Annotated in this window: 54 protein-coding genes and 2 pseudogenes (1 of these 56 running past the window's edge); 29 read left to right on the forward strand and 27 right to left on the reverse strand. The window is 71.0% G+C overall.

What is annotated here, in order from left to right:
• Window positions 1-10: 10 nt before the first annotated feature.
• Complete coding sequence (locus tag J7E89_RS23405; RefSeq protein ID WP_251060975.1) at window positions 11-940, reverse strand: lantibiotic dehydratase family protein; 930 nt, start codon at window positions 938-940, stop codon at window positions 11-13.
• Between J7E89_RS23405 and J7E89_RS23410 the strand changes: the two genes are divergently transcribed.
• Window positions 939-1247, forward strand: coding sequence for a hypothetical protein (locus J7E89_RS23410; RefSeq protein ID WP_214976351.1), 309 nt, complete (start codon window positions 939-941; stop codon window positions 1245-1247). The two genes, J7E89_RS23405 and J7E89_RS23410, sit on opposite strands and share 2 nt — an antisense overlap.
• A 53-nt stretch (window positions 1248-1300) precedes the next feature.
• On the forward strand, window positions 1301-2077 hold the full coding sequence (locus J7E89_RS23415; RefSeq protein ID WP_214976352.1) for a DNA-binding response regulator: 777 nt from the start codon (window positions 1301-1303) through the stop codon (window positions 2075-2077).
• Window positions 2078-2186: 109 nt separating this feature from the next.
• Here J7E89_RS23415 and J7E89_RS23420 read toward each other — a convergent pair whose 3' ends face one another.
• The gene (locus J7E89_RS23420) at window positions 2187-2921 is read right to left on the reverse strand and encodes an ABC transporter ATP-binding protein (RefSeq protein ID WP_214976353.1); all 735 of its coding nucleotides are present in this window, start codon (window positions 2919-2921) and stop codon (window positions 2187-2189) included.
• 2 nt (window positions 2922-2923) lie between these two features.
• Window positions 2924-3727, reverse strand: coding sequence for an ABC transporter permease (locus tag J7E89_RS23425; protein WP_214976354.1), 804 nt, complete (start codon window positions 3725-3727; stop codon window positions 2924-2926).
• 204 nt (window positions 3728-3931) lie between these two features.
• Between J7E89_RS23425 and J7E89_RS23430 the strand changes: the two genes are divergently transcribed.
• Both J7E89_RS23430 and J7E89_RS23435 read left to right on the forward strand, forming a co-directional pair.
• A complete protein-coding gene (locus J7E89_RS23430; protein WP_214976355.1) occupies window positions 3932-4240 on the forward strand; it encodes a hypothetical protein in 309 nt (102 codons plus the stop codon).
• Window positions 4241-4249: 9 nt separating this feature from the next.
• Window positions 4250-4483, forward strand: coding sequence for a hypothetical protein (locus tag J7E89_RS23435; protein ID WP_214976356.1), 234 nt, complete (start codon window positions 4250-4252; stop codon window positions 4481-4483).
• A gap of 47 nt (window positions 4484-4530) precedes the next feature.
• Here J7E89_RS23435 and J7E89_RS23440 read toward each other — a convergent pair whose 3' ends face one another.
• The 3 genes and pseudogenes from J7E89_RS23440 to J7E89_RS23450 form a co-directional block, all read right to left on the reverse strand.
• Window positions 4531-6930 (reverse strand): SpoIIE family protein phosphatase, encoded by a 2400-nt coding sequence (locus J7E89_RS23440; protein WP_214976357.1) that lies wholly within the window; start codon window positions 6928-6930, stop codon window positions 4531-4533.
• Window positions 6931-7027: 97 nt separating this feature from the next.
• The gene (locus J7E89_RS23445; protein WP_214976358.1) at window positions 7028-7750 is read right to left on the reverse strand and encodes a methyltransferase domain-containing protein; all 723 of its coding nucleotides are present in this window, start codon (window positions 7748-7750) and stop codon (window positions 7028-7030) included.
• A 116-nt stretch (window positions 7751-7866) separates the two neighbouring features.
• A pseudogene (locus tag J7E89_RS23450) lies at window positions 7867-9986 on the reverse strand (SpoIIE family protein phosphatase).
• A gap of 193 nt (window positions 9987-10179) precedes the next feature.
• On the opposite strand from J7E89_RS23450, the gene J7E89_RS23455 reads away from it, so the two are divergent.
• Window positions 10180-10995, forward strand: coding sequence for an SDR family NAD(P)-dependent oxidoreductase (locus tag J7E89_RS23455; protein ID WP_214976359.1), 816 nt, complete (start codon window positions 10180-10182; stop codon window positions 10993-10995).
• An 18-nt stretch (window positions 10996-11013) separates the two neighbouring features.
• Here the strand turns inward: J7E89_RS23455 and J7E89_RS23460 are convergent, their stop codons facing one another.
• The 4 genes and pseudogenes from J7E89_RS23460 to J7E89_RS23470 all read right to left on the reverse strand — a co-directional run bounded on the left by J7E89_RS23460 (window position 11014) and on the right by J7E89_RS23470 (window position 15042).
• Entirely contained in the window at window positions 11014-12261 is a 1248-nt protein-coding gene (locus J7E89_RS23460; RefSeq protein WP_214976360.1) for a patatin-like phospholipase family protein, read from the reverse strand.
• Window positions 12258-13349, reverse strand: a complete 1092-nt coding sequence (locus J7E89_RS23465) for a ComEC/Rec2 family competence protein (protein WP_214976361.1) — start codon at window positions 13347-13349, stop codon at window positions 12258-12260. The genes J7E89_RS23460 and J7E89_RS23465 overlap by 4 nt, the downstream gene beginning before the upstream one ends.
• A 109-nt stretch (window positions 13350-13458) precedes the next feature.
• Window positions 13459-13965: pseudogene (locus J7E89_RS41025) on the reverse strand (alpha-ketoglutarate-dependent dioxygenase AlkB); the annotation flags it as partial.
• Window positions 13966-14001: 36 nt separating this feature from the next.
• A complete protein-coding gene (locus J7E89_RS23470; protein ID WP_214976362.1) occupies window positions 14002-15042 on the reverse strand; it encodes an enoyl-CoA hydratase/isomerase family protein in 1041 nt (346 codons plus the stop codon).
• A gap of 157 nt (window positions 15043-15199) precedes the next feature.
• Here J7E89_RS23470 and tdh point away from each other — a divergent pair, with 157 nt between their 5' ends.
• The 3 genes from tdh to J7E89_RS23485 all read left to right on the forward strand — a co-directional run bounded on the left by tdh (window position 15200) and on the right by J7E89_RS23485 (window position 18576).
• Window positions 15200-16228: an L-threonine 3-dehydrogenase gene (tdh, locus tag J7E89_RS23475; RefSeq protein ID WP_214976363.1), complete on the forward strand. Its 1029-nt coding sequence runs from the start codon at window positions 15200-15202 to the stop codon at window positions 16226-16228.
• Between the two features lie 255 nt (window positions 16229-16483).
• A complete protein-coding gene (locus tag J7E89_RS23480; protein ID WP_214976364.1) occupies window positions 16484-17665 on the forward strand; it encodes a glycine C-acetyltransferase in 1182 nt (393 codons plus the stop codon).
• Window positions 17662-18576, forward strand: coding sequence for a LysR family transcriptional regulator (locus tag J7E89_RS23485; protein WP_214976365.1), 915 nt, complete (start codon window positions 17662-17664; stop codon window positions 18574-18576). Before J7E89_RS23480 ends, J7E89_RS23485 begins: the two co-directional genes overlap by 4 nt.
• 327 nt (window positions 18577-18903) lie before the next feature.
• Here J7E89_RS23485 and J7E89_RS23490 read toward each other — a convergent pair whose 3' ends face one another.
• Window positions 18904-19809, reverse strand: a complete 906-nt coding sequence (locus J7E89_RS23490) for a slipin family protein (RefSeq protein WP_251060981.1) — start codon at window positions 19807-19809, stop codon at window positions 18904-18906.
• 152 nt (window positions 19810-19961) lie between these two features.
• Between J7E89_RS23490 and rpmF the strand changes: the two genes are divergently transcribed.
• Both rpmF and J7E89_RS23500 read left to right on the forward strand, forming a co-directional pair.
• Complete coding sequence (rpmF, locus tag J7E89_RS23495; RefSeq protein WP_028814853.1) at window positions 19962-20132, forward strand: 50S ribosomal protein L32; 171 nt, start codon at window positions 19962-19964, stop codon at window positions 20130-20132.
• 5 nt (window positions 20133-20137) lie between these two features.
• Window positions 20138-21367 (forward strand): GTP-binding protein, encoded by a 1230-nt coding sequence (locus tag J7E89_RS23500; RefSeq protein ID WP_214976366.1) that lies wholly within the window; start codon window positions 20138-20140, stop codon window positions 21365-21367.
• On the opposite strand, the gene J7E89_RS23505 is transcribed toward J7E89_RS23500, so the two are convergent.
• Both J7E89_RS23505 and J7E89_RS23510 read right to left on the reverse strand, forming a co-directional pair.
• Complete coding sequence (locus tag J7E89_RS23505) at window positions 21342-22454, reverse strand: sensor histidine kinase KdpD (RefSeq protein ID WP_214976367.1); 1113 nt, start codon at window positions 22452-22454, stop codon at window positions 21342-21344. The genes J7E89_RS23500 and J7E89_RS23505 overlap by 26 nt on opposite strands.
• A complete protein-coding gene (locus J7E89_RS23510; protein ID WP_214976368.1) occupies window positions 22447-23139 on the reverse strand; it encodes a response regulator transcription factor in 693 nt (230 codons plus the stop codon). The genes J7E89_RS23505 and J7E89_RS23510 overlap by 8 nt, the downstream gene beginning before the upstream one ends.
• Window positions 23140-23273: 134 nt before the next feature.
• On the opposite strand from J7E89_RS23510, the gene J7E89_RS23515 reads away from it, so the two are divergent.
• On the forward strand, window positions 23274-23669 hold the full coding sequence (locus J7E89_RS23515) for a VOC family protein (RefSeq protein ID WP_214976369.1): 396 nt from the start codon (window positions 23274-23276) through the stop codon (window positions 23667-23669).
• Here J7E89_RS23515 and J7E89_RS23520 read toward each other — a convergent pair.
• Both J7E89_RS23520 and J7E89_RS23525 read right to left on the reverse strand, forming a co-directional pair.
• Entirely contained in the window at window positions 23609-24367 is a 759-nt protein-coding gene (locus tag J7E89_RS23520) for an AraC family transcriptional regulator (RefSeq protein WP_214976370.1), read from the reverse strand. The genes J7E89_RS23515 and J7E89_RS23520 overlap by 61 nt on opposite strands.
• A gap of 81 nt (window positions 24368-24448) precedes the next feature.
• Window positions 24449-25618, reverse strand: a complete 1170-nt coding sequence (locus J7E89_RS23525; protein WP_214976371.1) for a YihY/virulence factor BrkB family protein — start codon at window positions 25616-25618, stop codon at window positions 24449-24451.
• 17 nt (window positions 25619-25635) lie between these two features.
• On the opposite strand from J7E89_RS23525, the gene J7E89_RS23530 reads away from it, so the two are divergent.
• Together J7E89_RS23530 and J7E89_RS23535 are read left to right on the forward strand one after the other, a co-directional pair.
• Window positions 25636-27270, forward strand: a complete 1635-nt coding sequence (locus tag J7E89_RS23530) for an acyl-CoA dehydrogenase family protein (RefSeq protein ID WP_214976372.1) — start codon at window positions 25636-25638, stop codon at window positions 27268-27270.
• A 311-nt stretch (window positions 27271-27581) separates the two neighbouring features.
• Complete coding sequence (locus J7E89_RS23535; protein WP_374196868.1) at window positions 27582-28907, forward strand: GAF domain-containing protein; 1326 nt, start codon at window positions 27582-27584, stop codon at window positions 28905-28907.
• 42 nt (window positions 28908-28949) lie between these two features.
• On the opposite strand, the gene J7E89_RS23540 is transcribed toward J7E89_RS23535, so the two are convergent.
• Window positions 28950-29780 (reverse strand): dienelactone hydrolase family protein, encoded by an 831-nt coding sequence (locus tag J7E89_RS23540; protein ID WP_214976373.1) that lies wholly within the window; start codon window positions 29778-29780, stop codon window positions 28950-28952.
• Window positions 29781-30032: 252 nt separating this feature from the next.
• Here J7E89_RS23540 and J7E89_RS23545 point away from each other — a divergent pair, with 252 nt between their 5' ends.
• Window positions 30033-30965 carry a helix-turn-helix domain-containing protein gene (locus J7E89_RS23545; protein WP_308315578.1) on the forward strand — a complete coding sequence of 311 codons (933 nt, stop codon included), beginning with the start codon at window positions 30033-30035 and terminating at the stop codon, window positions 30963-30965.
• Here J7E89_RS23545 and J7E89_RS23550 read toward each other — a convergent pair.
• Complete coding sequence (locus J7E89_RS23550; protein ID WP_214976374.1) at window positions 30962-31951, reverse strand: carbohydrate kinase; 990 nt, start codon at window positions 31949-31951, stop codon at window positions 30962-30964. The genes J7E89_RS23545 and J7E89_RS23550 overlap by 4 nt on opposite strands.
• A gap of 174 nt (window positions 31952-32125) precedes the next feature.
• Between J7E89_RS23550 and J7E89_RS23555 the strand changes: the two genes are divergently transcribed.
• Complete coding sequence (locus tag J7E89_RS23555; RefSeq protein WP_214976375.1) at window positions 32126-32851, forward strand: substrate-binding domain-containing protein; 726 nt, start codon at window positions 32126-32128, stop codon at window positions 32849-32851.
• Window positions 32852-32996: 145 nt separating this feature from the next.
• Here the strand turns inward: J7E89_RS23555 and J7E89_RS23560 are convergent, their stop codons facing one another.
• Complete coding sequence (locus J7E89_RS23560) at window positions 32997-34034, reverse strand: M4 family metallopeptidase (RefSeq protein WP_214976376.1); 1038 nt, start codon at window positions 34032-34034, stop codon at window positions 32997-32999.
• A gap of 106 nt (window positions 34035-34140) precedes the next feature.
• On the opposite strand from J7E89_RS23560, the gene J7E89_RS23565 reads away from it, so the two are divergent.
• From J7E89_RS23565 to J7E89_RS23615, 12 genes are all read left to right on the forward strand, one after another.
• Window positions 34141-34710 carry a GNAT family N-acetyltransferase gene (locus J7E89_RS23565; protein WP_214976377.1) on the forward strand — a complete coding sequence of 190 codons (570 nt, stop codon included), beginning with the start codon at window positions 34141-34143 and terminating at the stop codon, window positions 34708-34710.
• 110 nt (window positions 34711-34820) lie between these two features.
• Complete coding sequence (locus J7E89_RS42435; protein ID WP_355250053.1) at window positions 34821-34904, forward strand: putative leader peptide; 84 nt, start codon at window positions 34821-34823, stop codon at window positions 34902-34904.
• A 194-nt stretch (window positions 34905-35098) separates the two neighbouring features.
• A complete protein-coding gene (locus tag J7E89_RS23570) occupies window positions 35099-36796 on the forward strand; it encodes a nitrite/sulfite reductase (protein ID WP_214976378.1) in 1698 nt (565 codons plus the stop codon).
• Window positions 36793-36972, forward strand: coding sequence for a hypothetical protein (locus J7E89_RS23575; RefSeq protein ID WP_214976379.1), 180 nt, complete (start codon window positions 36793-36795; stop codon window positions 36970-36972). The genes J7E89_RS23570 and J7E89_RS23575 overlap by 4 nt, the downstream gene beginning before the upstream one ends.
• Window positions 36969-37664 carry a phosphoadenylyl-sulfate reductase gene (locus J7E89_RS23580; RefSeq protein WP_214976380.1) on the forward strand — a complete coding sequence of 232 codons (696 nt, stop codon included), beginning with the start codon at window positions 36969-36971 and terminating at the stop codon, window positions 37662-37664. The genes J7E89_RS23575 and J7E89_RS23580 overlap by 4 nt, the downstream gene beginning before the upstream one ends.
• The gene (gene cysC / locus J7E89_RS23585; RefSeq protein ID WP_214976381.1) at window positions 37646-38224 is read left to right on the forward strand and encodes an adenylyl-sulfate kinase; all 579 of its coding nucleotides are present in this window, start codon (window positions 37646-37648) and stop codon (window positions 38222-38224) included. The genes J7E89_RS23580 and cysC overlap by 19 nt, the downstream gene beginning before the upstream one ends.
• Window positions 38224-39162 carry a sulfate adenylyltransferase subunit CysD gene (cysD, locus tag J7E89_RS23590; RefSeq protein ID WP_214976382.1) on the forward strand — a complete coding sequence of 313 codons (939 nt, stop codon included), beginning with the start codon at window positions 38224-38226 and terminating at the stop codon, window positions 39160-39162. The genes cysC and cysD overlap by 1 nt, the downstream gene beginning before the upstream one ends.
• Before the next feature lie 11 nt (window positions 39163-39173).
• Window positions 39174-40502: a sulfate adenylyltransferase subunit 1 gene (locus J7E89_RS23595; RefSeq protein WP_214976411.1), complete on the forward strand. Its 1329-nt coding sequence runs from the start codon at window positions 39174-39176 to the stop codon at window positions 40500-40502.
• A 221-nt stretch (window positions 40503-40723) separates the two neighbouring features.
• The gene (locus tag J7E89_RS23600) at window positions 40724-41836 is read left to right on the forward strand and encodes an aliphatic sulfonate ABC transporter substrate-binding protein (protein WP_214976383.1); all 1113 of its coding nucleotides are present in this window, start codon (window positions 40724-40726) and stop codon (window positions 41834-41836) included.
• A gap of 54 nt (window positions 41837-41890) precedes the next feature.
• The gene (locus J7E89_RS23605; protein ID WP_214976384.1) at window positions 41891-42688 is read left to right on the forward strand and encodes an ABC transporter ATP-binding protein; all 798 of its coding nucleotides are present in this window, start codon (window positions 41891-41893) and stop codon (window positions 42686-42688) included.
• Window positions 42675-43571, forward strand: coding sequence for an ABC transporter permease (locus J7E89_RS23610; RefSeq protein WP_214976385.1), 897 nt, complete (start codon window positions 42675-42677; stop codon window positions 43569-43571). Before J7E89_RS23605 ends, J7E89_RS23610 begins: the two co-directional genes overlap by 14 nt.
• 6 nt (window positions 43572-43577) lie before the next feature.
• Window positions 43578-44363 carry a sirohydrochlorin chelatase gene (locus J7E89_RS23615; protein WP_214976386.1) on the forward strand — a complete coding sequence of 262 codons (786 nt, stop codon included), beginning with the start codon at window positions 43578-43580 and terminating at the stop codon, window positions 44361-44363.
• A gap of 218 nt (window positions 44364-44581) precedes the next feature.
• Here J7E89_RS23615 and J7E89_RS23620 read toward each other — a convergent pair whose 3' ends face one another.
• Window positions 44582-45586: a ketopantoate reductase family protein gene (locus tag J7E89_RS23620; RefSeq protein WP_214976387.1), complete on the reverse strand. Its 1005-nt coding sequence runs from the start codon at window positions 45584-45586 to the stop codon at window positions 44582-44584.
• A 60-nt stretch (window positions 45587-45646) separates the two neighbouring features.
• On the opposite strand from J7E89_RS23620, the gene J7E89_RS23625 reads away from it, so the two are divergent.
• Complete coding sequence (locus J7E89_RS23625; RefSeq protein WP_214976388.1) at window positions 45647-46432, forward strand: aldo/keto reductase; 786 nt, start codon at window positions 45647-45649, stop codon at window positions 46430-46432.
• A gap of 27 nt (window positions 46433-46459) precedes the next feature.
• Here the strand turns inward: J7E89_RS23625 and J7E89_RS23630 are convergent, their stop codons facing one another.
• From J7E89_RS23630 to J7E89_RS23660, 7 genes are all read right to left on the reverse strand, one after another.
• Window positions 46460-46861: a DUF4440 domain-containing protein gene (locus J7E89_RS23630; RefSeq protein ID WP_214976389.1), complete on the reverse strand. Its 402-nt coding sequence runs from the start codon at window positions 46859-46861 to the stop codon at window positions 46460-46462.
• Entirely contained in the window at window positions 46854-47414 is a 561-nt protein-coding gene (locus tag J7E89_RS23635) for a DUF1697 domain-containing protein (protein ID WP_214976390.1), read from the reverse strand. Before J7E89_RS23635 ends, J7E89_RS23630 begins: the two co-directional genes overlap by 8 nt.
• A gap of 77 nt (window positions 47415-47491) precedes the next feature.
• The gene (locus J7E89_RS23640; RefSeq protein WP_214976391.1) at window positions 47492-48691 is read right to left on the reverse strand and encodes a S8 family peptidase; all 1200 of its coding nucleotides are present in this window, start codon (window positions 48689-48691) and stop codon (window positions 47492-47494) included.
• Window positions 48692-48969: 278 nt separating this feature from the next.
• The gene (gene mgt, locus J7E89_RS23645; RefSeq protein ID WP_214976392.1) at window positions 48970-50172 is read right to left on the reverse strand and encodes a macrolide-inactivating glycosyltransferase; all 1203 of its coding nucleotides are present in this window, start codon (window positions 50170-50172) and stop codon (window positions 48970-48972) included.
• Between the two features lie 91 nt (window positions 50173-50263).
• On the reverse strand, window positions 50264-51568 hold the full coding sequence (locus J7E89_RS23650; RefSeq protein ID WP_214976393.1) for an ABC transporter substrate-binding protein: 1305 nt from the start codon (window positions 51566-51568) through the stop codon (window positions 50264-50266).
• Window positions 51568-52407 carry a carbohydrate ABC transporter permease gene (locus J7E89_RS23655; protein ID WP_214976394.1) on the reverse strand — a complete coding sequence of 280 codons (840 nt, stop codon included), beginning with the start codon at window positions 52405-52407 and terminating at the stop codon, window positions 51568-51570. Before J7E89_RS23655 ends, J7E89_RS23650 begins: the two co-directional genes overlap by 1 nt.
• A complete protein-coding gene (locus J7E89_RS23660; RefSeq protein WP_251060977.1) occupies window positions 52404-53447 on the reverse strand; it encodes a carbohydrate ABC transporter permease in 1044 nt (347 codons plus the stop codon). Before J7E89_RS23660 ends, J7E89_RS23655 begins: the two co-directional genes overlap by 4 nt.
• Here J7E89_RS23660 and J7E89_RS23665 point away from each other — a divergent pair.
• Window positions 53446-54309, forward strand: a complete 864-nt coding sequence (locus J7E89_RS23665; RefSeq protein WP_214976396.1) for a phosphotransferase enzyme family protein — start codon at window positions 53446-53448, stop codon at window positions 54307-54309. The genes J7E89_RS23660 and J7E89_RS23665 overlap by 2 nt on opposite strands.
• 28 nt (window positions 54310-54337) lie before the next feature.
• Here J7E89_RS23665 and J7E89_RS23670 read toward each other — a convergent pair whose 3' ends face one another.
• Window positions 54338-54944: the 3' portion of a 3'-5' exonuclease gene (locus tag J7E89_RS23670; protein WP_214976397.1), read on the reverse strand. The gene runs 116 nt beyond the window's last position; 607 of the gene's 723 nt are visible here — the last part of the coding sequence; its start codon lies off the right edge, out of view; its stop codon occupies window positions 54338-54340.

Here is a 54944-nt window from a genome sequence, read left to right on the forward strand (position 1 = left end):
CTGGCCAAGATCAGAGGTAGATGTCCAGGAAGCGGCGGTGGTAGTCGCGCAGGGCGAAGAGCCCGAGCTTGGGGCGGGAGAGGCGCCACATCACACCGGTGGCGTCTTCGATCACTTCACGTACCGCGTACGGCAGGTGCAGTGTCGTGTCGAGACGGGTGCCGATGTGCAGCGGCGTGTCGTCGGGCTCCACCGAGCGCGCCGTTTCCAGCAGCCGGCGCAGGTGTTCACGGCCGCCGCCGACGGGCTGGGCGTCGTACGCCTGCCGCTGATCCTCCACGGCCAGCAGCGCCTCATGTATCCGGCGGGTGTCCTCGGACGGTTCGGTGACCCGCGCCAGCAGCCGCAGGACATGGTGCAGCGGGTCGCCGCCGTCCAGTGGCGGACGCAGTCCGGTGATGAGGATCTCCTGCCGCACCAGTTCGGCGAGCAGTCCGCGGACACGCTCGGCGGGAGCGCCGGGAAAGGCTTCCGCGGTGCGGCGGACCAGTTCCTCGTACGGCAGCGGAGCCTGGGCCTCGGCCACGGCCCGCTCGACCACCGGAGTCCTGCGTACGGACACCGTGGAGCGACCCTCGCCGCTCTCGCCGGGAGCGACTCCGTGGGTGGACGGCGAGGTGAGGACCAGTCGGTCCCCGCGCCGGGCCAGGGCCTGGTGGGCCTGGACGGTCAGCGTGGCGAGCACGGCCGGGTCGCGTTCCAGCCGGTGACCGATCCTGGTGAGCCACTGCATGTCGGCGTGGGTGCGGGTGCGGTGCGCGGTGCCCCGCTCGGCCTTGGCGGTGGAATCGAAGTGTCCGGTCGCCACGCCCGCGAACAGGCCGAAGGGGGTGGGCCTGGTCCGCATCCTGATGTCGTAGCGGAGCACGGCGAGCGCGGCCCGGCGCAGTTGTCCGGCTTTGATGCCGTCGCGGCCGCGTACGGTGACGCGGCGGACCATGGCGCTGAGGCTGGGCGAGGCCAGGTCGAGTGCCTCGCTCAGGGCGGTGTCCGCAGGGACCGAGGCCAGCAGTTCGGCGCAGGCGGTGAGGTCCCTGAAGGTGGATCACGGCACCGCCGAGTGCCGGGAGGGGAACCTGGCACTCATCACCGCCCCCGACGGAACGACCTATGCGCTCAACGACCGTGCCGAGGACGCCGGTTACCCCGACATCGACCCGCTGCGCGTGACCGGCGACAGTGGGGACAAGGTGAGCCTCGGCTCACTGCTCAGCAGGACCATGAAGCTTTGCCCTGCCTCGGGTTGACCACCCGAGGCGGCACCCCATGATCACGTGACAACAGCACGGGGGACATCGCCTTGCACCAGTCCGCTTCGACCACCACCGAACTCCACGTCCTGGTTCACTCCGGGCTCAAAGCACACCTCGACTCACCTCGTACACCGTTCAGTACGCTCAGGTCCGGCGTCGACCGCATCGAATTCATCGACGACGACGATCTGGCCGCACCCGGGACCGTGCTCGACCTCCCGGTCCTGATACCTGTCACCAGCGAGTTCCAGGCCGAGTGCCTGCGCGCCGTAAGAGCGCGGCACCCGCTGTCCCTCCTTGTCGCGGTCACCCACGACCTCACGGGGTTCCGGACGTACTTCGCCATCCGCTCGGGCGCCAACTTCGTGTTCAACCTGGCGATACCCGGCGAGAGCCAGATCGACATGCTGTACGCCCAGTCCCGGTCGCACCGGATGACCACGCCCGCGGGCCCCACCGGCCCGTGGTTGCGGGCAGCGCCGGGCGACCACGGAGGTCGTCACGAGAGCCACGCGAGCGGTGACGCCCGGGATCACGCGGGTCGGGGCGGCCCCGCCGGCGACGAACGATGTCCCGATCCGGCCCTTTCCGAGTCCGACGCGGAGCTGGCGCGAATGCTCTGTACGCCCATGACCGTGTCCGAGATCGCCCGGAGCTATTACTGCTCCGAGCGGTCCATGTACCGCCGCGTCCGCAAGCTCTACGACGATCTGGGCGTCTCGGGCCGGACGGAGCTGATGTCGCTGGCCGGCACACTCGGCCTGAACCAGCCGGCGACGACTCGGCTGCCCGGTCCGCGGGCGGTCCGTCCGCGCGCCTGCTGACCCCCTGGATCACCCGTACGCCCAAACGCCCCCACATCCACGATATACAGGCGCTCCACCGACGGCCCCGTGACGCTCAGCGCCGGGGCCGTCGGCATGCCGCCGCCGGTCAACGGATGCCCGTGTCCGCGGTTTCCAGCAGCCGGAAGAATCCGGCTTCCACGTCTCCGTCGAGGGCCAGCCCCGCCAGGGAGCCCTCGTACTGGGTGCGGCCGGCCGCCAGCACGTGCACCCGGTCGCAGACCTGGGCCACCTCCGCCAGCTGATGGCTGGCGATCAGCACCGCCACGCCCTCTCCGGCCAGCGACCGGATGATGCCGCGCATCTCGCGGATGCCGACGGGGTCCAGGCCGTTGGTGGGCTCGTCCAGGACGACCAGCCGCGGCCTGGCCAGCAGAGCGACAGCGATGCCCGGGCGCCAGCGCATGCCGAGCGAGTACGCGCCGACCTTCCTGCTCCGCGCGTCGGTCATTTTGACCAGGCGCAGCGCCGGTTCGATCCACTCCTCGGGCACACAGCGCAGCTTGGCGTGAACCTTGAGCGTCTCGTCGGCCGTCAGCGTCGGCCAGAGGCCGGGGACTTCGATCAGGGCGCCGACGTCGGCCAGCGACTCCCGCCCGACCGGACGGCCGAAAATCTCGATGCTGCCCGACGTGGGCCGCTGCAGCCCCAGCAGCGCCTTCATGAGCGTCGTCTTACCGGCGCCGTTGGGCCCGAGCAGCCCGTAGACCTCTCCCGCGCCGACCGTGAGGTCCACACCGTCCAGGGCCCGGTGCGAGCCGTAGTGCTTGTGCAGTTGGCGGATCGTGAGCGCCGGTGTCGTGGTCATCTTCAGATCTGTCATGGTCAGATCTCCTTACGGCTCATGTGCATACGACCGACGACCAGCAGGACCGCGGTCAGTACGACGGCCATGCCGACGGCCAGCGGGATGGCGGACATGTCGGTCACCGGGCTGTCCTTCGGAAGCGGCACTCCGTTGGGCCCGATCCCGGCCAGCGGCAGCACCACCCGCATAGGCCACGCGAAGGGAACGGCGTACCAGAAGACCTTGTCCGAGACGAGCGCCCCGCACAGCAGGCCGGCGACGCCCACCCCGATGCTGGGGCCCATGCCCCATACCACCGCGACCAGCACGGCGAGCGCCGTCATGGACAGGCCCACCAGCCAGGGCAGATAGACGGCCGCCACGACCGTGCCCATGGCCTGAGGGAAACGTCCGCTGATCAGCGCGCCGAGGGAAAGCATCACCAGCAGCACGGTGGAGGAGACGAAGCCCAGGACACCGAGGGCGGCCACCTTGCCGACGAAGTATCGTCCGCGCGGCACACCGTACGAGAGCAGCAGCCGCCACGCGTCCTGGTCGGCGCGGACGGACAGTGCGGCGGCCAGACCGGCGGTCATCGGTACCAGTACGCCCCAGAACTCCAGCGTCACATTGCGGAACACCTCGAAGGCCTGGCCCGCCTCGGCCTCGGACGAGCCGAGCGAGCCCAGGAAGAGAGGGACGGTGATGATCACCGGAGCGAGGAGGTGGTACCACGGTACGAACCCCCGCTTGTTGCGGGCGAGTTCGGTGCCGACCACGGTCGCCAGTGTGGGGTTGTCGCGCCGCCTCGCCGGGGACGGGACAGCCGTGTCGTACGTCATGTGTTCTCCTGCCTGGCCGCTGTCGCTTACGCCGTGTACGTAGCGGCGGCAGGCCGTTCGGTTCACCGTGCCCACGGCAGTCGGCGGACAGCTGACAACGGGCTGCCAACCGGGCTGCCAACGCCGCTGATCGGCGTCGTCGAGTGCGAGTGTCGTAGGCGCAACGCCCACTCCGTACTTGGAACTTGTCAGGGAGGAACACGCATGAAGAAGCTCCGCAGCGCGCTCGCCGTCGGTGCCATGACCCTCGCGCTCGGCGGTCTCCTCGCGCCCGCCGCTTCCGCCGGCACCATGACGCAGGATGCTCCGCGGGCAGAGACTGGAATCCAGAGGACCTGGCATGCCACTGTGCAGTGCCAGATCGTCCGTATCAGTGACAACAACGTCGTCAAGGTCGAGCGGGCCGACGGCACGGGCAACACGCAGGAGAAAGCCGTCCAGGACGCGGCCCGCAACGTCCCCGTTCCGCAGGGGCACTACAAGCGCCACTGCGACACCAAGCGCATTTGGTAGAGGTAAGCAATGCCTGAAGAACCCAGTGTCCATGAATTGCGGCTGGGCATTTATGCCACTCAGCAGCAGGCTGATGAGATCAAGGAACGCATCACCAGGCTGCTGTGCCCGGAGCCGGATCACGCCCCGCCGTGCCCGGTCCCGTGGTCGATGTTCATGGTGCACATGTCGGATCTCGACGCCCGCGAACTTCATCCGGGACTGGTCGAGCAGGCCGAGGCGGAGAAGCGCCTTCGTCCGTAACGGCGGTGGGGCCGGCCCGCGTTTGCGCGGCCGGCCCCACTGCGGGCTCAGCTACCCGGTGGGAAGGCCTGTTCGGTCCAAATGGTCTTTCCGGAGCGGGTGTAGCGCGTTCCCCACCGCTGGACGAGCTGCGCGACGATGAACAGGCCGCGCCCGCCCTCGTCGTCCTCCCCGCTGTGGCGCAGGTGCGGTGAGGTGTGGCCGGTGTCCGCGACCTCGCACAGGAGCGTACGGTCGCGGATGAGGCGCAGGTGCAGCGGCCCGGCGGCGTACCGCACCGCGTTGGTGACCAGTTCGCTGACGACGAGCTCGGTGGCGAACGTCAGCTCCCGCAGGCCCCAGTCGTGAAGCTGCCCGGTGGCCAGATCCCGGGCATGGCTCACGGCGGCCGGTTCCGCGGGCAGCTCCCATTCGGCGACCTGCGAGGCGCCGAGTTCGCGGGTGCGGACGAGCAGCAGGGCCGTGTCGTCGGCGGTCTGCCCGTCCGGTACGAGTTCCGACACGGCCCGGTCGCACAGCTCCTCCAGCGACGCGTGCCGGTCGCTGAGTACCCGTCCCAGGGTGTCCAGTCCGTGATCGATGTCGCGGTCGCGGGCTTCGACCAGGCCGTCGGTGAAGAGGGCCAGCAGACTGCCCACCGGCAGCTCTATCTCCATGGACTCGAACGGCAGGCCACCGAGCCCCAGGGGCGGTCCGGCCGGCAGGTCCGGGAAGGACAGCCGGCCGTCCGGGTGCACGACCGCCGGCGGTAGGTGTCCGGCCCGGGCCATGACGCATCGTCGCGAGACCGGGTCGTAGACCGCGTAGAGACAGGTGGCCCCGGTGGTCACATCGTCGAAGGTGCCGTCGAGCGTGCCGAGCTCGCCCCACTGCTCCTCCGCCGACTGCCCCACCAGATCGTCCAGCCGCGTCAGCAGCTCGTCGGGAGCCAGGTCCATCTGGGCGAACGCGCGTACGGTCGTGCGCAGCCGTCCCATGGTGGCGGCCGCCTGCAGGCCGTGGCCGACCACGTCCCCGACGACGAGTCCGACGCGGGTCCCGGACAGGGGGATGACGTCGAACCAGTCGCCGCCGACCCCTGACAGGTCGTCCGTGGGCAGGTAGCGATAGGCCAGATCGACCGCCGACTGCCGCGGCACGTGCTGCGGCAGCAGCTGGCGTTGCAGGGCGAGGGCCGCGGTGCGTTCACGGGTGAAGCGGCGGGCGTTGTCGATGGACACCGCCGTACGGGCGGCGAGCTCGTCGGCCAGCGCGATCTCACCGCTGTCGAAGGTGGCCTTGCCGATGCCCCGTACGAAGGTGACGAGGCCGAGGGTGCTGTCCCCGGCCCGCAACGGCACGACCAGGGTGGTGTCGTCGAGCACGAGCCCGCCGGAGGAGAGGCTGCGGTGCTGCGGCGAACCGGGCGGGTAGGCCACAGGGGGTCGCCCCTGCCCGCCGGGGCCGCCAACGTCTTCGGCCTCTCCGGCCGAGCGGCAGGAGACCCGTACCAGCGCCATCTCCCCCGAGCCGCCGGTGGCCGGCACCTCGCCTTCCAGTACCGCCGTCGCGAGATCGACCGTAACCGTGCCGGCGAACTCAGGGACCGCCACCTCGGTGATCTTCTCGGCGGTGACCAGTACGTCGAGCGCGGTGCCGATTCCGCGGCCCGCCTCGACGAGCAGGGCCAGCCGCTGCTGGGCCTTGTAGCGGTCGGAGATGTCGAAGGCGTCCTCGCACACTCCGAACACGTGCCCGCCGGCGTCCTGGAGCCGGTAGTAGGAGCAGGACCAGAGGTGATCCGCTTCCGGGTCACTGGGAGGCCGGCCCAGGAAGTGCAGGTCGAGAATGGGTTCGCCGGTGTCGAGTACATGGCGCATGACCGCGTCGAGCGTGCGCGGATACCCCTGGGTGACGAACCTGCCCTCGGCGTACAGCTCGTCCGCCCGCAAGCCGCTGAACTCGGCGAACGGCCGTCCGATCTCGCGTTCGTACGCCGTGTTGCACCAGGTCAGGCGCAGGTCGGTGTCGTAGATGGCCAGGCCGACGGGCGACTGCGTGGCCAGCCCGTGCAGCAGGGCCAGCCGGGTCTCCCACACCCGGAGGTCCTTCAGCTCCGTCGCGACGAGGACGCGCTGCGCCGTGCCGGGGCCCGGCAGGGGACACACCGCGGTCGCGAGAAGCAGCTCATGCCCGTCCCGGTGCCGCGCGACGCGGATCTCGTTTCCCCGCAGCGGTGTCACGAGGGGCGAGCCCTCGGCCGGCGGCAGAACGGAGGCCGCCCGGGGTGGCAGGATCACCCCCAGGGGCTGTCCGACGATCTCGTGCGGCCGGTAACCGAGCAGTTCCTCGGCCGCGGGACTCCATCCGATGACCGTGTCCTGGGCGTCGACAACCGCCGTGGCCGCCCTGGTGACGTCGAGGGGACCACGGAAGTCGGCACTCTGTGCCGCGTTCCACGCACTCATGGCGCCACACCAGCCCGGTTCATCACCTACAGAATCCGCCGTGCCCAGGGCAGGCACAACCGCGATACGCCCACACACCGGCAGCCGCAGGGCATTCTCAGCCGGTACGCCCCACGATCAGCCACTGCGCGGGCAGCTCTATGCGGGTGCCGTCCGCCCGGAACTCCGTCTCGGCGAGGGCGGTACGGCCGTCCGCCAGGACGGTGAGTCCCGACGCGCGCAGAAGATCCGGCACTTCGCGGTCCTGGGCCTCCGCCGGTTTCAGCCCGTGCGCGAAGACCCGGGCCAGCTTCGGCGGCGGTCCGCCCGGCTCGCGCATGAGTTCCCGCAGTACGGTCTTCGCCTCGGCGGTCAGTTCCACCACGAAGGCACGCCCCCGCTGCCCCACCAGCTCCGCGACCGCCGCCGCGATCAGGGGCCGGTCCGGCGGCTCGCTCTGGTGGATGACGGCCCGCAGGTAGACGTTGCTGTCGCCGAGCCGCTTGTGCAACTCGCGCACGGCCGCCGGGTCGGCCGCGTCGAGCTGCCTGAACTCGACCGCGTGCGCGGTGTCCGCGCGTCGCGCGTGGGCCACCGCCGCGTGGGAGAGGTCGACGCCCACCGCGCGGGAGAAGTGGCGTGCCAGATAACGGGTCTGTGTCCCGTTCCCGCACCCGACGTCGACCACGGGTAATGCCGCGTCGATGTGCGGGGCGAACAGCTCCAGGTGGGGTGCGGCCGTCAGAGACGGATCGCTGTCCCAGATCGCTTCACCGGGTGTGTCCGGCGTGTCCCCCCAGTAGCTTTCCCATGCGTGCACGTATCGGCCGGTAAGAGTCATCGGATGCCCCCGGTGGTGCGTACAGACGGACAGACGGACAGACGGCACGGACGGACGAACAGACCTCGCGCCCGATCCTTACCCCGATACCGCCGTCCCCGACACCCAACCAGCGGTCATCCGCCGCCCGGGCCGGAGCGCGCTCCGGGCGGCAGTGGCTGCTCGAACCAGACCACTTTGCCGCGCCCCATGTGGCTCGCCCCCCACCTGCCGGCGAGCCGGCTCACCAGCCGCAGACCGCGCCCGCACTCCTCCTCCGGACCCGCCTCCCGCAGCACGGGCAGCGTGTGCTCCTCGTCCGACACCTCGCACAGCAACGTGTCCGCGCGTACCAGACGCAGTCCCACCGGGCGGCCGCCCGCGTGCCGGACCGCGTTGGTGACGACCTCGCTCACCAGCAGCCGGGTGGTGTCGGCCAGCTCCGGGAGCCCCCAACGCGCCAGTTGACCCTCCACGAGCTGCCGGGCCCGCCGTACGTCGGCCGCCGTGGGGTCCAGCTGCCACGTCGTCATGTCCTCGGGCGGCATACCGTTCAGCCGGGCCATCAGCAGCGCGATGTCGTCCTTGCGCCCGCCGCTCTCCCCGGCCGTCGACACGGCCAGCGCCCGGATGATCGTGTCGCACGCCTCGTCCATGGAGGCGGCCGGGTGCGCCGCCGATTCGCACAGCGCCGCCAGGCCGGATCCAATGTCCTCACCGCGCACCTCGACCAGCCCGTCCGTGCACAGCACCAGCCGGTCGCCCGGCGACACGCTCACCCGGGCGGTGGCGAACGGCACACCCCCGAGGCCGATCAGCGCGCCGCCGGGCACGTCGATCAGCTCGCCGCGGCCGCTCTCGGCGCGTACGAGAACGGGAGGCAGATGCCCGGCGCTGGAGATCAGCAGCTCGCCCGCGACCGGGTCGTAGACGGCGTACAGGCAGGTGGCGAGATAGTGGTCGCCGAGCTGGTGAGCCAGATCGTCGAGCTTGCGCAGCAGCTGCGCAGGCGGGATGTCCAGTACGGCGCGCCGGTTCTGCGGTCCATGTCGGTGAAAGGCTCACGACCGGGGCGGCGCATCAGCACCATGAACCCGAGCACCACCCTGCGCGCCGTCAGGGGTACGACCAGCAGGGACCGGCCGCCGATCAGGGGGCGCAGGTCCCGCTTCTCGAACTGGGCGGAGATGCGCTCGCTCAGGTCGTTCCCGATGCGGGGCAGGAGCACCGGTTCGCCCGTCACCATGCACTGGAAGAACGGGGTCTTCTCGGGAAAGGTCATCTCCTCCCCGACGGGGACGGTGTCGTCCCAGCGGCCCGGCTCGTCGTTGTGCTCCACCCATACCCGGCGCCAGTCGGTGTTCACGTCCGGCGGACCGTCCGGGAACCCCTCGCCGGCGAGGATCTGCACCCGCAGGTGGGTGCCGGCGAAGTCCGCGAAGCGGGGTACGGCGGCGCTGGTGACCTCGCGGATCGTCCGGGTCAGATCGAGCGAGCTACCGATGCGACCGCTCACCTCGTTGAGGAACTCCAGCCGCTCCCGGACGGCGGCGTATTCAAGGTCGACGTCCTTGTCCGGGTCCGTATCGGTCGGCGGCCTTCCGAGGTCCGCCGGGTCGCCGCCGCGCACCTCGGCCGTCGGTGTCCGGCGCTCGCGGTGCTTCGGCACGCCCCAGTCGGGTGTGACCGGGACGCGTTCGTACGTGCTGATTTCCAGGACGGGGTAGCCCAGTTCGAGCACCTGCGACACGATCCGGCCCGCCGTGGCCGGCCCCATGTGGGGAAGGATGTCGGGCAGCCGCTCGGCGAGCAGGCCCGCCCCGGGAAACTCGGTGTGCAGCGCGAAACCGGGGGCGACCCGCTCGTGCGGGTCCCCGTCGTCGCCCAGCCGGGAGGCGTCGGCGGCCAGCACCAGCAGCCGCTCCGGCCCCGGTACGGCCAGCGGGTACGCCCACCACAGCACGTCCAGCGAACCGGAATCGGCGCCCGGATCCGAACCCCCGCCCGGCCGGGGGCACTTGGCACGCCCGGCCGTGAGGTGGTCGGCGAAGTCGTCGTACTCGTAGGGCGCGGTCAAAGCACCGGAAACCGGCAGCAGGTCGGCGGCGAGGGCGCCCACGGCGTCCTGCCTGCGGTGACCGAAAAGCCGGTGCGCGCCGGAGCTCCAGTGCGAGACGAGGCCGTCGCCGCCCACCACGACAACGGCGAGCGGAATCCGGCCGGACACGGCGCGCTGCCGTGGAACCACACCTTCCATGGCTTGCGTTCCCTCCCAGCGGCAAGATCTCCGACGAAGAAGTCATCACGGTACGGCCGAGTGGTGGCGCACACAGGGTGTACGGAGGGAAATGCCTCCATCGGGTGCCGCAGCGGCCCTGTCCCGCCCGGGAGGGCCAGCCCGCCTATGATCGTGCGGATCGTGAGCGACGACGACGGAGGGCCGAACGACCATGGCAGAGCAGCGAGTTGTCATCGTGACCGGCGGGGGGACCGGCATCGGCGCGGCCACGGCGCGGCTGTTGCGTGAAGCCGGACATCAGGTGGTCGTCTCCGGGCGCCGGCCGGAGCCGCTGCGGATCGTGGCCGAGGAGACCGGAGCCCTGGCGTACCCGTCCGACACCGCCGCCCCGGACGCCGTACGTGACCTCGTGGACGCGACCATCACCGCGTACGGGCGGCTGGACGGGCTCGTACTCAACGCGGGGATCGGGCGCTCGGGAGCTGTGGGCGAGTTGTCGGTCGAGGACTGGGAGGCCGTCATGCGTACCAATCTCAACGGTCCCTTCCTCCTCCTGCGCGCCGCGCTCCCGCACCTGCTTCAGGCACGGGGCGCGGTCGTCGCGGTCGCCTCGGTGTCCGCGCTGCGCAACGGCGTCGGCAACGCCGCGTACGCCACGTCCAAGGCGGCGCTGCTGCAGCTCTGCCGTTCCCTCGCCGTCGACTACGGGCGCCACGGCCTGCGCGCCAACACGGTGTGCCCCAGTTGGGTGCGTACCGAGATGGCCGACCGGCGGATGGCGCGGTTCGCCGAGGAAGCCGGGCTGGGCGAGGGCGGCGTCGAAGCGGCGTACGAGGAGGCGACCCGGTTGCTGCCCGGGAGGCGCCCCGGTGAACCGCGTGAGGTCGCCGAGGCGATCGCCTGGCTGCTCTCGCCCGCCGCATCGTACGTCAACGGCGCGACGCTGACGGTCGACGGCGGGGTGACGGCGCTGGACCCGGGGACGGCCGCGTTCGACTTCCGTATCGAGGCGCGCGAGCGCGACTGAACAACGCCACAACGGCCGTCAGAGCGGTGGCGGTACGAGCGCTGCCGGGTCCGGCAGCAACCGGGGGTGGAAGGCGGCGAGCCCGGCGCCCGCCAGCCACCAGCCCCGGTAGACCAGTGCCCGGCACAGGCCCGGGTCGAGCCGGTCGAAGACGGTCGGCACGAGGGCCAGGTCCCGGCCGTCGAAACTCCGGTGCTCCTCGAACGCGTCGCGCCACTGACGGAGCGGCGCCGAGCCGTCCGCCGGGAAGTCGGTGGCCAGCCCGACCAGGACTCCACGGCGGGCGCCGGGTGACGGCGGTTCCCCCTGTCCGTCGCCACGTTGGTCCAGCTGGAAGCGCTCGACGATCGCCCGGGTCCGCAGGGCAGTGCTCTGTCGGTACAGCAGGGAGTTCGCGCGGGCGAGGTCGCGGATGACCGGAATGCGGCCGTACAGGCCGGGCCGGAGGAGGCCTCCGGCGTTGAGGACGAGCAGGAAGGCGTGCCGGTAGCGCTCGCTGTCGATGGCCTCCAAGCCGGTGTTGTCGTACGTTCCTCCGTCCAGCAGGGCCGGCGGGTGCATGGCGCACGGGAAGTGGGCGGAGTCCAGAACCACCGGCGGGAAGGCGCCTGGAACGGCGGCGGAGGCGGCCACGGCGAGGCTCAGCTTCAGCCTCGGCCCGGCAGCGGAGGTCGGGGCCAGTCCGGTCGTGTAGTCACCGAAGACATCGCGTTCGAAGGTGAACCGGGCGCCGGTCGTGAGGTTCGCCGCGTTGAAGATCCAGCGCACCTGCGGGTCCAGGTCCTTCAGTTCGATCCCGTCGAAGAACCACTCGTCCAGACGCCTGGCCAGGACGTCACTGCGGGTCGTCGGGCCCAGCGTCCGCCACAGGCCCCGGACGAGCGCCCTCTTGAACGACCGGGAGGAGACGCGGTCCACGACGGGATTCACGACGAGTTCGTCGACCGCCTCCGCAGTGAAGCCCCGCTCCCTCAACCCCGGCCAGGCGGTGGCGAGGAACCCGTTGGCGACCGAGCCTCCGGACACCGACGAGGCGTACCGCAGGCTGGGCAGCAGCCCGGCGTCGGCCAGCAGGCGTACGAAACCCAGTGCGGAGAGCGTGGCCCTGAAGCCGCCTCCGGAGAGGGTGACCGCGACGGGTCGCGCCGCGGCGGGCGGTTCGGCCGGGCGGAGCGTGTCGCCGCACGGCCGCGCCTGCAGGCCCGTACCCACGGCGGGAGAGTCGACGACCCAGGTGCGACCGGCAGGGTCCTTGGCCGGGTTCATGACTGGTCACCGACCTCTATGACGAGCGCGGGATCCGTGGCCGGCCGCACGTCGACTTCGAAGCTCCGCTTCCTCCGCAAGGTGGTGAGCGCGTCGGTGGCGAAGGCGATGTCGTTGGTCAGGTGGATGACGTACTCATCGTCCTCGTCCCGGGACTCGACGAGCCATCGCAGGGTGTCCTCGTGGGGATGGTGGTGCCTGATTCCGTCGGCCGACACCACGTAGTGGTCGGCTCGCACGCTCTCGAAGAAGTCGCGTTCCACATTGCGTTCGCTGCCGTGGTGCGGCAGTTTCAACAGGTCGACGTGGAGCGGGTCGGAGTCGGTGAGCAGGCCGCTGTCACGCAGTCCGGTGAGTATGCGGTCCCCGCGGGCGTCGCCGGTGAGCAGCGCGGTGCGGCCGTCGTGCCTGATCAACAGGACGATGCTCGAAAGGTTCGGCACCGAACCGTCCGTGTACGACGCCGAGATCACCTCGGGGTCTTTGCGCTTCTTCGCCTCTCGCCAGCGCTTCTCCAGTTGTTCCAGGGCGACCTCGTCGGGCGCGACGACGGTGACGTGGAGGTCGTCGAGCGTCGTTTCGGCGCCCTCGGTCAGCGGCCCGTCGAACAGCGGGTTTCCGGCCAGGCCCAGCGCCGTCGCCTCGTCCCGGATGGCGCGCCCCTGCCCGTAACTCGCTCTCACCGCACCGCTGTTGGTCATGGCGTTCTCGATGAGCGGCTGGACGGACGCGCTCAGCCCGGGGGCCCGCCGGTCGACGAGTTCCTCCACCGAGTTGAACCACAGCCGCTTGACGGCGAACGGCTCGGGAAGCTCGTCACGTCGTGCCCGTCGCATTTCGGCGAGCAGCCTGAGCAGTCCGGCGGCGTGATCGTCGTCGACATGGGAGAGGCAGACGACGTCGATCCTCGGGGTGCCGTCGCTGTCCGGCGTCAGTTGCGACAACTGGTCCCGCAGCGACGCCTCGTAGACACCGGGGGGCCCGCCGTCGACGAGCATGACGCGCCGGCGGGGCGTGCCGTCGGGCGTTCCCCACCGTACGAGGAAACAGTCTCCGTGACGGGCGTCGAGGAAATCGAAGGTGAGCATGGTGGCGGCCTGCCTTCCAGGCTGCTGCCTCAGACGGATTGCATCGCTCGAAGGACATCGACCAGGCCGTGTCCCTGGAAATCCCGCTCGCGGGCGAGATCCGTCGCCGTCCGAGTGGCTTGTGCACGGTCGCCGAGTCGCGATCGCGCGGCCTCAGAGCCAGCTGCCGGGGCGCCCCCAGCGAGACGATCGCGACCATGGTGTCCTCGCTGCTGCCCCGGCCGGTCCTGTCGCCGTGCCAGGCGACACTGTCGCGCCCGTCGCGGTAGAGGCACAGCCCCGCCGTCGCGAACGGCTCGCCGAGTTCGGCGGCGTAGTGCGCGCTCAGTGCGGTACGGGCCTCTTCGAGGCTCGGGTGCGGCAGGGGGTCCTCCGCGCCGAAGAACGACAGCAGCCGCGGCACCTCGACCACGCGCTCGTACATGACGCGCTCCTCCGCACGCCATTCGACCTCGCGCGCCAGTACGTCGAAGAGCGCGTCCGCTCCCGTGACCCACTGCGGGAGCACGTCGATCCAGGCTCCGTGCCCGAGTTCCGTACGGCGCAGCCCGTCCAGCGGACCGAGTGCGATCTCGTCCCCTTGGTCGAAGAGCGAGCCCTGGAGGTGTACGGCCATGGGCTGATTCTATCGCGACCCAAACGTACGTACGAATTAAATGGGCGGCGCGAAGAAGCGCGCCACGTCGTCGGCGGTCACCTCCGCGAGGGTGGCCGGGGACCAGCGCGGCGACCGGTCCTTGTCGATCACCTGGGCCCGGATGCCCTCGACCAGGTCCGGCGAGGAGAGCGCCGCGCAGGACACGCGGTACTCCTGCTCCAGGGCCTCCTCCAGCGTGCCGAGGTCCGCCGCCCGGCGCATCGCGGCCAGGGTGACCTTGAGCGCGAGGGGCGACTTGGCGAGGATCGTTTCGGCGGCGTCCTTCGCCGCCGGTTCGCCGCAGTCGAAGAGCCGGTCGATGATCTCCTCGACCGTGCCGACCGCGTAGCAGTGGTCGATCCACGCCCGGTGCCCGGCCAGTTCCGCCTCCGGTGCCCGGCGGGCGTACCGCGACAGCACGTCGTGCGCCGTGTCCGTCGCGAGATCCGCCAGGAGGGCGGGCAGCCGGTCCGCCGGTACGAAGTGGTCCGTGAGCCCGCACAGCAACGCGTCCCCCGCGCCGACCGCCGCCCCGGTGAGCGCGAGGTGCGTACCGAGCTCTCCCGGCGCTCGCGACAACAGCCAGGTGCCGCCGACGTCCGGCACGAAGCCGATGCCGGTCTCGGGCATGGCCAACCGGGAACGTTCGGTGACGACACGAACGCTGCCGTGGGCGGAGACGCCGACGCCGCCGCCCATCACGATGCCGTCCATGACGGCGACGTACGGCTTGGAGAAGCGGGCGATGTGGGCGTTGAGCCGGTACTCGTCGTGCCAGAACGCCGCCGAGGCGGTGCCGCCGCTCCGCGCGTCCTCGTAGATCGACCGGATGTCCCCGCCCGCGCACAGGCCGCGCTCCCCCGCCCCCGTGATCACGACGGTCGCGACCGCCGGGTCGCTTTCCCAGGCGGCGAGGGCGCCGGCGATCCGGTTCACCATGGGGTGATTCAGGGCGTTGATGGCCCGGGGTCGATTGAGCGTGAGGTACGCGGCGCGCCCGTCGGTGCGCAGGAGTACGGAGGCGTCGGGGGCGTCGGGGGCGTCGTCGGCGATCATCGGGCCAGGGTAGGGGCCGCGTGAAGCTCCGCTGTTGGCCCGGTTAAGAAATCCTCGATGGACCGGGCGGCGCCGGGGGGACAGATTGGTACGCGTTCACAGTTCACTGGTCACTGTTCACCACTGATCGCCTCGCATCCCGCCTGGAGCCGCAGCCATGAAGGCACTTGTCAAGCAGTACGCCGAGCCCGGGCTGTGGCTGATGGATGTGCCGGAGCCGGAGACGGGCCCCGGTGATGTGCTGATCAAGGTGCTCCGCACCGGCATCTGCGGCACGGACCTGCACATCAGGTCGTGGGACGGCTGGGCACAGCAGGCGGTCTCCACGCCGCGCGTCCTCGGCCACGAGTTCGTGGGCGAGGTCGCGGCGGTCGGCGCCGACGTCGCGGACATCGCGGTGGGGGACCTGGTGAGCGGCGAGGGCCACCTGGTCTGCGGGAAGTGCCGCAACTGCCTCGCCGGGCGCCGGCACCTGTGCCGCTCCACCATCGGGCTCGGCGTGGGCCGTGACGGCGCCTTCGCGGAGTACGTCGCCCTGCCGGCCTCGAATGTGTGGGTGCACCGCGCGAAGGTGGACCTGGACATCGCCGCGATCTTCGACCCGTTCGGCAACGCCGTGCACACCGCGCTCTCCTTCCCGCTGGTCGGCGAGGACGTACTGATCACCGGCGCGGGCCCCATCGGCATCATGGCGGCGGCCGTCGCCCGGCACGCAGGTGCGCGCAATGTCGTGATCACCGACGTGAGTGAGTCGCGTCTGGAGATCGCCCGGAAGGCCGGTGCGACGCTGGCGCTCAACGTCGGACAGTCGGACATCGCGGACGCGCAGCGGCAGTTGGGCCTCAAGGAGGGCTTCGACATCGGCCTTGAGATGTCGGGCCGGCCGGAGGCGATGCGGGACATGGTGGCGAATATGACGCACGGCGGGCGGATCGCCATGCTCGGTCTGCCGGCCGAGGAGTTCGCCGTCGACTGGTCAAAGATCGTGACGTCGATGATCACCGTCAAGGGGATCTACGGCCGTGAGATGTACGAGACGTGGTACGCGATGACGGTACTTCTGGAGGGCGGTCTTGACCTCAGCCCGGTGATCACGGGCAGCTACGCCCACCAGGACTTCGACGCGGCGTTCGACGAGGCGGCGACGGCGCGCAGCGGCAAGATCATCCTCGACTGGACGAGCTGAGCCGCCGACCCCCTGGCGGGGCCTTCCCCCTGCCCGCCCGCCGGACGGGCTGGATGCGGCCGCAACCGAAGACCAGCCCCTCCGGCGTTTGAGGAGCGGGGTCCGGGGCGGAGCCCCTCACGCGGCGGAGCCGCAAAGTGTCACAGCGGGAAGGGGCGGGCCGGGGAAAGCCCGCGCAGCGGAAGCCCAGCCGGCACCGCACCCGCACCCGCACTCACACGTCCACCACCCCACGTACTTCAAGGAGAGCCACGTATGTTCACCTCCGTCCGCGAAGACCTCCGCACCACCCTCGAAGAGATCCGCACCGCCGGCCTCTACAAGCCCGAGCGAGTCATCGCCACCCCCCAGAGCGCCTCCGTCTCCGTCCCCTCCGGCGACGTACTCAACTTCTGCGCCAACAACTACCTCGGCCTCGCCGACCACCCCGAAGTCGTAGCCGCCGCCAAGGACGCCCTCGACCGCTGGGGCTACGGCATGGCCTCCGTCCGCTTCATCTGCGGCACCCAGGAGATCCACAAGGAGCTGGAGCAGCGCCTCTCCGCCTTCCTCGGCCAGGAGGACACGATCCTCTACTCCTCCTGCTTCGACGCGAACGGCGGCGTGTTCGAAACGCTCCTCGGCCCCGAGGACGCCGTCATCTCCGACGCCCTCAACCACGCGTCGATCATCGACGGCATCCGCCTCTCCAAGGCCCGCCGCCACCGCTACGCCAACCGCGACCTCGCCGACCTCGAGCAGCAGCTCAAGGACACTCAGGACGCCCGCCGCCGCCTCATCGTCACCGACGGCGTCTTCTCGATGGACGGTTACGTCGCCCCGCTCGCCGAAATCTGCGACCTGGCCGACCAGTACGACGCCATGGTCATGGTCGACGACTCGCACGCCGTCGGCTTCGTCGGCCCGAGCGGTCGCGGCACGCCCGAACTCCACGGCGTGATGGACCGCGTCGACATCATCACCGGCACCCTCGGCAAGGCACTCGGCGGCGCGTCCGGCGGTTACGTCGCGGCCCGCGCCGAGATCGTCGAGCTGCTGCGCCAGCGTTCGCGCCCGTACCTCTTCTCGAACTCCCTGGCCCCGGTGATCGCCGCCGCGTCGATCAAGGTCCTCGACCTCCTCGAATCGGCGGACGAGCTGCGCGAGCGCCTGACCGCCAACACGAAGCTCTTCCGTACGAAGATGACCGACGCCGGCTTCGAGATCCTCCCCGGCGACCACGCCATCGCGCCCGTCATGATCGGTGACGCGGCGGAGGCGGGCCGCATGGCGGAGCTGCTCCTGGAGCGCGGCGTGTACGTGATCGGCTTCTCGTACCCGGTCGTCCCGATGGGCGCGGCCCGCATCCGGGTCCAGCTCTCCGCCGCGCACTCGACCGCCGACGTCGAGCGAGCAGTGACGGCGTTCGTCGACGCTCGGGCGACAATGGCTGGGTGATCGACCCCAGACGACTGCGCATCCTGCGGGCCGTGGCGGACCACCGGACGGTGACCGCCGCGGCTGCGGCGCTGTATCTGACCCCCTCGGCCGTGTCCCAGCAGCTCGCCGCGCTGGAGCAGGAGACCGGCCACACCCTGCTGACCCGCAGCGGCAGGGGCGTACGCCTGACGGCGGCGGGCGACATTCTGCTGGCCCACGCCAACGCGGTGCTGGCGCAGCTGGAGCGGGCCGAGGCCGAGCTCGCGGCGTACGCGGGCGGGGCGGCCGGCGAAGTGCGGGTGGTGGCTTTCGCGACGGGCATCGCGGAGGTGCTGGCCCCGGCGATCAGCCGCCTGTCGGACCACCATCCGGACATCCGGGTACGGGTACGGGACGCCGAGGGCGACGAGAGCCTGCCACTGGTGCTGGACGGGGAGGCGGACGTCGCGCTGGCGGTGGAGTACCGGGGCGCGCCGCGCGAGGACGACCGGCGCCTGGCGCGCGTACCTCTCTACGCCGAGCCGTTCGACGCCGTACTGCACGCGTCGCACCCGCTCGGCCAGAACCCCGCGGTCGCGCTCGCGGACCTGTCCGACAGCGACTGGATCGGCCCGTACCCCGGCAACCCCTGCCACGACGTGATGCTGCTGGCCTGCGAACTGGCCGGCTTCCAGCCCCGGCTCGTGCACTCGTCGGACGACTTCCGCGCGGTGGTGGCGCTGGCGGGGGCGGGGGCGGGGGTGGCGCTGGTGCCGCGGTCGGCGCTGCGCGGGATGGAGCTCAAGGACACGGTGGTACGCCCGGTCACGGGCCCGGCGGCCACGCGCCGCGTATTCGCCGCGGTACGCCGGGGCGCGGAGCACCACCCCCTGATCAGCCCGGTACTGGACGCGCTGGCGGAGTCAGCGGCGGGCCTCACCACCGACTGACCGCCGGGCGGCTCCGCGCCGCCCCGGTCCTCAATCGCCGGACGGGCTGAATTTCCCGACGCCGGTGTAGCGGACTGGGGCGCTGCCCCGGACCCCGCTCCTCAAACGCCGGAGGGGCTGGATGGTGCCGCTGAGCAGGCATGTGTCCGCTGCGCCACAGCATCCAGCCCCGCCCGGCAGGTCCAGCCCGTCCGGCGGTTGAGGACACGCCAGAAGGGCGTCCGGGGGCTGGGGGCTTGCCCCCACACGCGGCGGAGCCGCAAATGTCACAGCCGGGAAGGGGCGGGTAGGGGAAAAGCGCCGCAGGCACCCGGCCCCGGACCGCAGCTAGCCGGTAACCGCGGGCGGCTGCTCGGCCGTCAGGCCCGGCGGCTCATCCACACGCGGCAACCGCGGCTCGGGCTCCGCCTGGACCTGAGGCGGGGACTCCGCCTGGGCCGGCGCCTGCGCCTGGGGCTGCGCCTGCCCCTGGGGCTGCGCCGCCCGCTCCAGGAACCGCAACAGCTCCACCGGAAACGGCAGCACCAGCGTCGAGTTCTTCTCCGCCGCGACCGCCACCACCGTCTGCAGCAGCCGCAGCTGAAGCGCCGCCGGCTGTTCGGACATGACCCCCGCCGCCTCCGCCAGCTTCTTCGACGCCTGAAGCTCCGCGTCCGCGTTGATGACCCGCGCCCGCCGCTCCCGGTCCGCCTCCGCCTGCCGGGCCATCGACCGCTTCATCGTCTCCGGCAGCGACACGTCCTTGATCTCGACCCGGTCGATCGACACACCCCACCCGACAGCCGGGCTGTCGAGCATCAGCTCGAGCCCCTGGTTGAGCTTCTCCCGGTTCGACAGCAGATCATCCAGATCGCTCTTACCGATGATCGACCGCAACGACGTCTGCGCCATCTGCGAGACCGCGAACCGGTAGTCCTCCACCCGCACCACCGCGTCGGCGGCGTCCGCCACCTTGAAATAGATCACCGCGTCCACCCGCACCGTGACGTTGTCCCGGGTGATGCCGTCCTGGGCCGGCACCGGCATCGTCACGATCTGCATGTTCACTTTGCGCAGCCGGTCCACCCCAGGAATGATCATGGTAAAACCGGGGCCACGGACGTCCTTGCGCAGTCGCCCGAGGCGGAAGACAACGCCCCGCTCGTACTGCCGCACCACCCGCGCCGCCGCCATGACGTACACCACGGCGGCCGCCCCCGTAGCCGCTCCCGCTGCCAGAAGCTCGTCGAGCATCACGACCCCCATGGGTCCGAGCCGGATCTTATTGGTCACGATACGCCCGGCCTTACGCCCCGGTCGAGACACAACAACCGACCCTAAATTGAACATGGAATCCATTTGCATGTAGCGTGCGGTGACGCGTTCGTTCACCACAGGAGGACCCCATGGCCGTACCCAAGCGGAAGATGTCCCGCAGCAACACCCGTCACCGCCGCGCCCAGTGGAAGGCCACCACGCCGCAGCTCGTCCCCGTCACCGTCGACGGCTCGGTGTACCGCGTGCCGCAGCGGCTGGCCAAGGCGTACGAGCGCGGGCTCCTGCGCCCCGAGGGCTGACCGGCATGATCAGCACGCCCCTCCCCGACCTCCCGGCCCTCCACCGGCTCCCCGTGACCGTGCTCTCCGGCTTCCTCGGGGCCGGCAAGACGACCCTGCTCAATCACATCCTGGGCAACCGGGACGGCTTGCTGGTCGCCGTGATCGTCAACGACATGAGCGAGGTCAACATCGATGCCGCGCTCGTACGGGGCGGCACGGCGGCGCTCTCGCGCACCGAGGAGCGACTGGTCGAGATGACCAACGGGTGCATCTGCTGCACCCTGCGCGACGACCTGCTCGAAGAGGTCGACCGGCTGGCCAGGGAGGGTCGTTTCGACTATCTCCTCATCGAGTCGAGCGGCATCTCCGAACCCATGCCGGTCGCGGCCACGTTCGCGTTCCCCCGCGACGACGGCGCCACGCTCGGCGACCTGGCCCGCCTCGACACCATGGTCACCGTCGTCGACGCCGCGGGCTTCCTGCCCGAACTCACCGGCGGCGACGGGCTCGCCGAGCGCGGCCTCGACCAGTACGAGGACGACGACCGCACCGTCAGTGACCTGCTGATGGACCAGATCGAGTTCGCCGACGTCATCGTCCTCAACAAGCTCGACCTCGTCGACCCGGAGACGGCTCACCGGCTGCGCGCGGCTCTCTCCCGACTCAACCCGGCCGCCAGGATCGTGGCCGCCACCCATGGCCGCGTCTCCCCCACCGACGTACTGGGCACCGGGCTCTTCGACCTGGAGCGCGCCCAGGAGGCACCGGGCTGGGTGCGGGAGCTGAACGGCGACCACGTACCGGAGACCGAGGAGTACGGCATCTCCAGCACGGTGTTCCGCGCGGACCGCCCCTTCCATCCCGGGCGCCTGTGGGACTTCGTCACCCGCGAGCTCGACAGTGGAGCGTACGGCCAGATCCTGCGCTCCAAGGGCTTCTTCTGGCTGTCCACCCGCCCCCGCGTCACGGGCCTGTGGTCGCAGGCCGGCGCCGTGGCCCGCTTCGAGCCCTCCGGCGCACGCGACGCGGACACCGAGCAGGGGCAGGGCCAGGGGCAGGAACTCGTCTTCATCGGCACGGGGTTGCGGGCCGAGGCCCTGCAAGCGGCGCTCACCGCGTGCCTCGCCACATCAGGGGAAGACACCCTGGTGGACGACCCGTTCCCCGCCTGGGAGACGTACGGCATCGACGACGCGTGCGAACACGAGGCCGCCGGCCCCGCGCCCCTTACAGCGGCGCTGCCGGGAGCGTGACCTCGAAGCGGCAGCCGCCCTTCACATTGCGTACGTCGGCCCGCCCCGCGTGGGCCTCGACGATGCCGCGGACGATGGCGAGACCGAGGCCCGCGCCCCCCGGAGGCGTACGGGCCTCGGAGCCGCGCCAGCCGGTGTCGAAGACGCGCGGCAGGTCCTCGGCCGGAATGCCGCCGCAGCCGTCGGTGACGGACAGCACGACGCGGTCCTCGCGCAGTTCGGCGCCGACGGCGACCGTGCCGTCGGCAGGGGTACGGCGGATCGCGTTGACCAGGAGGTTGGCGAGGACGCGGGTCATTTCGCGTGCGTCGACTTCCAGCGGAAGAGCTTCCGTCGTGTCGCCGACGAGACGGACGCCCTGTTCGCGGGCGAGCGGGTCGACGCCCGCGAGGGCCTCGCCGATCAGGTCGTGGGCGGAGATCCGTACCGGCGTCAGGGCGAGCGCGCCCGCGTGGATGCGGGAGAGCTCGAAGAGGTCGCCGACCATGGAGTTGAGCCGGTCGACCTCGGTGCGCATCTGCCGGTGGTAGCGGGCGGGGTCGGCGACGACGCCGTCCTCCAGCGCCTCCGACATGGCGCGCAGCCCGGCGAGCGGGGTGCGCAGGTCGTGGGAGATCCAGGCGACGAGTTCGCGGCGTGAGGTCTCCAGGGCGCGCTCCCGCTCGCGGGAGGCCGCCAGTTTCGCGCTGGTGGCGGCCAGTTCACGGCCCAGCGCGTCGAGTTCCGCGGTGGACGATCCGGTGGGGGCGGCGAAGGAACCGCCGTCGCCGAAGGTACGGGCCGCGAGGGTCAGTGCGTTGCTGCGGGCGACGACCCAGCGGCCCAGGATCAGAGCGGTCGCCAGCGAGACGACGGCGGCCATGGCCACGACCATGGTCACCACGGTGAGGTCGTGCGGGGACAGGAACATCGCCTGCGCCACGGCCAGCGTGCCCGCGAGCATCGCGGTGACCGTAACGGCGGCGACGACCGTCAGGGACACGGCGACCGAGCGGCTGCGCAGGAGGCGCAGGACCACGGCGCCGAGCAGGCCGGCGGCGGCCGCGCCGAGGAAGGCGATGAGGGCGATGAGCGGCAGGTCACGCATGGGTGGCCTCCGGACGGTCGTCGAAGCGGTAACCGACACCCCAGACCGTCTGGATGAGGCGGGGCCTGGCCGGGTCGTCCTCGATCTTGCCGCGCAGCCGCCGCACATGGACGGTGACGGTGGACAGGTCCCCGAACTCCCAGCCCCAGACGTCATGCATCAGCTGCTCACGGCCGATGGCCTCGCCCCGGTGGCTGATGAGGTGCGCGAGGAGGTCGAACTCCCGCAGGGTCAGAGCCAGTTCACGGCCGCCCTTGGTGGCGCGGCGGCCCGCCGGGTCGAGGACGATGCCGGCGGCCCGCACCTGCGGGCCCGGGTGCTGCGCGGCGGCGCGGCGGAGTACGGATTCGACTCGAAGCACCAGCTCGCGCGGGCTGAACGGCTTGGTGACGTAGTCGTCGGCCCCGACCTCCAGGCCCAGGATCCGGTCGTCCTCGTCGCCGCGCGCCGTCAGCATGATGACCGGGACGGGGCCGTCCGCGCGGAGCTCGCGGCACACCTCCAGGCCGTCCATGCCGGGCAGCATGAGGTCCAGGACCACGAGATCGGGCCGGCGTTCCTTCGCCTGCCGCAGCGCGGCGGGGCCGTCGGCGGCCTGGGTCACGGTGAAGCCCGCGCGTTCCAGGTAGCCGGTGACGACCTCGGCGACGGTCGGATCGTCGTCGACGACCAGGATGTTCTGCATGGGTCCAGTCTCGTCGACGTACGGACGACGGAGGGTGTCCGGCCCCCTTACGAAGCGATGACGTCCGACGTCCGCCAGTGTCCAGTGTCCGATTCCTTCAAGAAGAGGCCCGGCGCCCCGCCTACGTTGAGTCCATGACTCCACGACTTGATGCCATCGGAATCGTGGCCGCCGACATGGCCGCCTCGCTCGCCTTCTACCGACTCCTCGGCCTGGACATCCCCGCCGAGGCCGACACCGCCCCGCACGCGGAGGCGACGCTGCCCAGTGGGCTGCGCGTCCTGTGGGACACCGAGGAGACCGTCCGCTCCTTCGACCCGGACTGGACCAGGCCCGAGGGCGGCGGCGACCGGGTCGGCCTGGCCTTCCGCTGCGACAGCCCGGCCGAGGTCGACGCGGTCTACGACGCTCTGATCGCCGCCGGACACCGGGGGCACCTCAAGCCCTGGGACGCGTTCTGGGGACAGCGTTACGCGGTGGCGCTGGACCCCGACGGCTGCGGGGTCTCCCTGTTCGCCGACGCCGCGTAGGCGCCCAGCGTCGTGCCGGCCAGGTCGCGCATCTCTCGGGAGAGGTGCGCCTGGTCTGCGCAGCCGGCGGCGAGGGCGGCATCGGCGTACGGCAGACCTTGTCGTACGAGAGCCAGCGCGCGCTGGAGCCGCAGGATCCTGGCCAGCGTCTTGGGGCCGTACCCGAAGGCGGTCAGTGAGCGGCGGTGCAGCTGCCGGGCGCCGAGCCCGGCGGCGTCGGCGGTCGCGGCGACGGTGCGGCCGGCGTCCAGCTGCCGGGCGACGGCGCGCAGCACCGGGTCGGGCGCGGGCACGTCCGCCGCGTGCCGCAGGACGAGGGCCTCCAGGGCGGCCGCCGGGTCGGCGGCGCCGCTGACCCGGCCGGTCAGGGCGCGCACCCTGGCCGCCGGCCACAGGTCGGCCAGGTCCACGCGCTGGTCGCGCAGTTCGTGCGCGGGTACGCCGAGGAGTGCGGGACCCGCGCCTGGTGCGAACCGCACGCCGTCGTAGCGGGCGGCTGCGCCGGCGGGGGTGTCGCCGGGTGGGTGGGCGTGGGTGTCGGGGCCTGCGACGTACAGCTTGCCGTTGGTCCACATGAGGTCCATGCAGCCGTCCGGGAGGATGGGGTGGACCGGCCCGGGGGCGGCGGAGGCCGGCGTGGGAACGGTGCGGGTCCAGACGACGGCGCCGTCGAGCCGGGATGCGCGTTCCGCGTACATGGTGTCCAGGTTAGGGACGTCTTGTTCCCCGACCCGCCCCTTTCCGAAACTGGGGGCAAGCCCCCAGCCCCCCGGGACGTCCTACGGGCGCGATTCCCGGGCCTCTCGCGCCTCCCGCGCCGCTTCCTTCGGCTCCCTCTCGCGGCTCGTGTGCAGGCGGGACTTCACGTCGTCCGGCGGCAGGAACCGCGACCACCGCTCCGGGAACTCGGACGGCATGTCGGGGTCGTCCAGATCGGGGTCGCCCGCCGCCGCCCGCGCCGCTTCCGCCCGCGCGATGACCGCCGCCGCCTGGGCGGTGCGTACCCGGTCGTTCGCCTCGCGGGCCGCCGCCGTGGCGACGGAGGGCCAGACCCGGTCGATCGCGGCGTTGACCGCCGCGCCGACCAGCACCGCGAACGCGCAGATGCAGATCCACAGCAGGACGGCGATGGGGGCCGCGAGGGAGCCGTAGATGGTCGGGCCCTCGACGGTGCTGGTGAGGTAGATCCGGAGCAGGAAGCTGCCGAGCACACACATCGCGAGGGCCATCAGCGCGCCGGGCACGTCCTCGACCCACGGCGAACGGACCGGCACGGACACGTGGTAGAGCGTCGTGAGGAAGACGATGGACAGCACGATGACGACCGGCCAGTACAGGACGCTGACGACTTCCGTGCCGAAGGGGACGAGGTCCACAACCCGGTCCGGACCGACCACCATCAGCGGCATCACCACCGCGCCGATCACCAACGCGATGATGTAGAGGAGGAAGGCGAGCAGCCGGGTCTTCACGATGCCGCGGTGGCCGTCCAGTCCGTACATCACCGTGATCGTGTCGATGAAGACGTTGACCGCGCGCGATCCCGACCAGAGCGCGATGGCGAAGCCGATGGAGATGATGTCGGGGCGGGCGCCCTGGGTGACGTCGGCGATGAGCGGTTTCGCGAAATCGTTGACGCCGCGGTCGGACAGGACCGTTTCAGCGGCGGTCAGGATGTTGCGCTCGATGGAGGCGACCGTGTCGGTGTCGGTCCAGGCGTCGACGTAACCGAGCAGACCGATCATGCCGAGCAGGAGGGGCGGCAGGGACAGCAGGGTGAAGAACGCCGCCTCGGCCGCGAGACCGAGGATGCGGTACTCGATGCACGAGTTGACGGTGTCCTTCAGCAGCAACCAGACCAACTTGCGCTTCGAGACGTTGCGGTAGAGCACTCTTGCCCGGTGAAGCCGGCCTTCGGGCCGTTCGGGTGTTTCCTTTGCTGCCTGCACCTCCTTACCGTAGCGGCATGGCAGCCACCACTCACACAGTGACCAACCAGGCTCCGCCCCTGGTCGAGTACGACGTCTTCACCGCCGACCGGGCCCTGTCGGAGGGGGTGGAGCGGCACATCGCGCCCGAACTCGCCGAGGAGGTACGGGAGGAACTGGCGGGCCTCGGCCGCACCGCCGGATCCTTCCAGGCTCAGGAATGGGGAGTGCAGGCCAATGAAAATCCGCCGAAATTGCGGACGCATGACCGCTACGGCCATCGAATCGACGAGGTCGAGTTCCATCCGGCCTGGCACCGGCTACTGGGCAAGGCCGTCGCGGCGGGGCTCACGGACGCCTGGGGGCGGCCCGGCGGGCACGTAAGGCGCGCGGCCGGGTTCCTGGTGTGGACGCAGACCGAGGCGGGGCACGGCTGCCCGCTGTCCATGACCCACGCGGCGGTCCCGGCGCTGCGCACCGACCCGGCGCTGGCCGCCGAGTGGGAGCCGCGGCTCACCTCGCACGTGTACGAGGAGGGGCTGACCACGCCGTCGCTCAAGGCCGGGGCGCTCTTCGGCATGGGCATGACGGAGAAGCAGGGCGGCAGCGACGTCCGCGCCAACACGACGCACGCGGAGCCGCTGGCCGGCGAGGGCGAGTACCTGCTCACCGGGCACAAGTGGTTCTGCTCGGCGCCGATGAGCGACGGCTTCCTGATGCTGGCGCAGGCGCCGGGCGGCCTGAGCTGCTTCCTGGTGCCGCGCGTCCTGGCCGACGGGACGCGCAACGTGTTCCGCATCCAGCGTCTGAAGGACAAGCTCGGAAACAAGTCCAACGCGTCGAGCGAGGTCGAGTTCGACGGGACGTGGGCGCGGCTGGTCGGTGAGGAGGGGCGCGGCGTGCGCACCATCATCGAGATGGTGGCCGCGACCCGGCTCGACTGCGTGGTCGGCTCGGCGGCGCTGATGCGCCAGGCCGTGGCCCAGGCCACGCACCACGCGGCGTACCGCAGCGCCTTCGGTTCCAAGCTGATCGACAAGCCGCTGATGCGCAACGTACTGGCCGACCTGGCCCTGGAGTCCGAGGCGGCGACCACACTCGCGATGCGGCTGGCGGCGGCGTACGACAGCGACACCGAGCAGGACCGCGCCTTCCTGCGGCTCGCGGTGCCGGCGGCCAAGTACTGGGTGACGAAGCGGTGCACACCGGTCGCGGCGGAGGCGCTGGAGTGCCTGGGCGGCAATGGGTACGTCGAGGAGTCCGGCATGCCGCGGCTGCTGCGCGAGTCGCCGCTGAACTCGATCTGGGAGGGCTCGGGGAACGTACAGGCGCTGGACGTCCTGCGGGCGCTCCAGCGCGAACCGCAGGCGCTCAACGCCTTCCTCACCGAGATCGGGCAGGCGCGCGGCGCCGACCACCGCCTCGACGGGGCGATCAAGAACCTGCTGACCGAACTCGCCGACCTGGAGGGCATGGAGGGGCGGGCCCGCCGCGTCGTCGAGCGGATGGCGCTCGTGCTGCAGGGTTCGCTGCTGGTGCGGTGGGCGCCGCCGGAGGTCGCGGACGCGTTCTGCGCCTCGCGGCTCGGCGGGGACTGGGGCTCGGCGTTCGGCACGCTGCCGCACAGTCTCGACCTCGGGTCGGTGGTGGAGCGGGCGCGGGCGGTGGTCTGACGGGCGGCGGTCCGGCCGCGGGCGTCGGCCGCGGTCCTGCCCGACGGGCCGCCGGGGGAAACGACCCGTCGGGAGAAGGGAGCCGCCAGGGTGGTGCTGCGCCGACACGGCACCACCCTGGCTGAACGTCTCCACTTTCGTACAAGCGGTAGTCGGCGCACGAGAGTTGCAGACCGTTGCAATGTTTGTCCCGGAGTGACGGACTCCCGGGCATGCGCGCCGACGGCGCGGCACCATGGGCAGGATGAGGAAATGACCGCCTCACGCCAAGTGACCCTCACGTGAGTTACGGGGTACGCCCAGTGAAGCCAGTGAAGACCGAACCTCTCGTCGACCCGCTCGTCCCCCTCGGCCTGTCACGTCTGAACGCCCTGCACAGCGCCGATTCGGCACGGCTGCTGGCCCGGGTACGGGACACCGCCCTCGCCGGCGGCGCCCCGCGCGTGGCGCCGCGTCCGGTCATCGACGCGTCCTGGCAGCGCGTGATGCGTATCGGGATCGACCCGGACCACAGCACCAGCAGCGACCTGCTGCCGGCCGGCGAACTGGAGCACCGGCGGCGGGCCACCGCGCTCGGTGAGCTGCTGCCCTCGCTCAGCCAGGGGCTGATCTCGGTGGTCCAGGCGTCGCAGCAGATCATGGTGGTGACGGATGAAGAGGGCCGGGTGCTGTGGCGCGACGGCGACCGCGGGGTGATGCGCAAGGCCGACGGCATCTGTCTGGAAGCGGGCGCGGCGTGGAGCGAGGACACGACGGGCACGAACGGCATCGGTACGGCGCTGGAGCTGCGCCGCCCCGTGCAGGTGCACTCCGCGGAGCACTTCGTCCGTACGCTCCACAACTGGACGTGCGCGGCCGCGCCCGTGCACGATCCGCGGGACGGGCGGCTGCTCGGGGTCATAGACGTGAGCGGGGCGGATTCGACCTTCCACCCGGCGACGCTCGCCCTGGTGGAATCGGTGGCCCGGCTCGCCGAGGCGGAACTGCGCGACCGGCACCTCAGGTCTGTAGAGCGCCTGCGGTCGGTGGCGGCGCCGGTTCTGTGCCGGGTGGGCGGCCGGGCGCTCGCGGTCGACGCGCACGGCTGGCTCGCGGCGGTGACCGGGATGCCGCCGGTCGACCGGCTGGCGCTGCCCAAGTCGTTCCGGGCGGGGCGCAGATGGCTGCCGTCGCTGGGGATGTGCGCGGTGGAGCCGCTGCCGGGTGGGTGGCTGGTGCGGGTGGAGGAGGCGGCGTCAGCATCGGCGTCGGCGCTCGACGGCGCGGTGAGCCGGGTCGTACTCGACGTGAGCAGCCGACGGCGTTCCTCGGTGACCGTCTCGGGGCCGGCCGGGCGCTGGACGCATGAGCTCAGCCCGCGGCACGCGGAGCTGCTGTACGTGCTGAGTGTGCGCCGGGAGGGGCGGAGCGCGGCTGAGCTGGCGGCGGATCTGTTCGGCGACCGGACGCGGACGGTCACGGTACGGGCGGAAATGTCCCGGCTGCGGCGCCACTTGGCCCAGGTCCTGGCGCACCGCCCGTACCGCTTCGTGGACGAGGCGGAGGTAGAGGTGATTCCCCCGCCTCACAGTGCGGACCTGCTGCCGCACTCCACCGCCCCGGCCATCACGGCGGCACGCCGGGCGGGACCGAAGTGACCGCACGGGGTCCGGCCCCGTCAGGCGGCAGCCCGGGCCCGGTCAGGTGGCGGGCAGCGGTCGGTTCCCGTGCGGGTGCAGACGGTCGGTGAGGAAGGCGAGGATCTCGTCGCGGGCCCGGACCGTGGGGTGGCCGGCCTCGTCGACGAGATGGGCGGTGACGACGCTGTGCGGGGTGCCGACCAGATCGGCGAAGAAGGGCGGCGGGGCCGGGTTGGCGGCGCTGTCCGGGAGGACACGCCCGTCGAAGGCGTCGCCGAGCAGCGCTCGGTAGGCGGCGAAGCGCTGCCCCGTGCACCAGCGGTCGCCCTCGAAACGGTAGGCGAGGACGGTGAGCCCGTCGCGGTCGAGCCGGTCGCGCACCGCGCGCGCGTCCGCCGCGTCGAGTTCGAGTCCGCCGGGGTCGTCGAGCGGCAGCGACGGGTGGTTGACCACCGGGGCGATCACCGCCGGCTCCAGGGCCATGGTGAGGGCGAAGTTGCCGGTGAAGCACAGGCCGATCGCACCCACCCCCGGCCCACCGCACGCGGTGTGGGCCTGGCGCGCCAGGCCGCGCAGCCAGACCGTCACCGGGCTGGTGCCGCCCCCGGCGAAGGCGCGGAACTCGGCGCTGACACAGACGCGGCGGACGACCTCCCGGCCGCCCTCGACCGTGGGGAAGGCGCCGTCCGTCCCGAACAGGGAGGGCACATGGACGGTGAAGCCCGCGTCCCGCACCCAGCGCGCGAGCCGCAGGACGTCGGGACTGATGCCCGGCATCTCCGGCAGCACCACGACCGCAGGCCCGGCCCCGGCTACGTACACCGTCTTCTCCACCCCCTCCACGGCCACGCTCCGGCGGGTGAAGTCGGTGATCGGATCGTCGTCGCTCATGGGGCCAGCCTGGTCCCGGGACCGGCCGCCGGGTGAGGGGCGGGATCGCCAAGGCCAGGGGTAATCTCGCCACACGCGGGGAAGGCGGGCGGTACGCGGTCGGCGACCCGGGGCCGGGACACCAGGGGGTACGGGAGCGATGGCGGAGGCGACGCGGCAGGCAGGCAGGCAGCGGAACGTGCGGGTCCGGGCGCCGGGCCGGGTGCGCTGCGGGTCGGGGTCCTGGCGTACCCGGACTGCTTCGCGTCCGAAGTGTTCGGCGTCCCCGATCTGTTGACGATGGCCGGGCATGTCGCCGGACCGGACGCGCCCGGCTACCGGGTGTCGGTCGTCTCGCCCCGCCGCCGGGTCACCGCCTCGGGCGGCGCGAGCCTGGACGTGCGTCCCTTGCGCGAGGTCGACGTCCTCGTGGTCCCCGGCTTCGAACTGCGCCCGGACACGGACCTCGACGCGCGGCTCGCCCGGCTCGCCCCCGAGATCGCGGCGATCCGCGCGCAGGCCGCCGCCGGCACCGCCGTCGTCTCCCTCTGCGTCGGCGCGTTCCTGCTCGCCGAGGCCGGGCTCCTCGACCGGCGCCGGGCCACCACCTCCTGGCTGCACGCCGGCGAACTGGCCAGGCGCTGCCCGGACGCCGACGTGCGGCCCGAGCGCCTGGTCGTCACGGACACGGGGGTGACGACCACGGCCGCCTTCAGCGCCATGTACGACTTCGCGCTGGACCTGATCCGCCGCCACAACGGCGCCCGCGTGGCCCGCACCACCGCACGGTTGGCGCTCGTCGACGACGCGCGGACCTCCCAGACCCCGTACGTCGACCCGCGGCTCCTCCCGCAGCCCGGCCGGGAGTTCGCCCAGCGGGTCATGCGGCGGCTCGACCAGAACCTCGCCGAGCGGTACGACCTCGCCGCGCTCGCCGACGCCTTCCGGGTCAGCACCCGCACGCTGCTGCGCCGCTTCGCCGAGGAGACCGGACGCAGCCCGCTGGCCCATCTGCAGGCCTCCCGGGTCCGCCGCGCCCGCCATCTCCTGGAGACCACCGACCGTACCGTCGCCGCCGTCGCCGCAGCCGTCGGCTACCAGGACCCCGGTACCTTCGCCGCCCTCTTCGCCCGCCACACCGGCCACCGCCCGAGCGCCTACCGGGCCGCCTTCCGCCGCGCGGCCCATAAGCCGTTGCAGTACTAGCGGTGGTTTGTTGACGGCGGGTCAGGGCCGTAGTAGGCCGGTAGCAGGTCGTCGCGCCACGGCGGGTTCGCGCCCCGCACCGCGCACGTCGCCGCCGCGACCTCCGCGCCGAACCGCACCGCGTCCTGCGCCTGCCGCCACGTCACGCGGCCGTCCAGCCTGCCGCCGAACACTCCCTCGGCGTGCAGCCGGTGCAGCAGACCGGCGGTGAAGGCGTCACCCGCGCCCACCGTGTCGACGACATCGACGAGCGGGGACGGTACGTGCAGGCGTTCGCCGCCGTACGAGACGAGAACACCGTCCGCGCCGAGCGTGACGACCACGAGCGTGGCGCCCGCCCGGTGCCACCGGTCGCACGCCTCCTCCGGTGGCAGCCCGGGATACAGCTCGGCGAGGTCGTCCGAGCTCATCCGCAGGATGTCGGCGAGCGCGCACCAGCGCGGCAGCCGGTCGCGGTAGAGGGCGGCGTCCACCAGGTGCGGGCGCACATTGGGGTCGATGCTGATGGTGGTGTACGGGCGAAGGCGCGCAAGCAGTTCCTCGACCGCGGACGCGCCCGGCTCCCGTACGAGGGCGAGCGAACCGGTGTGCAGGCAGCCCGCCCCGAGCCCCGCCACGGCAGCCAGCTCGGCGCCGGTCCACTGCCAGTCGGCGGCGCCCTCGGCGTGGAAGGAGTAGTCGGCCCGGCCGTCGGGCGAGAGGCCGGCCACGGCCAGCGTGCTGGGCTGAGCAGCGTCCGTACACGCGTCGAGGCGAACACCGGAAGCAGCGAGGCGGGTACGGAAGAGACGGCCGAAGACGTCGCCCGAGAGGCGGCCGGCGAAGTGGGTGGGCGTGGCGAGGCGGGCGAGCGCCACTGCCGTGTTGGCGGGCCCGCCACCGGGCAGTACGTCGAGCCTGAGGCCCGGCGCGTCGTCGAGCGCCGGGGCGACGAAGGCGTCGGCGACGCACTCGCCGAGTACTGCCACGGGGCGGGTCGCGGGCATGGGGGTCCTTTCGGGAGAGGGGTCAAAACGGTCAGTGGGTCGGTCAGTCGGTCCAGGAGGAGCCCAAGCGCGTCAGCGTCGCGCTCTTGAGGCGGAATTCGCCGCCCTGCGCGGAGAACTCGACCGCGTCCGACTCCCGGTGACGTCGTACGCGACCGGGGCCTGACCCTCCTCATGGGATCTTCCGGGGAACAGCAGCCGCTGGAGCACTCCCTGGTGACGACGTTCCTGGCGCGCCGCATCAGCGGCCTGCTGGTCGTTCCGGCGGCCGGGAGCGACCACCGTTACCTGCGCCGGGAGCGGGAGAGCGGGCTGCCGGTGGTCTTCCTCGACCGGCCGGCGACGGGGCTGGCGGCGGACGCGGTCGTCAGCGCGAATGAGGAAGGTGCGCGGATGGGCGTCGCGCACCTGGTCGCGCACGGCCATCGGCGGATCGCCTTCATCGGTGACCGTCCCCCGACCCTCTACACGCGCAAGATGCGGCTGCGGGGCTATCGGGCGGCGCTGGTGGAGGCGGGCCTGCCGTACGACCCCGCGCTCGTCGTCACGGCCCACGGCCCGCACGCGGCCGGGGTCGCCGTACGCCGCCTGCTCGCCCTCCCCGCTCCCCCGACCGCCGTGTTCGCGGCGAACAACTTCGCCTCGCTCGGGGTCGTCCCGGCGCTCGCCGAGGCCGGCCGGCGCGATGTCGCGCTGGTCGGCTTCGACGATCTGCCGCTGGCGGCGGTGCTGGAGCCGGGCCTGACGGTGGTCGCGCAGAACCCGGCGGCGATCGGCACGGCTGCGGCGGAGCAGGTGCTGGCCCGGCTGGGCGGCGACCGCTCGGGGGCGCGGACGCGGACGGTCCCGGTGACGCTGGTGACACGGGGATCGGGAGAACTGCCCCCGCCGACGGCCTGAGGTGGGTGGAGTGCCGCAAGCGGCAAAATCCAGCCCCTCCGGCGTTTGAGGAGCGGGGTCTGGGGCGGAGCCCCAGTTCAGGGAAGGGGCGGGTAGGGGAAAGCGCCGCAGGCACCGGCACCCCCCACCGCACCCCCACCCGCACCTAGACCCCCGGTATCTCCCGCGCCCGGAACGCGTCCCGCACCACGCCCGCCGCCTGCTCGCCGTACATCTTCCGCGCCGTCGCGACCGTCGTCAGGGCCGCGTCCGTGAAGCTCGTGTCCGGCGCGAAGCCGAACTGGGCGTTCACGATGATGCGGTCCGCCGTGCGCGCACCAAGCTCCGACCGGATGTCGAAGAGCGCGCGGGACCAGATCTGGCCGTCCGCGTGCACCTGCCCGACCCGGTCGCCGTAGACCTTGCTGCCGTCGATACGGCGCAGGCAGTGCGGGGTCGTCGAGGTGTACGACACCGCGTCCCAGTCCGCCACGCACGCCACGTCCGCCTTCAGCGGCCAGCCGTACTTCGCCGCCGCATGCGCGCCCACCGTCACCGCGAGGTAGTCACCGAACGCCTCGCCGATCGACCCGGCCTCCACCGACGTCCCGAAGCCCGGCACCTGCGCGTGGTGCACGGCGTGCCCGTACTCGTGCATGACCACCTCGGCGTCCTCGGCGTCGTCGACGCCGCCCTTGCCGAAGCGGATCTCCGCCTTCTTGTCCGTGAAGAAGGAGTTGTCCGAGCCCCACTGGTTGATACGGACCGGCTGAGCCCGGTCGTTCGCGCCGGGCAGCTCGCTGCCGAAGCCGAGTCCCTGGAGGTACTCCTGCGACTCATTGACCCAGAAGTAGGCCATGACCTGCTCGAACTGGTCGTCGTGGCGACCGTACGTACCCGCTTCCGCGATCTTCGCGGACGCGCCCGTATCCGATCTCACGTATGCCCACTTGCCGGACAGCCCACCGCTGCCGTCAAGGTTGCGCAGCGCGGCCGTGGCGTAGGCGGAGGAGGGGACAGCGTCGGCCGAGTCCTTCGCGTCGGTCAGGGACTGGTCGTTCGAGGACTGGACGGGGTTGACCATGAAGAGGCGTGCTTGCGGCCCGGCCGATGCCCCGGCGGGGGCGGTCAGGGTGGCCAGGGTGGCGAGAGCCGCGGTGAGGGTGGCCGCGGCGAGCAGGCCGCGGTGTGTGCGACGGGACATGGAACATCCTTCTGCCAAGGGATGCGGGGGGTGGCGTGGCGCGGGCGTGATCATCCCGTACGCGTCCGGCTTTGGCCAGGGCCCCGACACATGGTTCGCTTGCCGCATGCGCGCCATCACCGTGACCACCTGGTCGCTGGAACAGACCTCGCCCGACGACCTGCGCCCCTCCGCGGCGCCCCCGGGCGACATCCGGATCGTGCGGGCGGAGATCCCCTCCCCCGAGTTCAGCCGCTTCCTCTACACCGCGGTGGGCGGTGACATCCAGTGGACCGACCGGCTCGGGCTGACGTACGAGCAGTGGCAGGCGGCCCTGGACCGGCCCGGTGTCGAGACCTGGGTCGCGTACGCAAACGGCACTCCGGCGGGGTACGTGGAGCTGGACCCGCAGGACGAGGGCGTCGTGGAGATCATGTACTTCGGTCTGATCCCGGCCTTCCGGGGGCGGCGGATCGGCGGGCATCTCCTGTCGTACGGGGTCGCGCGCGCGTGGGATCTCGCCGAGCGGTGGCCCGGCCGACCCGAAACGAAGCGGGTGTGGCTGCATACGTGCAGCAAGGACGGGCCGCACGCCATGGACAATTACCTGCGCCGCGGGTTCCGGCTCTTCGAGACGAAGACCGCCGAGGAAGAGGACGTGGAGACGGCCGGACCGTGGGCCGGGCCGCACGCCTGACCTGTGTGACGAGAGTGACCGGCGACACAGCGTCTCGCGATTCGGGACAGAGTTGTCCACATTGTGGGCGGTGGTGGACTGGCCGGAGATCCCCATGACACGCTTCCGTCATGTCTTCAGCTGGAGTTGCCTTGGTGAGTCGGCGGCACGTCGACCTCGGCCGCATGTCCAGCGCCATCTGTCCGGTGGGCTGACAGCACAGCACCACCGAATTTATTAGCCGTCCCCGCCGTCGCGGACGAGCCGGCCACCCCGATACGCACGTGATCTCCGCTCACCCGGCGGAACACTCCGATCTGTCGTGTCCGACCGTCATTTTTGCTGGTCACAGGGGACGGCCGGCGCGATCCGCCACTCCTTGAGCCGCCAGAGAAGGACGAACACAACCATGGCCGCCACGCCGGAAAAGCCCGCTGCCGTCACGCCCCGCCGCAAGGCCGGACGCCACCGTGGCGAGGGTCAGTGGGCCGTAGGTCACTTCACCCCCCTCAATGGCAATGAGCAGTTCAAGAAGGACGACGACGGTCTCAATGTGCGGACACGCATTGAGACGATCTACTCCAAGCGGGGATTCGACTCGATCGACCCCAATGACCTCCGTGGCCGTATGCGTTGGTGGGGTCTTTACACCCAGCGCAAGCCCGGGATCGACGGCGGCAAGACCGCGATCCTGGAGCCGGAGGAGCTGGACGACGAGTACTTCATGCTGCGCGTGCGTATCGACGGCGGGCGGCTGACCACCGAGCAGCTGCGTGTCATCGGTGAGATCTCGCAGGAGTTCGCGCGCGGGACGGCCGACCTCACCGACCGGCAGAACGTCCAGTACCACTGGATCCGGATCGAGGACGTACCGGAGATCTGGCGCCGGCTCGAAGAGGTCGGGCTGTCCACGACCGAGGCCTGCGGTGACACGCCCCGCGTGATCCTCGGCTCGCCGGTCGCGGGCATCGCCGAGAACGAGATCATCGACGGCTCCCCCGCCATCGACGAGATCCAGCGCCGCTTCATCGGCAACCCGGACTTCTCGAACCTGCCCCGCAAGTTCAAGTCCGCGGTTTCCGGATCGCCGCAGCTCGACGTCGCGCACGAGATCAACGACATCGCCTTTGTCGGCGTCAACCACCCCGAGCACGGTCCCGGCTTCGACCTCTGGGTCGGCGGCGGGCTCTCCACCAACCCCAAGCTCGGTGTCCGCCTCGGCGCCTGGGTGCCGCTCGACGAGGTGCCGGACGTCTACGGCGGCGTCATCGGCATCTTCCGTGACTACGGCTACCGCCGCCTGCGCACCCGCGCCCGCCTGAAGTTCCTCGTCGCCGACTGGGGTCCGGAGAAGTTCCGCCAGATCCTGGAGGACGAGTACCTCAAGTACAAGCTCGTCGACGGCCCCGCGCCCGCTCAGCCCTCCGGCACCTGGCGCGACCACCTCGGCGTACACAAGCAGAAGGACGGCCGCTTCTACGTCGGCTTCGCCCCGCGCGTCGGCCGCGTGGACGGCGCCACGCTGACGAAGATCGCCGACCTGGCCGGAGCGCACGGGTCGGGCCGGCTCCGTACCACCGCCGAGCAGAAGATGATCGTCCTCGACGTCGAAGAGGCGCGGGTCGAGTCGCTCGTCGCCGGGCTTGAGGCGCTGGACCTGCGGGTCACGCCGTCGCCCTTCCGGCGCGGCACGATGGCCTGCACCGGCATCGAGTTCTGCAAGCTCGCCATCGTCGAGACGAAGGCGCGTGGCGCGTCGCTGATCGACGAGCTGGAGCGGCGCATCCCGGAGTTCGACGAGCCCATCACGATCAACATCAACGGCTGCCCGAACGCCTGCGCCCGTATCCAGGTGGCGGACATCGGTCTCAAGGGGCAGCTGGTCCTTGACGACGCCGGCAACCAGGTCGAGGGCTTCCAGGTGCACCTCGGCGGCGCGCTCGGCCTTGAGGCCGGTTTCGGCCGCAAGGTCCGTGGTCTCAAGGTCACCTCCGCCGAGCTGCCCGACTACGTCGAGCGCGTGCTGCTGCGCTTCCAGGAGCAGCGCGAAGACGGCGAGCGCTTCGCGACCTGGGCGGCGCGGGCGAGCGACGGAGACCTGTCATGAGCGAGCGCGCGGCGCCCTTCTACTGCCCGTACTGCGGCGACGAGGACCTGCGGCCCAACGAGACCGGTCACGGCGCGTGGGAATGCGCGGCATGCAACCGCGCCTTCCAGTTGAAGTTCCTCGGGCTCCTCGCCCGTGGGGCTGCGCGCAACGACGTTGGAGGGGACGAGATATGACTACGGTTCAGGAAGATCTCAAGTCACTGGCGGAAAAAGCCGGGCGGGACCTCGAAGAGGCCTCCGCCCTGGACATCCTCAAGTGGGCCGCCGACACCTTCGGTGACCGCTTCTGCGTGACCTCCTCCATGGAGGACGCGGTCGTCGCCCACCTCGCCTCCCGCGCCAAGCCCGGCGTGGACGTCGTCTTCCTCGACACCGGCTACCACTTCCCGGAGACCATCGGGACGCGGGACGCCGTCGAGGCCGTCATGGACGTCAACGTCATCACGCTTCTGCCCTGGCAGTCCGTCGAGGAGCAGGACGCCGAGTACGGGCCGAAGCTGCACGACCGCGACCCCGACCTGTGCTGCGCCCTGCGCAAGGTCAAGCCCCTCGAAGACGGGCTGAAGGGCTACCACGCCTGGGCGACCGGCCTGCGCCGCGACGAGTCCCCGACCCGGGCGAACACCCCGGTCGTCGGCTGGGACGAGAAGCGCCAGAAGGTCAAGATCTCGCCGATCGCCCGCTGGACGCAGGAGGACGTGGAGGCGTACGTCGCTGAGCACGGCGTCCTCACGAACCCGCTGCTGATGGACGGTTACGCGTCCGTGGGCTGCGCGCCCTGCACCCGCAGGGTCGAGGAGGGCGAGGACGCCCGCGCCGGCCGCTGGGCCGGGCGCAACAAGACGGAATGCGGGCTGCACGGCTGATGACGAGCAACGATCAGGAGAAAGACGTGACTGGGGCCACCATCTGGCTCACGGGTCTGCCGAGCGCCGGCAAGACCACCATCGCCTACGAGCTGGCGGGACGGCTGAAGGCCGAAGGCCGCCGTGTCCAGGTGCTGGACGGCGACGAGATCCGCGAGTTCCTCTCGGCGGGCCTCGGCTTCAGCCGCGAGGACCGGCACACCAACGTCCAGCGGATCGGTTACGTCGCCGAACTGCTCGCCCGTAACGGCGTGCTGGCCCTGGCACCCGTCATCGCGCCGTACGCCGACAGCCGCGAGGCCGTCCGGGGGCGCCACCAGAGCGAGGGCACCGCGTACCTGGAGGTGCACGTCGCCACGCCGGTGGACGTGTGCTCCGTACGCGATGTGAAGGGTCTGTACGCCAAGCAGGCGGCCGGCGAGGTTTCCGGGCTCACCGGGGTCGACGACCCCTACGAGGCTCCCGAGTCGCCCGACCTGCGGATCGAGTCGCACCAGCAGACCGTGCAGGAGTCCGCAGCGGCGCTGCACGCGCTGCTCACCGAAAGGGGCCTGGCCTGATGACGACCACCTCCGCAACCGTCAGCGAGGGTACGGACAGCCCGTACGCGCTCAGCCACCTGGACGCCCTGGAGTCCGAGGCCGTCCACATCTTCCGCGAGGTGGCGGGTGAGTTCGAGCGGCCGGTGATTCTCTTCTCCGGCGGCAAGGACTCGATCGTCATGCTGCACCTGGCGCTGAAGGCGTTCGCGCCCGCGCCGGTTCCTTTCACGCTGCTGCACGTCGACACCGGGCACAACTTCCCGGAGGTGCTGGAGTACCGCGACCGCACCGTCGCCGAGCACGGGCTGCGGCTGCACGTCGCGTCCGTACAGGAGTACATCGACGCCGGGAAGCTGCGCGAGCGGCCCGACGGCACGCGCAACCCGCTCCAGACCGTGCCGCTGACCGAGGCCATCCAGCAGCACCGCTTCGACGCGGTGTTCGGCGGCGGGCGGCGCGACGAGGAGAAGGCGCGCGCCAAGGAGCGGGTCTTTTCGCTGCGTGACGAGTTCTCGGCGTGGGACCCGCGCCGCCAGCGCCCCGAGCTGTGGCAGCTCTACAACGGCCGCCACGCGCCGGGTGAGCACGTGCGCGTGTTCCCGCTGTCCAACTGGACCGAGCTGGACGTGTGGCAGTACATCGCCCGCGAGAAGATCGAGCTCCCCGGCATCTACTACGCCCACGAGCGCGAGGTCTTCGCCCGCAACGGCATGTGGCTGACGGCGGGCGAGTGGGGCGGCCCGAAGGAGTCGGAGAAGGTCGAGACGCGGCTGATCCGCTACCGCACGGTCGGCGACATGTCCTGCACGGGCGCCGTCGACTCCGACGCCACGACGCTCGACGCCGTAATCGCCGAGATCGCCGCCTCCCGGCTCACCGAGCGGGGCGCGACGCGAGCCGACGACAAGATGTCCGAGGCCGCGATGGAAGACCGCAAGCGCGAGGGGTACTTCTAAACATGACTGCCATTACTGGGCTGACCGAGCAGTTGTCGGCCACCACCCTGCTGCGTTTCGCGACGGCCGGCTCCGTCGACGACGGCAAGTCCACCCTGGTGGGCCGGCTGCTGCACGACTCCAAGTCGATCCTCACCGACCAGCTGGAGGCCGTCGAGGCGGCGTCCCTCAAGCGTGGTCAGGAGGCGCCCGACCTGGCGCTGCTGACGGACGGCCTGCGCGCCGAGCGCGAGCAGGGCATCACCATCGACGTCGCGTACCGCTACTTCGCCACCACGCGTCGCCGGTTCATCCTGGCCGACACCCCCGGGCATGTGCAGTACACCCGGAACATGGTGACGGGCGCGTCGACCGCCGAGCTGGCCGTCGTGCTGGTCGACGCCCGTAACGGCGTCGTCGAGCAGACCCGCCGCCACGCGGCCGTCGCGGCGCTGCTGCGCGTTCCGCACGTCGTACTCGCCGTCAACAAGATGGACTTGGTGGAGTACGCCGAGCCGGTCTTCGCAGCCATCGCCGAGGAGTTCACGGCGTACGCCGCTTCGCTCGGTGTCCCGGAGATCACCGCCATCCCGATCTCGGCGCTGGCCGGTGACAACGTCGTGGAGCCGTCCGCGAACATGGACTGGTACGGCGGCCCGACGGTGCTGGAGCACCTGGAGACCGTCCCGGTCAGCCACGACCTGGCGAGCTGCAAGGCCCGCTTCCCCGTCCAGTACGTCATCCGCCCGCAGACCGCCGAGCACCCCGACTACCGGGGTTACGCCGGCCAGATCGCGTCCGGCGCGCTGCGCGTGGGCGAGGCCGTTACGGTCCTTCCGTCCGGTCGTACGTCGACGATCACGGGCATCGACGCGCTGGGCGAGGCGGTCGACATCGCCTGGGCGCCGCAGTCCGTGACGGTCACTCTCGCCGACGACCTGGACATCTCGCGCGGTGACCTGATCGCGCCGAGCGGTACCGCGCCGGCCACCACCCAGGACGTCGAGGCGACCGTCTGCCACGTGGCGGACCAGCCGCTCACCGTGGGCCAGCGGGTGCTGCTCAAGCACACCACCCGCACGGTCAAGGCGATCGTCAAGGAGATCCCGTCGCGGCTGACGCTGGACGACCTGTCTCAGCATCCGGACCCGGGTCAGCTCGTCGCCAACGACATCGGCCGGGTGAAGGTGCGTACGGCTGAGCCGCTCGCGCTCGACGCGTACCGCGACTCGCGCCGCACCGGATCGTTCCTGCTGATCGACCCGGCGGACGGTACGACGCTGGCGGCCGGCATGGCAGGCGACTCGTTCGCCGCCGAGGCCGTGCAGGCCGTGGCGGACGACGAGGGCTGGGACTTCTGATCATGACCGTTGATGTCTACGCGACGTTCGCGAAAGAGGGCGGCCGCATCGGCAGCGGCACCGTCGGCGCGGGCACGGGCGGAGTCGCGCGATGTGCCCGATGACGTACGCGCACCGCTTGCGCGCCCTGCCGCCGTACCGACGAAGACCTGCCGACTTCCCGGGCACACCCCGCTCCACGCGAGAGGTGTGACGCCGGGCCACCGAGAGGAACATCTCCCGTGCCAGCCCCACGTACCACCCTTCGCCGCAGCCTCGCCGCTGCCGCCGCCCTGCCGCTGCTGATCGGCGTGCTGGGCGCCTGCGGTTACGGCTCGCAGGCCGAGAAGGACGACAAGACCGCCCCTGTCGCCAAGGGCAAGCAGATCGACGGCGTCGACGAGGTACGGATTGGCTACTTCCCGAACGTCACGCACGCCACCGCCCTGGTCGGCCTCCAGAAGGGCCTGTTCCAGAAGGAACTCGGTGGCACGCAGGTCAAGGCACAGCCCTTCAACGCGGGCCCCTCGGCGATCGAGGCCCTCAACGCCGATGCCATCGACATCGGCTGGATCGGCCCCTCCCCCGCGATCAACGGCTTCACCAAGTCGGGCGGCCAGAACCTGAAGATCATCTCGGGCTCAGCCTCCGGCGGTGTCTCGCTCGTCGTCAACCCGAAGAAGATCAAGTCCCTGGACGACCTCAAGGGCAAGCGCATCGCGACCCCGCAGCTCGCCAACACCCAGGACGTGGCGCTGCTGAACTACCTGTCGGAGAAGGGCCTGAAGGTCGACGCCAACACCGGCAAGGGCGACGTCACCGTCGTCCGCCAGGACAACAAGGAGATTCCGGCCTCCTTCGAGTCCGGGGCGCTGGACGGTGCCTGGGTGCCGGAGCCCACCGCGTCCAAGCTGGTCGCCGGTGGCGGAAAGGTACTGCTCGACGAGAAGAAGCTGTGGAAGGACGGCAAGTTCGTCATCACGAACGTGATCGTCTCCCAGAAGTTCCTCAAGGAGCACCCGGATGTCGTCGAGGCGGTGCTGCGCGGCTCGGTGAAGAGCAATGCGTGGATCAAGGCCAACCCGGACGAGGCGAAGGCCACGGTCAACGCGAAGCTGAAGGCCGACTCCGGCAAGGAGTTGCCCCCCGAGGTGCTCGACCCGGCGTTCAAGAACGTCGAGACGACCAATGACCCGCTCGCGACGACGCTGCGGGACGAGGCCGACCACGCGGTCAAGGCCGGTCTTCTCAAGGACCCGCTGCTCGACGGCATCTACGACCTGACGCTCCTCAACAAGGTGCTGAAGGCCGAGAAGCAGCCGGCCGTCGAGGACGCCGGACTCGGCACCAAGTAACCGTCCTTTCCGCAGACCTTCCCGCAACCGGAACGCCCTCAGGAGGTGAGGCTCATGGCCACCACACTCGACGTCAAGCAGGCCGCCGCGCCCGTAGACACGGTGCCGTACGCCGCACGGATCGACCACGTGTCGAAGTCGTTCGGCCGGCCCGGCGCCCAGCAGCTCGTGCTGGACGACATCAGCATCGATGTCGCGCCCGGCGAGTTCGTGACCCTGCTGGGGGCTTCCGGCTGCGGCAAGTCGACGCTGCTCAACCTGGTCGCCGGACTCGACAAGCCCTCCGCGGGCGCCATCGACGTACCCGGTGGCCGGCCCGCCCTGATGTTCCAGGAGCACGCGCTGTTCCCGTGGCTGACGGCGGGGAAGAACATCGAACTCGCCCTCAAGATGCGGGGCATGGCGAAGCCCGAGCGGCGCGGAGAGGCCGAGCGGCTGCTCCAGCTCGTGCGTCTTGGCGGGGCGTACGGCAAGCGGGTACACGAACTGTCGGGCGGTATGCGCCAGCGCGTGGCCCTGGCGCGGGCGCTCGCGCAGGACAGCAAGCTGCTGCTGATGGACGAGCCGTTCGCGGCGCTGGACGCCATCACCCGCGACGTACTGCACGAGGAACTGACCCGCATCTGGTCCGAGACCAGCGTCTCGGTCCTCTTCGTCACCCACAACGTCCGCGAGGCCGTCCGCCTCGCCGAGCGCGTGGTGCTGCTGTCGTCCCGTCCCGGACGCATCGCGCGCGAGTGGAAGGTCGGCATCCCGCAGCCGCGCCGGATCGAGGATTCCGCGGTCGCCGACCTGTCCGTAGAGATCACTGAACAGCTGCGGGGGGAGATCCGCCGACATGGCCAGCACTGAAACCAGCCCGAATACCAGCCCGAAGAACGACCTCGCCGGTCTTGAAGCCGGCCTGGACGCACTGGAGACGAAGCACTCGGCGGAGCGGGTCGGCCTCGGGCGGATCCTGCTGTCCAAGGTGGTGCCGCCGCTGGTGGCCATCGCCCTGGTCATCACGCTGTGGCAGCTCGCGGCGGCCTCCGACCTCAAGCCGGACTACGTCCTGCCGAGCCCGGTGGACGTATGGCACTCCATCGAGAAGATGTGGCTCGAGGGCACCCTGCTCGGCTACATCTGGACCAGCGTTTCGCGCGGCGCCCTCGGCTTCGCGGTCTCGGTCGCCATCGGTACGCCGCTCGGGCTGCTCGTGGCCCGGGTGAAGGTGGTGCGAGCGGCGATCGGACCGATCCTGTCCGGGCTCCAGTCGCTGCCGTCGGTGGCCTGGGTGCCGGCCGCGATCATCTGGTTCGGACTGACCGACGCGACGATCTACGCGGTGGTGCTGCTGGGCGCCGTACCGTCCATCGCGAACGGTCTCGTCGCCGGTGTCGACCAGATCCCGCCGCTGTACCTGCGGGCGGGCCGCACCATCGGGGCGACCGGTATCAACGGCATACGGCATGTGCTGCTGCCGGCCGCGCTGCCCGGGTACCTGGCGGGGCTGAAGCAGGGGTGGGCGTTCTCGTGGCGCTCGCTGATGGCCGCCGAGCTGATCGCCAACTCGCCTGATCTCGGTACGGGTCTCGGACAGCTGATGGAGAACTTCCGTACCTTCAGCGACATGTCGGGCGTGCTGGCCACGATCATCCTGATCCTCGTTGTCGGCATCGGCATCGACCTGCTGTTCTTCTCCCCGCTGGAGCGCCGCGTGCTGCGCAGCCGTGGCCTCCTGACCAAGGGCTGATTCACCATGTTGTTGTCGTCCCGACGTCCGGTCCTTCTCGTCATAGCCCACGGCAGCCGCGATCCGCGGCACGCGGCGACCGTGAACGCGCTCGTGGCGCGCGTGCGGTCGCTGCGGCCCGGGCTGCGCGTGGAGACCGGCTTCCTGGACTTCAACGCCCCTGCGGTTCCTCAGGTGCTGGAGCGCCTCGCGTCGGAGGGCGTGGAGGACGTGGTGGCCCTCCCCCTCCTGCTGACCCGCGCCTTCCATGCGAAGGCCGACATCCCGGCCGTACTCCACGAGGCGTCGGCGCGGTTGCCGCGGCTGCGGATCCATCAGGCGGAGGTCCTGGGCCCGTCGCCGCTGCTGCTCGGTGCTTTGGAGCGGCGCCTGCACGAAGCCGGGCTCACGCCCGGTGACAAGAGCTCGACCGGGGTCGTCCTGGCCTCGGCGGGCTCCACAGACCCGGAGGCGATCGCAGTGATCGCTGAAATCGCGCGGGAGCTGCGGTACACCGGTTGGTGCGCCGTGCGGCCTGCGTTCGCCTCCGCTGTATCTGCCGGGGGCTATCCCCGCACGGAGGACGCAGTGCGGTCGTTGCGGACTGCCGCGGGGGTTCGGCGTGTCGCCGTCGCCCCGTACGTCATCGCCCCCGGCTTCCTGCCGGACCGGATCGCGCGGGGCGCGGGGGAATCCGGCGCGGAGGTGCTGGGGGAGGTGCTGGGCGCGTCGCCGGAGCTGGCGCGGCTGCTGCTGACGCGGTACGAGGAAGCACGGATGCCGGTGCGGCTGGCGGCGGCGGTCAGCGCGTAAGGGGCCGGTGCCCTGCGGGGCTGTTCCCCTACCCGCCCTTCCCGCTGCGACACTTTGCGGCTCCGCCGCGTGGGGGGCAAGCCCCAGCCCCCAGACCACACAGACGCCCTACGGGCGTGTACTCAAACGCCGGACGGGCTGGATTCGGCCGCACCATCCAGCCCCTCCGGCGTTTGAGGAGCGGGGCCTGGGGCGGAGCCGCAGGGTCGGGGAAAGAACTACCCCGCGTCCACCAGCGCCGTAAGTTCCGCGACCCCCATCGAGCCCGCCTCCCTCCGCTCCCGCGCGAACGTGTTCGCGACACGCTGCAACGCCTCGTTCACCGGCGTCGGAATGCCGTGCAGCCTGCCCAGCAGCACGATCTCCCCGTTCAAGTAGTCCGCTTCGATCGTGCCGGTCCCCCGGCTGAGGCTCTGCCAGGACGACCCGCCACCCCGCTCCGACCCGTCGAACGGTTCGAACGTGATCCGGCCGCCGCGCGCTTCGGCCTGTTCCGCCTGGGACGTGGCCTCGATGCCGGCGGCGGCCAGCGTGGCCTGTCCCTCAGCGAGGGCGCGCCGGAAGAGCGCCCTCGCCTCGTCGCTCACGATGAGCCCGGAGACGGCCTCGATCGAATTGGCCAGGTTGCTCAGCAGCTTGGCGTACTTCCACCGCATCACGTCCGGCACGACCGGTGCCAGGAACCGCGACTTCGCCAGGTCCGCGGCGATCCCCCGGGCAGTGTCGTCGACACCCGACGGGTAGCGGCCGACGTGCAGCATCCCGGACACCGGCGCGCCCGCGGCCGCCACGCAGCCCGGCTCCGTGTGCGTCGCGGGCAGCCAGACGCACATGCCGCAGACGTGGCGGAAGCGGCGCAGCGCCTGGCGTTCGCTCTCGACGCCGTTCTGCGCGCAGACCAGCGGGAGGAGTTCGCCCGCCGTGCCGCCCCCGGCCACCGGCCGCGCGCTCCACGTATCGAGTGCGGCCGTGCTGTCCTGGGTCTTGACGGACAGGAGCAGTACGTCGTCGGGGCGGAGGAACGGGCCGAGGTCGTCCGGGCTGCGGACCACCGGGAGTTGGTGAGTACGGGTGCCCTCAGGTGTCGTCAGGCGCAAACCCCTCTCGCGCAGGGCGTCGTAGTGCGCCCCGCGTGCGACGAGTACGACCTCGTGCCCGCCCTCTGCCAGCCGCCCGCCGATCGTGCCGCCGACGGCCCCTGCCCCGATGATGATGTAGCGCATGCGTGGGAGCCTCCCACACCCCGCCCCTTGTGTGCAGGGTGCACGGAGTAGCGTGCGTACATGATCTCGGACACTCTCACGATCGGTGGGGATCTTCCCGTACGTCGCCTCGGCTTCGGTACGGCCCAGCTGACCGGGCCCGGTTACTGGGGGCCGCGCGGCGAGCGTGCGGACGCGGTCGCGGTACTGCGGCGTGCGGTCGAGCGCGGTGTCACGCTCATCGACACTGCGGACAACTACGGCCCGGGGCTGGCGGAAGAGCTCGTCGCCGAGGCGCTTCACCCCTACCCCGACGGGCTGGTCGTCGCGACGAAGGGCGGGGTCGTCCGTACGAGCGCCGACGCCTGGCACATCGCGGGGCGGCCCGAGGACCTGCGGGCCATGTGCGACGCGAGCCTGCGGCGGCTGCGGGTGGAGACCATCGATCTGTATCAGCTGCACCGGCTCGATCCGGACGTACCGATGGCCGAACAGCTCGGCGCGCTCGACGAGCTGCGCGCGGCGGGCAAGATCCGGCACATCGGTCTGGACTGCGTCAGCGCCGGGCAGTTGTTGGAGGCGCTGGCGCTGACGGAGATCGCGTCCGTACAGAACCGCTTCAACCTGGTGGACCGGTCCTCCGAGGACGTTCTTGAGCTGTGCGAGGCGCGCGGGATCGCGTTTTTGCCCTGGTTCCCCCTGGGCAACGGGGAGTTGAACGGCCGTGGGCAGCTCGCGCTGGCCTGGCTGCTGCACCGCTCGCCCGTGCTGTGCCCGACGCCGGGCACGGGGTCGCTCGTACACCTGGAGGAGAACCTGGACGCGGCGGAGCTGCGGCTCAGCGCGCAGGAGATGGCGGAGCTGTGAGCGGAGCTGTCAGCAGTGTCGAGCGGGTCATGGCGCCTGCGGCGTGACTCCGGGGCCGGTGCCCTCTTCTTCCTCTTCGTACGGCGTGCCCTGGTGGAAGTAGAGCAGCCAGCCCCGGTCCGTCAGGCGCCACAGCGAACTGCGGTGGGCGCGGCGGCCCTTGCTCTCGGTGTCGAAAGTCAGCTGGACCAGGTCCTCCGCGAGCCGTACGCCCGTCATCCGCGTGGTGGTGATCGGGCGGGCCTTCGGGGCGGACTCGTCGGTGAGGGCCGCGATGATCGAGTCCCGGTCCCAGCGCCGGCCCGACGCGCCGAACTCCCGGAACTCGGGATGGAGGAGCGCGGCGAGGAGCTCGGGGCTGTTGCGGACGGCCGGGTCGAGCAGGCGCAGTTCGTTCTCGATGGCCGCTTCGACGGCGTCGTCAGTCACGGGTCATCTCCACGAGTTTGGTGACCGTGTTCCAGTTGCGGGTGGTCCCGGTGACCCTCTTGAGGAGGGCCGGTCGCGCGAGCACCTCGGCGAGCTTGGAGCGGCCGAGGCCGTCCGGTACGTAGAGGTAGAGAGCGCGGTCACCGAGGCGGAATTCCTCGGGCAGGTACGCCGCCGGGTCGATGGACGCGAACCGGTCGGGGCCGACGAGCCGCGAGAAGTAGGTGACGTGTAGCTGCTTCGCCTCCAGCTCGGCGGCCGGGAAGGGGCAGGCGTCGGCGACGGCCTTCAGATAGGCGCCGCTGCGGACCAGGCAGTCGACGGTGAACCCGAAGTGGGTCTCGATGGCCTGTTCCAGGGCCGCGGCGAGTGCGTCCTCGGCTGCGGCCGATGCGTCCACGTCGGTGGTGAAGACGGCGTTGCCGCTCTGGAGGTACGTACGGACATCCCGGTGGCCCAGTTCCGTCAGCAGTGCCCGGAGCTCCGCCATGGGCACCTTCTTGTGCCCGCTCACATTGATTCCGCGCAGGAGGGCGGCGTACGTCGTGGTCATGCGCCAAACGATAGGCGGCCGCCGCACCCCGTGGGGGAGGGCACGGCGACCGCCCGTTCAGTGCTGAGCGCGTGTTCTTACTCGACGACCTTCAGCAGCTTGTTCGGGGTGCCCTGGCTCGGGTTGCTGATCTTGTCGGGGGTGGCCCCGCCGGTCAGCGCCGTCGCGACGGCCTCCGGGGTGGCGTCCTGGTGGCCCGCCAGGTAGACCGCGGCGGCGCCCACCACGTGCGGGGCCGCCATGGACGTACCGGAGATGGTCTTCGTGCCGTCGTCGCTGTCGTTCCAGGAGGAGGTGATGTCGGAGCCGGGCGCGTAGATGTCCACGACCGCGCCGAAGTTGGAGAAGTCGGACTGCGCGTCCTCCTTTGTGCTGGAGGCGACAGTGATGGCCTCCTTCACCCGGGCCGGGGAGCCCTGGCCGGCGTCGCTCGACTCGTTGCCCGCCGCGACGCCGTAGGTGACGCCGGAGGCGATGGACTTGCGTACGGCCTCGTCGAGGGCCTCGTCCGCGCCGCCGCCGAGGCTCATGTTGGCGACGGACGGGCCCTGGTGGTTCTTGGTGACCCAGTCGATGCCGGCGACGACGCCCTCGGTGGTGCCGGAGCCGTTGTCGTCGAGGACGCGGACCGCGACGATCTTCGCCTTCTTGGCGACACCGTGCGCGGCGCCCGCGATGGTTCCGGCGACGTGCGTGCCGTGGCCGTTGCCGTCGTCGGCGGAGTCGTCGTTGTCGACGGCGTCGAAGCCGTGGGCGGCGCGGCCCTCGAACTCCTTGTGCGAGATGCGGACACCAGTGTCGATGACGTACGCCGTGACGCCCTCGCCCGCGCTGTCCGGGTACGTGTACTTGCTGTCGCCGGCGGTGTCGGCCTGGTCGACGCGGTCGATGCCCCAGGACGGCGGGTTGTCCTGCGTGGCGTTGATCGAGAACTTCTTGTTCTGGACGACCTTGGCGACGGACGGGTCGGCGGCGAGGCGCTTGGCCTCGGTCTCGGAGAGTCCGCTGGCGGAGAAGCCGTTGATGGCGGAGCTGTAGTTGCGCTGCAGCTTGCCGCCGTACTCCCTGGCCAGGTCCTGCTTGTCGGCCTTCTCGTCCAGCATCACGATGTAGCTGCCGGCGACGGCGCCCTTGGCGTCGGCTCCGTACACGTGGCCCTCGGCGACGGGAGCGGCTCCCGCGAAGGAGGAATTGAGTACGGTCACGCCGGCCGCGGCCGCTACGGCGGTTATCGCCGCGGTGAGCTTCAGGCGGCTGGAACGCTTATGAATTGCCATGAAGAGGGGTCTCCTCGTCAAAATGTGGGGGGATTTGCCTCCGGACCGGAAATTCTCCGGGGCTGCTCGAAACCCTGACCGATTGACGCGCTCAGATCAAGACCTTCATGCGCCTGTTACTTACTCAACAAGGGTTCGTAATAAAAAATGGGTCAGCGCACGCCAAGTCGGACAGGGGCCTCAACTCCCATTGCCCGCCGCCGGGTCGCCGTCGCCGAGGGCGACCCACCAGTGCCCGTCGTCCTTGACGAGAAGGAATCAAGGAGACGGCGCTCCGGTCACCGGGTGGGCAGTTCGGCCTCGATGAGGTCGGCCGCCTGCGCAGTGCCGCCCTCGGACGCCATGGCGCGGCGGATGCCCTCGGCCCTGCGGGCCACCTCGGGATCTTCGACAAGGCCGAGGACGGCGGCGCGCAGCGCGTCGGCGGTGGCGGCCTCGGTGTCGATCCTGCGGGCGACGCCGAGCGAGACGAGCATGTCGGCGTTGCCGAACTGGTCGACGGCCTGCGGGACGGCGACCATCGGCGTACCGGTGGCGAGACCCTCCTGGCTGCCGCCGGCGCCCGCGTGCGTGATGAAGGCGTCGGCCTGTTTGAGGACGGCCAGCTGCGGCACCCAGTCGCGGACCTCGATGTTGGCAGGCACCTCGCCGAGCTCGGACTCGTCCACGAACTTGCCGATCTGGAGCACCACATGCCAGCCGGGCAGGTCACCGAAGGCCTTGACGCACTCCCGGTAGAAGGCCGGCAGCTTGGTGAACGTCGAACCCAGCGACACCAGCAGCACCTTGTCCGCGCCGGCCGGGCGCTGCCATTCGCCCTGGTCCTCGCGGTCGCCCTGGCAGGCACCGACGAAGGAGTAGACGGACTCGTCCACGCGGTCGGCGTTCGGCTGGAGGACCTTGGGGATCAGGACGATGCTGCGGCGCGGGCGGCCCGCGAAGCGGTCGGGGTCGAGGTCGGGCATCCCGTTCTCGTCGAGCCAGGCGCGAAAGCGCGCGAAGTACGCCCGGCCGCGCCCGGACTGCTTGAGCTCGGCGAACATCGGCCCGGCTACCTCCTCCTCGTACCCCTCCCAAGCGACGAGATTCGGGGAGAGCGAGACGGCGGGCACGCCCCAGCGGTGGGCGAGGACGGGCGCCGGGTAGGCGGTGATGTCGTGGATGACGAGGTCCGGTTCGTCACCCTCGAATGCCTCGACGAGCTGCGGCAGGACCTGGATCGCGTCGTTGAGGAATGGCTCGATGTTGTCGATCAGCTCCGTGCCCCAGTCCTCCGGGTTGTCCCCGGTGGGAAGCGTCGAGGTGTAGACGACCGGGTCGGCGCCGGTGACGGCGACCTTCTCGGCGAAGGAGGCGGGGATCGCGTACGAGACGCGGTGTCCCCGGGCGACGAGCTCCCGGATCACCTCGATGCTCGGGTTCACGTGCCCGGGGGCGGCGATGGAGAACATGGCGATGTGGGCACGCTTGCGTGAAGTCATACCGGGACACTAAACGAGACGAGACGTCTCGTGCAACATGAATGTGGCAGCGCGACCGGCTTCCGCCGCCCCACCGACTCGGCGACGCGACTCAGCGCTGGTAGCGGGCCAGCACCAGGTTTCCGTCCTCGACCAGGCGTTTCTCCAGCTCGTCGGCGTCGATCGCACCGCTGTAGTACTCCTGGTAGGCGGGAGTCGCCACCTTGTCCTTCCACTCGGGATAGCCGCGCACGGACTGGGCAGGGGCCGACACCAGGTGCTCGGCGAGTGCGGCGCCTGTCGCCCAGCCGTCCTTCTCGGCGCGCAGAGCCGGGTCCTTCAGGGCACCGTTGCCGGTCGGGAGCATCCAGTCGCCCTTGGCGAGGCGGGCCATGTTGGCGGGCTGAAGAAAGAAGTCGATGAACTCCATCGCCTCCTTCTTGTACGGGCTCTCCTCGGCGATCGAAAGCGTCTGGGGACTCACTCCCTGGGCGGGGCCCTCGGCGCCGGCCGGGGCCGGCAGCACCTTCCACTCGAAGCCCTCGGGTGCCTGCTGGGCGATCTGCTGCCGGTAGGAGAAACCGAGCGGCACCATGGCGTACTTGCCGCCGAAGAAGCCGGGCAGGGTGTCGGAGCCGCCCATGCCGAGGGTGGCCGCCGATGCGCTCTTGTCGGTGTTGACCTGGTCGTGGACGGTGCCGGGGACCACGGCGTCGCCCTCGGTGAAGCGCACTTCGGCCTTGCCGTCGGCGTCGCGGTGGAAGAGCTGCCCGCCCGCCGAGAGCCCCAGGTTGAGGGTGGCGGAGACGGGGTCTTTGAGGGGCCAGGCGACGCCGAACCTCTTGCCGTCGCCGCTGCTGAGTTTCTTGGTGATACGGCGGAACTCCGGCCAGCTCCACGGCTTTTCGGCAGTCGGGATGCGTACGCCCGACTCCTTGAGGATCTTCTCGTTGGCGATCAGGACCCTCGGCTCCTGGAGGAACGGCACGCCGTACACGCCGTCGCCGAACGTCGTCGTGTCCCAGCTGCGCTGCGGGATGTCGCTCCTGAGCCGGGCGGGCAGCAGCTCGCGCAGGTCGGTGAGGTAGCCGCCGTACGCGAAGTCGGCCAGATCGTCGGAGGCGTCGTGGATGATGTCCGGCGCCTCGCCGCCCTCGAAGGACGTCAGCAGCTGGTCGTGGACGCTGTCCCAACTGCCCTGGACGTACTCGACCCGTACGTCGGGGTGTTCGGCGTTCCACTCGTCGACGAGCTCCTTGTTGGCGTCGACGGACTCCTTCTGCCAGGCCAGGGACTGGAAGCGGAGTGTGACCTTCCCATCGGCGTCCCGGTCGCCGCCGCCGTTGTCCGAGCAGCCGGTGAGGAGCAGCGAGGCGAGCGCTGTGGCCGCGATCGCGAGCTTGGTGATACGTCGCATCACGCTTTCACCGCCCCGGCCATCATGCCGCCCGTGATCCGCCGCTGGATGAGCGCGAAGACGACGAGGGAGGGGAGCGTGGCGAGGAACGCGGCGGCGGCGAGCGGGCCGAGGTCGGCCACGCCTTCCGCTCCGAGGAAGTGGGTGAGCACGACCGGCAACGTCTGCTTCTCCGGGGTCTTGAGGAGGACGAGCGCGAAGAAGAACTCGTTCCATGCGGTGATGAACGCGAACAGCGCGGTGGCGACGATGCCGGGGGCCAGCAGCGGGGCGGTGACCGAGACGAGCGTACGGAGCCTGCTCGCGCCGTCGACCGCGGCGGCCTCCTCCAGCTCCCGTGGTACGGCCCTGACGTAACCGACCAGCATCCACAGCGCGAAGGGCAGGGACCACACGACGTACACCATGATCAGGCCCACCAGGGAGTTGATCAGGTGGAGGTTCTTGAGGATGAGGAAGAGCGGGATGATCACCAGGACGAACGGGAACGCCTGGCTGACCACGACCCATCCGGTGGCGGCGGCGGAGAGTTTGTTGCGGTGGCGGGCCATGACGTAGGCCATCGGGGTCGCGATGACGACCGCGATCAGGGATGCCGAGAACGCGGCGGTCAGGCTGTTGAGCGCGGCTTCCAGCAGGGGCTGTTCGTCGAAGGCCTGGCGGAAGTTGTCGAGGGTCGGGTTGTCCGGGATCCAGGTGGGGTGCAGGGAGCCGAGCTCGCGCGGCGGCTTGAAGGCCGTCGAGATCAGCCAGAGGAAGGGGAAGGCGAGAAAGACCAGGTAGCACAGGAGCGCGAGGTACTGGCCGGTGCGCGCGGACCTGCTGGTGGGGAGCGTCACTGGTCGTCGCCTCCCTTCAGGCGGCCCACGAGGTAGAAGGCGAGCATTACCGAGATCACGGCGACCATGACGCAGCCCATGGCGGCGGCGTAACCGAACTGGCCGTAGCGGAAGGCCTGTTCGTAAGCGAAGAGCATGGGGAGGCGGGTGCGGCCGCCGGGGCCGCCGTTGGTCAGGACGTAGACCAGGGCGAAGGAGTTGAAGTTCCAGATGAAATTGAGCGCCGTGATGGCGAGGGCGACCGGCTTGATGGCGGGCCAGGTGACGGTACGGAAGCGGCGCCAGGCGCCGGCGCCGTCGAGGGCGGCCGCCTCGTGCAGCTCGTGCGGGGTGTTCTGGAGGCCGGCGAGCAGGGCGACCGTGGTCTGGGGCATGCCCGCCCAGATGCCGACGAGGATGACGGCGGGCAGGGCGGTGGCGAGGCCGGTCAGCCAGTCGCCGCCGCCGCCCAGGCCCAGATCGCGGATGGTCTCGTTCAGGATCCCGGCATCGGGGTTGTAGACGAGGCGCCACATGATGCCGACGACCACTTCGGGCATGGCCCAGGGGATGATCGCGAGCGCCCTGGCCAGCCAGCGGAAGCGGAGGTTCTGGTTGAGCAGGAGGGCGAGGCCGAGCGCCAGCAGGAACTGCGGCACGGTCACCCCGACCGCCCACAGCAGGCCGATGCGGAACGAGTCCCAGAACAGCGTGTCGTGCAGCAGGTCCTGGAAGTTCAGCAGCCCGATCCACTGGGTGGGTGTGGTGCGGCCCGACTGGGAGTCGGTGAAGGCGAGGGCTGTGCCGTAGAGCAGCGGGCCCACGCTGAGGATCAGGATCGGGATCAGCGCGGGCAGCACCAGGAACCAGGCGCCGTGGTCCGCACCATTGCGGGAACTTCTGCCGGACCGCGCCTTTGCGGTCTCTAATGTCACAGATTCCACTCCTTCGGGTGGCTCGGCGGATCTGACTGCCCAGCCGCCCCGGCGGCCCCCGTCATCGTGCTGACGGGCCGTCGGTTCGTCAACCCCACCTGCGGGAATGCGAGAATCTGTGCTCATGGACGAGACACGAGCACGCGAGATTCTGGCCACCGCCGGACTCCCCGCCTCCCCCTGGGACGCGATGCTGCTGGCGCTGGGCGAGAACGCGGTGTTCGGGGCCGGCGACCTCGTGGTCAAGATCGGCCGCCGCGACCCGGAGCTGGTGGCGCGGGCCCAGCGCGAACTCGCCGTCGCGGCCTGGCTGGCCTCTTCGGGCGTCCCCGCCGTACGGGCCGCCGAGCCGAAGCCCCGCGTGGTGGACGGCCACCCGGTGAGCGTGTGGCACCGGCTGCCCGAGGCTGTACGTCCCGCGGGCGCCCAGGACCTGGCGGAGCTGCTGCGCCTCGTTCACGCCCTGCCCGCCCCCTCGTTCCCCCTCCCCCGGCGAGAACTGCTCGGCGGGGTCGAGCGGTGGCTGCGGCTCGCGGGCGACGCGATCGACCCGGCCGACGCGGCGTATCTGCGTGAGCGGCGCGACGGCTTCGCCGCCGCGGCGGCCACGCTCACCCCGCACCTCCCGCAGGGTCCGATCCACGGCGACGCGCTGCCTCGCAACGTCCACGTCGGCCCCGAAGGCCCGGTCCTGGTCGACCTGGAGACCTTCGCCGCGGACTTCCGCGAGCACGACCTGGTGGTGATGGCCCTCTCCCGCGACCGCTACGGCCTGGCCGCCGAGGCGTACGACGCGTTCACCTCGGCGTACGGCTGGGACGTACGCGAATGGTCCGGTTGCGCGGTGCTGCGCGGCGCCCGCGAGACTGCCAGCTGCGCCTGGGTGGCGCAGCACGCCCCGTCCAACCCGGCGGCGCTGGCCGAGTTCCTCCGACGGGTGGCGTCCCTGCGCGACGGCGACCCGGCTGTCCGCTGGTACCCGTTCTGAGGAGCGGCCGCCGGGCGGCGGCAGGGCCTCAGAGCGCTGCCGGGGTCAGCTCGCGCAGCGGCCAGCGCGGATCGATGACCGCGTCCGGGGTGCCCTTTTTGCGGAGGAATTCCTGGAAGTTGGCGGCCCAGTCGGCGTACCACTGGATCTGCTTGTCGTGCAGGTCGCCAGGGGTGAGCGCCGCGATCGACGGGTGGCGTTCGGCTATCGCGCGGGCGACCCTGACCGCGGCGAGGGCGTCGGCCGAGGCTTCGTGGGCCCCGTCCAGGACCACGCCGTACTCGACGCAGACCGCTTCCAGCGTCCGCTTGCCCCTGCGGTAGCGGTCGACGGCGCGGTCGATCGTGTACGGATCGATGACCGGGCCGATGCCCGCGCCGTCGCGCCGCTCGCTCAGCGACGGCAGCCCGTGCCTGCTCAACTCGGCCGCGAGCAGGGTCAGGTCGAAGGCCGCGTTGTACGCGACGACGGGCACCCCCCGCTCCCAGTAGCCGGTGAGCGTCTGAGCGATCTCTTCGACGACCTCGCGGGCGGGCCTGCCCTCCGCACCGGCCCGCTCGCTGCTGATGCCGTGAATCGCCGACGCCTGCGCCGGAATGCGGATGCCCGGGTCTGCCAGCCAGTCACGCTGCCGG

Source organism: Streptomyces sp. ISL-100, assembly GCF_018614615.1.
Classification (GTDB): Bacteria; Actinomycetota; Actinomycetes; order Streptomycetales; family Streptomycetaceae; genus Streptomyces.

What these genes read in the sequence shown, in the direction of transcription:
- J7E89_RS23410 (WP_214976351.1), top strand. Translation starts at nt 939, where the DNA reads ATGGCGCTGAGGCTGGGCGAGGCCAGGTCGAGTGCCTCGCTCAGGGCG.
- J7E89_RS23405 (WP_251060975.1), bottom strand. Translation starts at nt 940, where the DNA reads ATGGTCCGCCGCGTCACCGTACGCGGCCGCGACGGCATCAAAGCCGGA.
- J7E89_RS23420 (WP_214976353.1), bottom strand. Translation starts at nt 2,921, where the DNA reads ATGACAGATCTGAAGATGACCACGACACCGGCGCTCACGATCCGCCAA.
- J7E89_RS23425 (WP_214976354.1), bottom strand. Translation starts at nt 3,727, where the DNA reads ATGACGTACGACACGGCTGTCCCGTCCCCGGCGAGGCGGCGCGACAAC.
- J7E89_RS23430 (WP_214976355.1), top strand. Translation starts at nt 3,932, where the DNA reads ATGAAGAAGCTCCGCAGCGCGCTCGCCGTCGGTGCCATGACCCTCGCG.
- J7E89_RS23435 (WP_214976356.1), top strand. Translation starts at nt 4,250, where the DNA reads ATGCCTGAAGAACCCAGTGTCCATGAATTGCGGCTGGGCATTTATGCC.
- J7E89_RS23440 (WP_214976357.1), bottom strand. Translation starts at nt 6,930, where the DNA reads ATGAGTGCGTGGAACGCGGCACAGAGTGCCGACTTCCGTGGTCCCCTC.
- J7E89_RS23445 (WP_214976358.1), bottom strand. Translation starts at nt 7,750, where the DNA reads ATGACTCTTACCGGCCGATACGTGCACGCATGGGAAAGCTACTGGGGG.
- J7E89_RS23455 (WP_214976359.1), top strand. Translation starts at nt 10,180, where the DNA reads ATGGCAGAGCAGCGAGTTGTCATCGTGACCGGCGGGGGGACCGGCATC.
- J7E89_RS23460 (WP_214976360.1), bottom strand. Translation starts at nt 12,261, where the DNA reads ATGAACCCGGCCAAGGACCCTGCCGGTCGCACCTGGGTCGTCGACTCT.
- J7E89_RS23465 (WP_214976361.1), bottom strand. Translation starts at nt 13,349, where the DNA reads ATGCTCACCTTCGATTTCCTCGACGCCCGTCACGGAGACTGTTTCCTC.
- J7E89_RS23470 (WP_214976362.1), bottom strand. Translation starts at nt 15,042, where the DNA reads ATGATCGCCGACGACGCCCCCGACGCCCCCGACGCCTCCGTACTCCTG.
- tdh (WP_214976363.1), top strand. Translation starts at nt 15,200, where the DNA reads ATGAAGGCACTTGTCAAGCAGTACGCCGAGCCCGGGCTGTGGCTGATG.
- J7E89_RS23480 (WP_214976364.1), top strand. Translation starts at nt 16,484, where the DNA reads ATGTTCACCTCCGTCCGCGAAGACCTCCGCACCACCCTCGAAGAGATC.
- J7E89_RS23490 (WP_251060981.1), bottom strand. Translation starts at nt 19,809, where the DNA reads ATGCTCGACGAGCTTCTGGCAGCGGGAGCGGCTACGGGGGCGGCCGCC.
- rpmF (WP_028814853.1), top strand. Translation starts at nt 19,962, where the DNA reads ATGGCCGTACCCAAGCGGAAGATGTCCCGCAGCAACACCCGTCACCGC.
- J7E89_RS23500 (WP_214976366.1), top strand. Translation starts at nt 20,138, where the DNA reads ATGATCAGCACGCCCCTCCCCGACCTCCCGGCCCTCCACCGGCTCCCC.
- J7E89_RS23505 (WP_214976367.1), bottom strand. Translation starts at nt 22,454, where the DNA reads ATGCGTGACCTGCCGCTCATCGCCCTCATCGCCTTCCTCGGCGCGGCC.
- J7E89_RS23510 (WP_214976368.1), bottom strand. Translation starts at nt 23,139, where the DNA reads ATGCAGAACATCCTGGTCGTCGACGACGATCCGACCGTCGCCGAGGTC.
- J7E89_RS23515 (WP_214976369.1), top strand. Translation starts at nt 23,274, where the DNA reads ATGACTCCACGACTTGATGCCATCGGAATCGTGGCCGCCGACATGGCC.
- J7E89_RS23520 (WP_214976370.1), bottom strand. Translation starts at nt 24,367, where the DNA reads ATGTACGCGGAACGCGCATCCCGGCTCGACGGCGCCGTCGTCTGGACC.
- J7E89_RS23530 (WP_214976372.1), top strand. Translation starts at nt 25,636, where the DNA reads ATGGCAGCCACCACTCACACAGTGACCAACCAGGCTCCGCCCCTGGTC.
- J7E89_RS23540 (WP_214976373.1), bottom strand. Translation starts at nt 29,780, where the DNA reads ATGAGCGACGACGATCCGATCACCGACTTCACCCGCCGGAGCGTGGCC.
- J7E89_RS23550 (WP_214976374.1), bottom strand. Translation starts at nt 31,951, where the DNA reads ATGCCCGCGACCCGCCCCGTGGCAGTACTCGGCGAGTGCGTCGCCGAC.
- J7E89_RS23555 (WP_214976375.1), top strand. Translation starts at nt 32,126, where the DNA reads ATGGGATCTTCCGGGGAACAGCAGCCGCTGGAGCACTCCCTGGTGACG.
- J7E89_RS23560 (WP_214976376.1), bottom strand. Translation starts at nt 34,034, where the DNA reads ATGTCCCGTCGCACACACCGCGGCCTGCTCGCCGCGGCCACCCTCACC.
- J7E89_RS23565 (WP_214976377.1), top strand. Translation starts at nt 34,141, where the DNA reads ATGCGCGCCATCACCGTGACCACCTGGTCGCTGGAACAGACCTCGCCC.
- J7E89_RS42435 (WP_355250053.1), top strand. Translation starts at nt 34,821, where the DNA reads ATGTCTTCAGCTGGAGTTGCCTTGGTGAGTCGGCGGCACGTCGACCTC.
- J7E89_RS23570 (WP_214976378.1), top strand. Translation starts at nt 35,099, where the DNA reads ATGGCCGCCACGCCGGAAAAGCCCGCTGCCGTCACGCCCCGCCGCAAG.
- J7E89_RS23575 (WP_214976379.1), top strand. Translation starts at nt 36,793, where the DNA reads ATGAGCGAGCGCGCGGCGCCCTTCTACTGCCCGTACTGCGGCGACGAG.
- J7E89_RS23580 (WP_214976380.1), top strand. Translation starts at nt 36,969, where the DNA reads ATGACTACGGTTCAGGAAGATCTCAAGTCACTGGCGGAAAAAGCCGGG.
- cysC (WP_214976381.1), top strand. Translation starts at nt 37,646, where the DNA reads ATGCGGGCTGCACGGCTGATGACGAGCAACGATCAGGAGAAAGACGTG.
- cysD (WP_214976382.1), top strand. Translation starts at nt 38,224, where the DNA reads ATGACGACCACCTCCGCAACCGTCAGCGAGGGTACGGACAGCCCGTAC.
- J7E89_RS23605 (WP_214976384.1), top strand. Translation starts at nt 41,891, where the DNA reads ATGGCCACCACACTCGACGTCAAGCAGGCCGCCGCGCCCGTAGACACG.
- J7E89_RS23610 (WP_214976385.1), top strand. Translation starts at nt 42,675, where the DNA reads ATGGCCAGCACTGAAACCAGCCCGAATACCAGCCCGAAGAACGACCTC.
- J7E89_RS23615 (WP_214976386.1), top strand. Translation starts at nt 43,578, where the DNA reads ATGTTGTTGTCGTCCCGACGTCCGGTCCTTCTCGTCATAGCCCACGGC.
- J7E89_RS23620 (WP_214976387.1), bottom strand. Translation starts at nt 45,586, where the DNA reads ATGCGCTACATCATCATCGGGGCAGGGGCCGTCGGCGGCACGATCGGC.
- J7E89_RS23625 (WP_214976388.1), top strand. Translation starts at nt 45,647, where the DNA reads ATGATCTCGGACACTCTCACGATCGGTGGGGATCTTCCCGTACGTCGC.
- J7E89_RS23635 (WP_214976390.1), bottom strand. Translation starts at nt 47,414, where the DNA reads ATGACCACGACGTACGCCGCCCTCCTGCGCGGAATCAATGTGAGCGGG.
- J7E89_RS23640 (WP_214976391.1), bottom strand. Translation starts at nt 48,691, where the DNA reads ATGGCAATTCATAAGCGTTCCAGCCGCCTGAAGCTCACCGCGGCGATA.
- mgt (WP_214976392.1), bottom strand. Translation starts at nt 50,172, where the DNA reads ATGACTTCACGCAAGCGTGCCCACATCGCCATGTTCTCCATCGCCGCC.
- J7E89_RS23650 (WP_214976393.1), bottom strand. Translation starts at nt 51,568, where the DNA reads ATGCGACGTATCACCAAGCTCGCGATCGCGGCCACAGCGCTCGCCTCG.
- J7E89_RS23665 (WP_214976396.1), top strand. Translation starts at nt 53,446, where the DNA reads ATGGACGAGACACGAGCACGCGAGATTCTGGCCACCGCCGGACTCCCC.
- J7E89_RS23660 (WP_251060977.1), bottom strand. Translation starts at nt 53,447, where the DNA reads ATGAGCACAGATTCTCGCATTCCCGCAGGTGGGGTTGACGAACCGACG.